The sequence below is a fragment of the Lentzea sp. NPDC004789 genome (assembly GCF_053601075.1).
The window spans coordinates 1-57,671 of the sequence record NZ_JBSGBE010000032.1 but is presented as its reverse complement, the minus strand read 5'-3'; the positions used below and the strand labels follow the sequence as shown (position 1 = coordinate 57,671).

The 57,671-nt window shown below is 70.2% G+C and carries 46 protein-coding genes; 30 read left to right on the top strand and 16 right to left on the bottom strand.

Annotated features, from left to right (window positions below; translation table 11 throughout):
* Positions 1-153: 153 nt before the first annotated feature.
* The 5 genes from ACWEIJ_RS42735 to ACWEIJ_RS42715 all read left to right on the top strand — a co-directional run bounded on the left by ACWEIJ_RS42735 (position 154) and on the right by ACWEIJ_RS42715 (position 4,720).
* A complete protein-coding gene (locus ACWEIJ_RS42735; protein WP_449843020.1) occupies positions 154-1,245 on the top strand; it encodes a Gfo/Idh/MocA family protein in 1,092 nt (363 codons plus the stop codon).
* Entirely contained in the window at positions 1,227-2,120 is an 894-nt protein-coding gene (locus ACWEIJ_RS42730) for a DUF6807 domain-containing protein (RefSeq protein ID WP_449843019.1), read from the top strand. Before ACWEIJ_RS42735 ends, ACWEIJ_RS42730 begins: the two co-directional genes overlap by 19 nt.
* Complete coding sequence (locus tag ACWEIJ_RS42725; RefSeq protein WP_449843018.1) at positions 2,117-2,830, top strand: cupin domain-containing protein; 714 nt, start codon at positions 2,117-2,119, stop codon at positions 2,828-2,830. Before ACWEIJ_RS42730 ends, ACWEIJ_RS42725 begins: the two co-directional genes overlap by 4 nt.
* 159 nt (positions 2,831-2,989) lie before the next feature.
* Complete coding sequence (locus tag ACWEIJ_RS42720) at positions 2,990-4,153, top strand: S8 family peptidase (protein ID WP_449843017.1); 1,164 nt, start codon at positions 2,990-2,992, stop codon at positions 4,151-4,153.
* 198 nt (positions 4,154-4,351) lie between these two features.
* Positions 4,352-4,720: a hypothetical protein gene (locus tag ACWEIJ_RS42715; protein ID WP_449843016.1), complete on the top strand. Its 369-nt coding sequence runs from the start codon at positions 4,352-4,354 to the stop codon at positions 4,718-4,720.
* Between the two features lie 3 nt (positions 4,721-4,723).
* Here the strand turns inward: ACWEIJ_RS42715 and ACWEIJ_RS42710 are convergent, their stop codons facing one another.
* Genes ACWEIJ_RS42710 through ACWEIJ_RS42695 form a run of 4 tightly spaced genes read right to left on the bottom strand, consistent with a single transcriptional unit; the run spans position 4,724 to position 9,244 of the window.
* Positions 4,724-6,046, bottom strand: a complete 1,323-nt coding sequence (locus tag ACWEIJ_RS42710) for an amidohydrolase family protein (RefSeq protein WP_449843015.1) — start codon at positions 6,044-6,046, stop codon at positions 4,724-4,726.
* The gene (locus ACWEIJ_RS42705; RefSeq protein WP_449843014.1) at positions 6,043-7,548 is read right to left on the bottom strand and encodes an FAD-dependent oxidoreductase; all 1,506 of its coding nucleotides are present in this window, start codon (positions 7,546-7,548) and stop codon (positions 6,043-6,045) included. The genes ACWEIJ_RS42710 and ACWEIJ_RS42705 overlap by 4 nt, the downstream gene beginning before the upstream one ends.
* Entirely contained in the window at positions 7,545-8,441 is an 897-nt protein-coding gene (locus ACWEIJ_RS42700; protein ID WP_449843013.1) for an alpha/beta fold hydrolase, read from the bottom strand. Before ACWEIJ_RS42700 ends, ACWEIJ_RS42705 begins: the two co-directional genes overlap by 4 nt.
* A complete protein-coding gene (locus ACWEIJ_RS42695; protein ID WP_449843012.1) occupies positions 8,438-9,244 on the bottom strand; it encodes an alpha/beta fold hydrolase in 807 nt (268 codons plus the stop codon). Before ACWEIJ_RS42695 ends, ACWEIJ_RS42700 begins: the two co-directional genes overlap by 4 nt.
* Before the next feature lie 58 nt (positions 9,245-9,302).
* Between ACWEIJ_RS42695 and ACWEIJ_RS42690 the strand changes: the two genes are divergently transcribed.
* The 3 genes from ACWEIJ_RS42690 to ACWEIJ_RS42680 all read left to right on the top strand — a co-directional run bounded on the left by ACWEIJ_RS42690 (position 9,303) and on the right by ACWEIJ_RS42680 (position 12,658).
* Positions 9,303-9,965, top strand: a complete 663-nt coding sequence (locus ACWEIJ_RS42690) for a TetR/AcrR family transcriptional regulator (protein WP_449843011.1) — start codon at positions 9,303-9,305, stop codon at positions 9,963-9,965.
* Between the two features lie 59 nt (positions 9,966-10,024).
* Positions 10,025-11,797, top strand: coding sequence for a gamma-glutamyltransferase (ggt, locus tag ACWEIJ_RS42685; protein ID WP_449843010.1), 1,773 nt, complete (start codon positions 10,025-10,027; stop codon positions 11,795-11,797).
* A gap of 207 nt (positions 11,798-12,004) precedes the next feature.
* Positions 12,005-12,658, top strand: a complete 654-nt coding sequence (locus tag ACWEIJ_RS42680) for a polysaccharide deacetylase family protein (RefSeq protein ID WP_449843009.1) — start codon at positions 12,005-12,007, stop codon at positions 12,656-12,658.
* Between the two features lie 3 nt (positions 12,659-12,661).
* Here the strand turns inward: ACWEIJ_RS42680 and ACWEIJ_RS42675 are convergent, their stop codons facing one another.
* The 3 genes from ACWEIJ_RS42675 to ACWEIJ_RS42665 form a co-directional block, all read right to left on the bottom strand.
* Positions 12,662-13,564 (bottom strand): cellulose binding domain-containing protein, encoded by a 903-nt coding sequence (locus ACWEIJ_RS42675; RefSeq protein ID WP_449843008.1) that lies wholly within the window; start codon positions 13,562-13,564, stop codon positions 12,662-12,664.
* 207 nt (positions 13,565-13,771) lie between these two features.
* The gene (locus ACWEIJ_RS42670) at positions 13,772-14,014 is read right to left on the bottom strand and encodes a hypothetical protein (RefSeq protein ID WP_449843007.1); all 243 of its coding nucleotides are present in this window, start codon (positions 14,012-14,014) and stop codon (positions 13,772-13,774) included.
* Between the two features lie 12 nt (positions 14,015-14,026).
* A complete protein-coding gene (locus ACWEIJ_RS42665; protein ID WP_449843006.1) occupies positions 14,027-14,425 on the bottom strand; it encodes a hypothetical protein in 399 nt (132 codons plus the stop codon).
* 433 nt (positions 14,426-14,858) lie between these two features.
* Here ACWEIJ_RS42665 and ACWEIJ_RS42660 point away from each other — a divergent pair, with 433 nt between their 5' ends.
* From ACWEIJ_RS42660 to ACWEIJ_RS42640, 5 genes are all read left to right on the top strand, one after another.
* Entirely contained in the window at positions 14,859-17,495 is a 2,637-nt protein-coding gene (locus ACWEIJ_RS42660) for an AAA family ATPase (RefSeq protein WP_449843005.1), read from the top strand.
* The gene (locus ACWEIJ_RS42655; RefSeq protein WP_449843004.1) at positions 17,492-19,849 is read left to right on the top strand and encodes a hypothetical protein; all 2,358 of its coding nucleotides are present in this window, start codon (positions 17,492-17,494) and stop codon (positions 19,847-19,849) included. The genes ACWEIJ_RS42660 and ACWEIJ_RS42655 overlap by 4 nt, the downstream gene beginning before the upstream one ends.
* Complete coding sequence (locus tag ACWEIJ_RS42650) at positions 19,846-22,545, top strand: AAA family ATPase (RefSeq protein WP_449843003.1); 2,700 nt, start codon at positions 19,846-19,848, stop codon at positions 22,543-22,545. The genes ACWEIJ_RS42655 and ACWEIJ_RS42650 overlap by 4 nt, the downstream gene beginning before the upstream one ends.
* 326 nt (positions 22,546-22,871) lie before the next feature.
* Positions 22,872-23,810: a PucR family transcriptional regulator gene (locus ACWEIJ_RS42645; RefSeq protein ID WP_449843002.1), complete on the top strand. Its 939-nt coding sequence runs from the start codon at positions 22,872-22,874 to the stop codon at positions 23,808-23,810.
* Positions 23,811-23,914: 104 nt separating this feature from the next.
* A complete protein-coding gene (locus ACWEIJ_RS42640) occupies positions 23,915-24,919 on the top strand; it encodes a class I SAM-dependent methyltransferase (RefSeq protein ID WP_449843001.1) in 1,005 nt (334 codons plus the stop codon).
* 4 nt (positions 24,920-24,923) lie between these two features.
* Here ACWEIJ_RS42640 and ACWEIJ_RS42635 read toward each other — a convergent pair whose 3' ends face one another.
* Together ACWEIJ_RS42635 and ACWEIJ_RS42630 are read right to left on the bottom strand one after the other, a co-directional pair.
* Entirely contained in the window at positions 24,924-26,210 is a 1,287-nt protein-coding gene (locus tag ACWEIJ_RS42635; protein ID WP_449843000.1) for an ABC transporter substrate-binding protein, read from the bottom strand.
* Between the two features lie 80 nt (positions 26,211-26,290).
* On the bottom strand, positions 26,291-26,761 hold the full coding sequence (locus tag ACWEIJ_RS42630) for a hypothetical protein (RefSeq protein WP_449842999.1): 471 nt from the start codon (positions 26,759-26,761) through the stop codon (positions 26,291-26,293).
* 94 nt (positions 26,762-26,855) lie between these two features.
* On the opposite strand from ACWEIJ_RS42630, the gene ACWEIJ_RS42625 reads away from it, so the two are divergent.
* The 8 genes from ACWEIJ_RS42625 (at position 26,856) to ACWEIJ_RS42590 (ending at position 32,291) form a co-directional block, all read left to right on the top strand.
* Positions 26,856-27,539: a glycoside hydrolase family 12 protein gene (locus tag ACWEIJ_RS42625; RefSeq protein WP_449843045.1), complete on the top strand. Its 684-nt coding sequence runs from the start codon at positions 26,856-26,858 to the stop codon at positions 27,537-27,539.
* A gap of 234 nt (positions 27,540-27,773) precedes the next feature.
* Positions 27,774-28,448, top strand: coding sequence for a response regulator transcription factor (locus ACWEIJ_RS42620; protein WP_449843044.1), 675 nt, complete (start codon positions 27,774-27,776; stop codon positions 28,446-28,448).
* Positions 28,449-28,612: 164 nt separating this feature from the next.
* Positions 28,613-28,993, top strand: a complete 381-nt coding sequence (locus ACWEIJ_RS42615) for a peptidase inhibitor family I36 protein (protein WP_449843043.1) — start codon at positions 28,613-28,615, stop codon at positions 28,991-28,993.
* The gene (locus ACWEIJ_RS42610) at positions 28,993-29,382 is read left to right on the top strand and encodes a hypothetical protein (protein WP_449842998.1); all 390 of its coding nucleotides are present in this window, start codon (positions 28,993-28,995) and stop codon (positions 29,380-29,382) included. The genes ACWEIJ_RS42615 and ACWEIJ_RS42610 overlap by 1 nt, the downstream gene beginning before the upstream one ends.
* Before the next feature lie 40 nt (positions 29,383-29,422).
* Positions 29,423-29,980 carry a hypothetical protein gene (locus ACWEIJ_RS42605; RefSeq protein WP_449842997.1) on the top strand — a complete coding sequence of 186 codons (558 nt, stop codon included), beginning with the start codon at positions 29,423-29,425 and terminating at the stop codon, positions 29,978-29,980.
* A 40-nt stretch (positions 29,981-30,020) separates the two neighbouring features.
* A complete protein-coding gene (locus ACWEIJ_RS42600) occupies positions 30,021-30,389 on the top strand; it encodes a peptidase inhibitor family I36 protein (protein WP_449842996.1) in 369 nt (122 codons plus the stop codon).
* A gap of 40 nt (positions 30,390-30,429) precedes the next feature.
* Complete coding sequence (locus tag ACWEIJ_RS42595; RefSeq protein WP_449842995.1) at positions 30,430-30,978, top strand: hypothetical protein; 549 nt, start codon at positions 30,430-30,432, stop codon at positions 30,976-30,978.
* Between the two features lie 260 nt (positions 30,979-31,238).
* Positions 31,239-32,291, top strand: a complete 1,053-nt coding sequence (locus ACWEIJ_RS42590; protein WP_449842994.1) for a PucR family transcriptional regulator — start codon at positions 31,239-31,241, stop codon at positions 32,289-32,291.
* An 84-nt stretch (positions 32,292-32,375) separates the two neighbouring features.
* Here the strand turns inward: ACWEIJ_RS42590 and ACWEIJ_RS42585 are convergent, their stop codons facing one another.
* The 4 genes from ACWEIJ_RS42585 to ACWEIJ_RS42570 all read right to left on the bottom strand — a co-directional run bounded on the left by ACWEIJ_RS42585 (position 32,376) and on the right by ACWEIJ_RS42570 (position 38,376).
* The gene (locus tag ACWEIJ_RS42585; protein ID WP_449842993.1) at positions 32,376-33,476 is read right to left on the bottom strand and encodes a PucR family transcriptional regulator; all 1,101 of its coding nucleotides are present in this window, start codon (positions 33,474-33,476) and stop codon (positions 32,376-32,378) included.
* Between the two features lie 130 nt (positions 33,477-33,606).
* Positions 33,607-34,974 (bottom strand): glycoside hydrolase family 43 protein, encoded by a 1,368-nt coding sequence (locus tag ACWEIJ_RS42580; protein ID WP_449842992.1) that lies wholly within the window; start codon positions 34,972-34,974, stop codon positions 33,607-33,609.
* A 257-nt stretch (positions 34,975-35,231) separates the two neighbouring features.
* Entirely contained in the window at positions 35,232-36,596 is a 1,365-nt protein-coding gene (locus ACWEIJ_RS42575; protein WP_449842991.1) for a glycoside hydrolase family 6 protein, read from the bottom strand.
* A 13-nt stretch (positions 36,597-36,609) separates the two neighbouring features.
* On the bottom strand, positions 36,610-38,376 hold the full coding sequence (locus ACWEIJ_RS42570) for a glycoside hydrolase family 6 protein (protein ID WP_449842990.1): 1,767 nt from the start codon (positions 38,374-38,376) through the stop codon (positions 36,610-36,612).
* A gap of 884 nt (positions 38,377-39,260) precedes the next feature.
* Between ACWEIJ_RS42570 and ACWEIJ_RS42565 the strand changes: the two genes are divergently transcribed.
* The 9 genes from ACWEIJ_RS42565 to ACWEIJ_RS42525 all read left to right on the top strand — a co-directional run bounded on the left by ACWEIJ_RS42565 (position 39,261) and on the right by ACWEIJ_RS42525 (position 54,668).
* Entirely contained in the window at positions 39,261-42,182 is a 2,922-nt protein-coding gene (locus ACWEIJ_RS42565) for a glycoside hydrolase family 48 protein (RefSeq protein WP_449842989.1), read from the top strand.
* A gap of 87 nt (positions 42,183-42,269) precedes the next feature.
* Positions 42,270-43,400, top strand: coding sequence for a GH12 family glycosyl hydrolase domain-containing protein (locus ACWEIJ_RS42560; protein WP_449842988.1), 1,131 nt, complete (start codon positions 42,270-42,272; stop codon positions 43,398-43,400).
* Positions 43,401-43,636: 236 nt separating this feature from the next.
* Positions 43,637-45,577, top strand: a complete 1,941-nt coding sequence (locus ACWEIJ_RS42555; protein ID WP_449842987.1) for a glycoside hydrolase family 44 protein — start codon at positions 43,637-43,639, stop codon at positions 45,575-45,577.
* Positions 45,578-45,698: 121 nt separating this feature from the next.
* Positions 45,699-46,400, top strand: a complete 702-nt coding sequence (locus ACWEIJ_RS42550; RefSeq protein ID WP_449842986.1) for an expansin EXLX1 family cellulose-binding protein — start codon at positions 45,699-45,701, stop codon at positions 46,398-46,400.
* A 211-nt stretch (positions 46,401-46,611) separates the two neighbouring features.
* The gene (locus tag ACWEIJ_RS42545; protein ID WP_449842985.1) at positions 46,612-48,069 is read left to right on the top strand and encodes an endo-1,4-beta-xylanase; all 1,458 of its coding nucleotides are present in this window, start codon (positions 46,612-46,614) and stop codon (positions 48,067-48,069) included.
* Between the two features lie 87 nt (positions 48,070-48,156).
* Positions 48,157-49,611, top strand: coding sequence for a non-reducing end alpha-L-arabinofuranosidase family hydrolase (locus ACWEIJ_RS42540; protein WP_449842984.1), 1,455 nt, complete (start codon positions 48,157-48,159; stop codon positions 49,609-49,611).
* A gap of 322 nt (positions 49,612-49,933) precedes the next feature.
* Positions 49,934-50,734, top strand: coding sequence for a family 16 glycosylhydrolase (locus tag ACWEIJ_RS42535; protein ID WP_449842983.1), 801 nt, complete (start codon positions 49,934-49,936; stop codon positions 50,732-50,734).
* A gap of 30 nt (positions 50,735-50,764) precedes the next feature.
* The gene (locus ACWEIJ_RS42530) at positions 50,765-53,638 is read left to right on the top strand and encodes a glycoside hydrolase family 3 C-terminal domain-containing protein (RefSeq protein ID WP_449842982.1); all 2,874 of its coding nucleotides are present in this window, start codon (positions 50,765-50,767) and stop codon (positions 53,636-53,638) included.
* Positions 53,622-54,668, top strand: coding sequence for a LacI family DNA-binding transcriptional regulator (locus tag ACWEIJ_RS42525; RefSeq protein WP_449842981.1), 1,047 nt, complete (start codon positions 53,622-53,624; stop codon positions 54,666-54,668). Before ACWEIJ_RS42530 ends, ACWEIJ_RS42525 begins: the two co-directional genes overlap by 17 nt.
* A 23-nt stretch (positions 54,669-54,691) precedes the next feature.
* On the opposite strand, the gene ACWEIJ_RS42520 is transcribed toward ACWEIJ_RS42525, so the two are convergent.
* From ACWEIJ_RS42520 to ACWEIJ_RS42510, 3 genes are all read right to left on the bottom strand, one after another.
* Positions 54,692-55,711: a LacI family DNA-binding transcriptional regulator gene (locus ACWEIJ_RS42520; RefSeq protein WP_449842980.1), complete on the bottom strand. Its 1,020-nt coding sequence runs from the start codon at positions 55,709-55,711 to the stop codon at positions 54,692-54,694.
* Complete coding sequence (locus tag ACWEIJ_RS42515; protein WP_449842979.1) at positions 55,708-57,084, bottom strand: GH1 family beta-glucosidase; 1,377 nt, start codon at positions 57,082-57,084, stop codon at positions 55,708-55,710. Before ACWEIJ_RS42515 ends, ACWEIJ_RS42520 begins: the two co-directional genes overlap by 4 nt.
* The coding region (locus ACWEIJ_RS42510; protein ID WP_449842978.1) for a carbohydrate ABC transporter permease at positions 57,081-57,671 on the bottom strand (591 nt) is incomplete at its 5' end. The genes ACWEIJ_RS42515 and ACWEIJ_RS42510, both read right to left, overlap by 4 nt.

Here is a 57,671-nt window from a genome sequence, read left to right as displayed (position 1 = left end):
GAGTGGATCGGCCAGGCGAGGCGTGCGGCCGGGGCGATCGGCGGCGCGGCCGGGTGCGGCTCGCGGCGGCCGTGGGCACAGGTTGAGGTTTGAGGTTTGTCGGTGGGCGTGGCCAGGTGAGACGCGCCGCGGGTACGGGTGAAGGGTGATCAAGTGGACAAGGTGAGGCGCGCGGCGATCGTGGGCACGGGCGCGATCGCGTCCTCCCACGCCGAGGCGGTGCGGGCGGAGGGCGATCGCATCGAGCTCGTCGCCGTGGTGGACGTGGACGAGGCACGCGCGTCCGCGTTCGCCCGGGAATGGGGCGTGCCGGGCGTCCACTCCGGACTCCCGGCCCTGCTCGACGCCGAGCAGCTGGACGTGGTGTTCGTGTGCACGCCGCCGCGTTCCCACGCGCCGTTGGCGCTCGAAGCCCTCGCCGCGGACGTGCACGTGCTGGTGGAGAAGCCGCCCGCGTTGTCGTTGAGCGAGATCGACACGCTGATCGCGGCCGAGCGGACGTCGGCCGGGCGGGTCGCGACGGTGTTCCAGCACCGGTTCGGCCCTGCCGCGGTGCGGTTGCGGCGCATGGTCGCGGAAGGGCTGCTCGGCCGGTCGCTCGTGGCCAAGTCCGACACGCTCTGGTTCCGCGACGGCGCCTACTTCGACGTGCCCTGGCGCGGGTCGTGGGACAGCGAGGGCGGCGGCCCGACGATGGGGCACGGCATCCACCAGTTCGACCTGATGTTGTCGGTGCTGGGGCCGTGGCAGGAGATCCGGGCGGTCGCGGCACGCCAGGCCCGTGCCGTCGCGACCGAGGACGTGTCCATGGCGCTGGTGACCTTCGCCGACGGCACGGTCGCCTCGGTGGTCAACTCGGTGCTGTCGCCGCGGGAGACCTCGCAACTGCGGTTCGACTTCGAGCGCGCCACGGTCGAGGTCGAGCACCTCTACGGCTACACCGACGCCGACTGGACGATCACCCCGGCGCCCGGTCACGACGAGGTCGCCGCGCGCTGGCACGCGGAGCGGTCCGAGACGGCCAGCAGCCACAAGTGCCAGCTGGCGGCGTTCCTCGACGCCCTGGACAGTGGTGAGACGCCGCCGGTGACGCTGGCGGACACGCGCACCACGATGGAGTTCATCGCGGCGCTGTACGCCTCGGCGTTCACCGGCACCGCGGTCAAGGCCGGTCAGATCGGCCCGGACCACCCGTTCTACGCGACGATGGAAGGAATCGGTGCCCCATGGGCGAACGCCCGGTGATCACGCGGCAGGACGACGAGGCGCTCGTCGTGTCGGCGGGCGGCGTCGAGCTGTTCCGCTACGTGCACCGGCCCTCGACGCCGGCGTTCGAGGGGCCGAAGCCCTACCTGCACCCCGTGCGCACGCTCGCCGGTGACGTGGTGACGGCGTTCCGGCCGCACGACCACCGCTGGCACAAGGGCGTGCAGATGACGGCGACCGACGTGTCGGGGGAGAACTTCTGGGGCGGCAACACCTACGTGCGCGACCAGGGGTACCTGGCGCTGCCGAACGTGGGTTCCATGCGGCACGAGGACTTCACCATCACCGAGACCGGCGGCGAGCTGCGGATCGAGGAGCTGCTGTCCTGGTTCACCGAGTCCGGGCAGCACTGGGTCGATGAGGTGCGCGAGCTGACCGTGCGCGACGTCGAGGACGAGGCCTGGACGCTGGAGTTCGCCACCACGCTGACGAACCTGCGCGCCGAGCCGCTGGTGTTCGGCAGCCCGACCACGAACGGCCGGGAGCTCGCCGGGTACACCGGGTTCTTCTGGCGCGGCCCGCGGTCGTTCACCGAGGGCGAGGTCATCGCGGCCGACGGCGGCACCGGCCAGGAGATGATGGGCAAGGCCGCCAGGTGGCTCGCGTTCGTCGGTCAGCACGACGAGGTGGACCGCGCGTCCACGCTGCTGTTCGTCGACCACCCGGACAACAAGAACACCCACTGGTTCGTGCGCAGCACGCCGTTCGCGGCGGTCAACCCGTCGTTCGCGTTCTTCGACACCGTCGAGGTGGCGTCCGGCGAGGCGCTGAGCCTGCGCCATCGGCTCGTCGTGGCGAACGGCGAGTGGGACCGGGAGCGCCTGGAGTCCTATGTGGAGGCTCACCCGTGGTGACACCGTTTCCGGGCGGGGTCGGCATCTCCGGCCTGCGGGTGTACGACTGGCCGACGGTGGACGGGCTGTGCGGAGGGTCGCCGCACGTCCACCTGGCCTGCGCCGAGTGCTACTTCGTCGTCGCCGGTGAGGGCGCGGTCCAGACGCTCACCCACCGCGGGTTCGCCGAGACGCCGCTGCGCGAGGGCACGGTCGCCTGGTTCACGCCGGGCACGATCCACCGCCTCGTCAACGGCGGCGGCCTGCGGATCATCGTGATCATGCAGAACAGCGGCCTGCCCGAGGCGGGGGACGCGGTGTTCCCGTTCCCCGCCGACGTGCTGGCCGACGCGGAGACCTACGCCGCGCACGCCGGTGCCGGTGACGAGGAGTCCGCCCGCCGCCGCCGGGACCTCGCGCTGGAAGGGTTTCTCGAACTGCGCCGCCGCGTCGAGGCCGGCGAGAACGCGCTGGACGACTTCTACCGCGCCGCCGTGCGGCTCAAGCAGGGCGTGCTGGACGACTGGGACAAGCGGTGGCGGGCGGGGGCGCTGGCCTCGGCCGAACGCACCGGCGAGCACCTCGACCGGTTGCGGGACGGGGACATCGGGCATCTCGCCGGCGCCGACATCCACGTGACGAGGGCGGAAGGGCCGCAGCGGTTCGGCATGTGCGGCCGGCTCGACGTGCACGACCCGGCGGAGGGCAGGTCACCGCACGACCAGGCGTGAATGCGGGTGAAATCGCGTCCCGGTCTTTTTCGGTCGTGTTAACAAATGATCTCATCCGCGCTGGAATTATTTCCTGATTCCGAGGAAGTGCTTGGAGCAGGCTGTTTCGGAGCTTAGCTTCGCAAACATTCAATGCCCCTGCACGAGAACGGAAGTCAGATGGCGCGAAAGATCCAGTTCCTGGCGGGTGCGGGCGCGGTGACGCTCGCGATGTCGATTCTCCTCACCCCCGCGGCCTCCGCCGAGGGAGAGGTGCGCTCCCTGCAGGCGCCGGAGCGGATTCCCGGCAGCTTCATCGTCAAGCTGAAGCACGGCGCCGCCGCGGACGCGGTGGCCGCCCGGTTCGGCACCGCGGTCTCGCGGCACTTCACCGGCTTCGGCGGCTTCAGCGCGCGGCTGACCGACAAGCAGGCGCGCAGACTCGCCGCCGACCCCTCGGTCGAGTACGTCGAGGCGAACCAGGTCGTCCACGTGCAGGCCGCGCAGCCGGCGCCGCCGTCGTGGGGCCTGGACCGCACCGACCAGCGCGACCTGCCGTTGAACAGCTCCTACAGCTACACCTCCGCGGGCGCGGGCGTGAACGTGTACGTGATCGACACCGGCGTGCGGGTCAGCCACGCCACGTTCGGCGGACGCGCGGTGGACGGCTACGACGCCGTCGACGGCAAGCTGCCCGCGCAGGACGGCAACGGGCACGGCACGCACGTCGCGGGCACCATCGCGGGCTCCCAGTACGGCGTCGCGAAAGCCGCGAAGATCGTCGCGGTGCGCGTGCTGGACGACGGCGGGTCCGGTTCGACCGAGGGCGTCATCGACGGCATCGACTGGGTGGCGAAGAACGCCGTCAAGCCGGCCGTCGCGAACATGTCCCTCGGCGGGCTCGTGAGCTCCTCTCTCGACGACGCCGTCCGCAGGGCCGTCGCGGCAGGCGTGACGTTCGCGATCGCGGCCGGCAACTCCAGCATCGACGCGTCGACGGCGTCCCCGGCCCGTGTCACCGAGGCGATCACCGTGGGCGCCACCGACCGCACCGACGCCCGCGCGTCGTACTCGAACTTCGGTTCGACGCTGGACATCTTCGCGCCCGGCAGCAACATCACCTCGGCGTGGAACACCAGCGACACCGCCACGAACACCATCTCCGGCACGTCGATGGCCACCCCGCACGTCGCGGGCGCGGCCGCCCGGTACCTCTCGACGAACCCGGCGGCCACCCCGGACCAGGTCGCCGCCTACCTGGTCGCGCAGTCGACCCCGGGCAAGGTCGGCAACCCCGGACTGGGCTCGCCCAACCGGCTGCTGTACCTCGCGCCCACCGCGTGAGGGTGGAAAGGGCCGCGGCGGGTGCCGCGGCCTTTTCCCGTGTCCGCGCGAAGAACTGTTCGTCTTTCGCGGAGTGAGCACGACCGCGCCGGGAAAAATGTGCGCGGTCGCGGAAACCTCGCGACTTCCCGTTGTGACCCGATGACCGACTGCCCGAGGCTGGCGCATGATCGTCCACGACCACGAGGAGTAGATCGGGTGTTGAACCTCCCACGCAGGATCGTCATCGCGGCGGCGGCCGGTGCGCTGGCGCTCGCGGGTGCCGCGGTGACCACCGGCACGGCCTCCGCCGCACCCCGCTGCGACGCGCCTTCCGGCTACAACTGCCTGGCCATCGAGAACTGGACCCGCGACGCGTACAGCTTCCGCGCCGACGGCGCCGGCGGCGGCAGGTGCCTGACCTGGCACCGCCCGGGCCAGACCGGCTACCACCCGGACGTCCACCTGCAGGGCTGGGCCACCCCGATCCTCACCTCGCACACCCAGGACTACTGCGGGGGCGAGCAACGCAACTACGGCTACTCGCCGCGCTGGGAAGGTAGCTGGACCATCCTGCGCGTGAGCTGAGCGTCAGGCCCCGGCTCGCCAGTCCGCGAGCCGGGGCAGCAGGTGGTCGGCTGACTCCCACAGCTGCGCTCGCACCGCGTCGAGGTCCACGCCGACGAGGGTGCGGTCGCGTTTGCGCCACTGCCCGGCGACCATGACCGCCTCGACGTCACCGGGGGTCGAGTACAGCGCCACCGCGATCGGGTCGTGCGTCGGCACGAGCCGCGGAGCGGAGTCGATGACGAGGAGGTCGGCCTGCAGGCCCGCCTCCAGCCGGCCGACGTGGCCGTCGAGGCCGAGAGCGCGGGCGCCTTCGACCGTCGCCCACGCCAGCGCCTGCCTGGCGGTGATCGTCGCGGTGAGGGAGAACGCCCCGGTCTCCCGCCGGTGGTGGTCGTGGTCGCGGCCGCGCTGGTGGGCCAGCGCGATCCGGGCGGCGGAGAGCACGTCGCCGGGTGCGACGGCGTCGGTGTCGGTGCCGAGCGACGGCGCGGCGCCCAGCCGGAGCAGCTCTCCGGTGACGGGGGAGCCGTGGCCCTGCCCGAGCTCGTTCTCGGGCGTGCACGTGACGCTCGCACCCGCGTCGACCAGCGTCCTGATCCACTCGTCGGTGAGGCCCGCGCCGTGCACGACGTTGGTGCCGGCGCTCAGCAACCCGGCGTCCCGCACGGCCTCCCAGCCCGGCCCCGGTGTGCCGCCGCTCTGGTGCGTCGACACGACGATGCCGCGTTCCGCCGCGGCGCGGAAGTCGGTCACCGCGACGTCCGGAGTGGACAGTTGCGGCCCGCGGACGGCCATGCCGAACGTGAGCAGCGCGTGGGTGCCGGCCCGGCCGTCGAGCAGCCGGTCGACCTCGCTCACGGGATGGGCGAGGTCGGCGGCGGAGTACGGGGTGCCGTGCAGGAAGACCCCGCGGATGCCGGACGCGCGAAGGCCTTCGACCGCCGCGTCGGTGTGCTCCGACGTGGGGGTGTTGTGGCACCAGTCGCCCAGGGTGGTGGTGCCGCGGTCGAGCTGGCTCAGCGCGCCGGCGAGCGTGCCGATCCGCATGTCCTCCGGGCGGTAGTGCCGGGCCACGGCGCCGTGCACGCGGCCCAGGTAGTCCGCCAGCGTCCAGTTCGCCCCCACCCCGAGCAACGCGGTCTGCCACGTGTGCAGGTGGGCGTTGACCAGCCCCGGCATGACGATCCGGCCCGTGACGTCGACGACCTCGGCGCCCGTCTCGTCGAGACCTTCGCCGAGTGCGGCGATGCGGTCGCCCTCGACGAGGACGTCGACGAGCTCGGCGTCGGGCCGGTGGGCCGCCATGGTGATCACCTGCGCGCCGCGCAGCAGGACGCGCTTCATCGCGTCACCGGCGTCATCGCGCGGACGGCGGCATCGGTCGAGCCGAGGAAGTCGTGGGTCGCGATGTGCCCGATGTAACCGTCGGGCCGGATGAGCAGCAAGGTGTCTCCGTCGAGTCCGTAGCTGTGGCGGAAGTTGTGCCGGGGATCGGTGAGCGCGTCGATGGCGACACGCCGCAGTGACGCTCCCGCGGCCGGCCAATCCAGTTCGTTGCTCGCCATGGCGGCGTTGCGGCCGTACGCGACAACGGTGAAGTGCGGGCCCCGGTAAAGGTCGAACAGCCGCACCGTCGTCCCGTCCTCGTCGAGCAGTTCCGCGTCCGGTGCCCGGTCGCCGGCCTGCAGCGTCTTCGTGCGGTCACCGTCAACGGGCGCGAGCGGGCCGCCGTAGTAGGTCAGGGACAACTGCTGTTCGTCGTTGCCGCGACGCAGGCTCGACGGGTCGAGCTTCGCGAGACCTTCGTACTTGCGCGTGGACAGCCCGAGCACACCCGCCGCGATCGGCAGGCGTTCGGCCTCGTAGCTGTCCAGCAGCCGCGGGTCGGCCCCGGCGAGGACCTGGCCGAGCTTCCAGCCGAGGTTGTAGGCGTCCTGGATGCCGGTGTTGAGCCCCTGCGCGCCGGCCGGGGTGTGCACGTGCGCGGCGTCGCCGGCGAGGAAGACCCGCCCGCGGTGGTACGACTCCGCCAAGCGGATGTTGGGCCGGAACACCGACCGCCAGCGGATCTCGCTCAGTTCCACGTGCCGGTTGCGCGTCTGCTGCCGGATCCGCCGGGTGATCGCCTCCGCTCCCTCCGGCGGTTCCTCGTCGGGGGAGAGCCGGATCATCCACTGGAACAGGTCGGTGTGCGGCAACGGGCAGGCGCCCGCGAAGCGTCCCTTCACCCCCGGCCAGACGTGCCAGCGGTCGCGCGACAGGCCGGTGGTGACGGCGTCGACGATGAGCATCCGGTCCTGCTCGTCGGTCTCGCCGAGGAAGCCCACGCCGAGATGCCTGCGCACGGCGCTCGAACCGCCTTCGGCCCCCACGAGGTAGCGCGCGGTGATCGTTTCGCCGGTCGTCCTGACGGTGACCGACGTGTCGTCCTGGACGAAGTCGACGAGTTCCACGCCGTGCTCGACCCGCCCGCCCAGCTGCTCCAGCCGGTCGTGCAGCACGCGGTCGGTGCGGTACTGGGGCATCAGCCGGGTGTTCGGGTACGGGACGTCGGTGGTGCGCTCGCGCTGGGAGAACATGCGCCACGGGGCGGCGACCGGGCCCAGGTGGATGCCGAGGCGGGGGTAGTCGCTGCTGCCGTCGAGGACGTCGCCGAGCACGCCGAGGTCGTCGAACACCTCCAGCGTCCGCGGCTGGATGCCCTTGGCGCGCGAGCCCTCGAAGGAGTGCGGGGCCTTGTCGATGACGCGGACGTTCAGGCCGCGGCGGACGAGGTCGATCGCCAGCGCGGTGCCGGTCGGGCCGGCACCGGCGATCAGGACGTCGATGATCTGCGGGTGGTTCACGGTTCGAGCCGATCTGACTGGGGAACGGCGAACGACGCGAGCAGGTCGCCGACGTCGTGAGGCCGTTCGAACGGGGCCATGTGGCCGCACTGCGGGATCACGTGTGTCCGTTGTGGACGGAGGAGCGCGCGGACGGCGTCCAGCCCGCCGATCGGGGTGACCTGGTCGTCGTCACCCCACACCAGCAGCGCCGGGATGCCCAGATCACCCGTCCTGCGGAACAGCTCCTGCCGCTCGTGCAGCGGGAAGTCCCGCAACGTCCGGAAGAACGCGTAGAGCGAGCCCTCGAACCGGTAGGCGTCCCGCACCATCGCGACCAGCTCGGCGGACAGGGCGGGGTCGCGGACGTTGTGCCCGAGGTGGCTTTCGAGCAACCCGCGGCCGAACCTCCTGGCGACGAACCCGGCCACGAGGTCGTTGCGCAGCAACCGTTGCGGCAGCGGGCGCGTGCTCAGGCCGGCCGGGCCGACGACGGCGAGCGTGGCCGTGTGTCCGGGGTACCGGTTCGCGTAGGCCATCGCGACCAGGGCGCCCATCGAGGTGCCGACCACGTGCCACGGCGGGGTGAGGCCCAGCGCCGAGGTCAGCTCGGCCAGCTGTCGCACGAACAACGCCTCGTCGTAGGGGCCCTCGATCCGGTCGGAACCACCCCGGCCGTAACCGCTGCAGGCCAGCGTGCGCAGGCCGCGGGCGTGCAGCCGCTCGGCGGTGCGGTCCCAGTAGGACAACGGGATCGTGATGCCGCCGACCAGCACGACGAGTTCGCCGTCGGCGGGACCGGCCAGCTCGTACTGCGTCACACCGTCGGAAAGTGAGACGAAATCGCCGCGCAGTGTGCGCCGCGCCGCCGCGTCGAGCCGGCGGTCCTCGTCGGGGGCGGCGAAGTACCTCATCGCCGCTCCCCGTGCAGGAACTCGGTGATCGCCGCGGCGACCCACTCCGGGTCCTCCTCCGGCAGCAGGTGCCCGCCCTCGGGGTGCACCCGCTCCTGAGCGTGCGGGATGTCGCGCGCGAAGTGCTGCCCGTCGACGCCGGCGCTGCGCAGCACCAGCGTCGGCACGGTGATGCGCCTGATCTCGGCGCTGCGGTCCGGCTGGTCGGTGTTGGCGAAGTCGACGAACGCCGACCGGTTTCCCGGCAGCCCGGTCAGCGCGTGCACCCGGTCGACCATCGCGTCGTCCACGATCGTCGAGCCCGCGCCGACCGCGTCCCGCAGCCCGCGTTCGGTCGCGCCGCGCGGCAGCCATCGCCGCAACACGGGGCGCAGCAACGGGTTGCGCGCCAGCCGCAACCCCGCGGGCAGGGCCTTCTCCGGATAACCGGTGGCGTTGACCAGGACCAGGTGCTCGACCCGCCGCGGCGCGTCCAGGGCGAGGTTCCACGCGATGTTGCCGCCGAGCGAGTTGCCCGCCACCGCGAAGTGCGGCACGTCCAGCGCCGTCATGAACCGGGCGATCGTCGCCGCGTACGTCCGGACGCGGTAGTCGCGGTCGGGCCGCGGCCCCGTCCGCCCGAAGCCGGGCAGGTCCGGGCGGATCACGTCGCAGGACGCCGACAGCAGCCGCGCCACCCGCTCGAAGCCCTCCAGCGACGACCCGCTGCCGTGCAGCAGCAGAACCGCCGGTCCTCGCCCCGAACGCGCGTAGTGCACGCGCAGGCCGTCCACGGAGACGGCCCGGATGTCATTGGTGTTCATAATGGCAACAGTGTTGCCGTTATTGTCGGGGGTGTCAACCGGACGTCATACTCACGGCGTGACCAGTTCGTCCTCCGCCGCCCGCCGGTCTCCCGGCCGTCCCGCTGTCCCGCTGGACCGCATCCTCGCCACCGCGCTGCGGATCGTCGACGACGAAGGCGCCGACGCCCTGTCGATGCGGACCCTCGCGCAACGGCTCGAGTCGGGGACGGCCACGCTCTACCGCCACTTCGCCAACCGGGCGGCCCTGGTCAACCACGTGATCGACCGCGTGTTCGGCGAGGTCGAGCTCGACCTGCGGGCGTTGGAGGAGATGGGCTGGGAGCAGGCCTGCCAGGCCGTCACCAGGGCCATGTTCGACACGCTGGGCAGGCATCCGAACATCGCGCCCCTGCTGGTCGAACAGACGCCCGCCGGGCCGAACGCGATGGTGTTGCGCGAACGCTGCCTGGCCGTCCTGCTCGGCGGCGGGTTCGCGCCGGACCTCGCGGCACGCGCCTACGCCACGCTCGCGCGTTACGTCCTCGGCTTCGCGACCCAGCTCACCGGACCGGGCGACGACGTCGAGCGCGAGCGGATGTCGGCGCACCTGAGCGGCCTGTCGCCGGCCGACTTCCCGGCCACGCTCGCGGTCGCGGGCTCGCTGCCGGTGCCGCTGCAGGACGAGTTCACCTTCGGCCTGGAGCTGATCGTCGACGGGCTTCGCCGGCTGCGAGCCTGAACCTCAGGTCTTCCTCAAGTTCCTGTCGCCCCGCCGGGAGCCTGCGGTAGTAGAGAGCCATGTTGCTACGGACAGGTTTGGCTCTGTTGCTCACCGCGGTGTCCCTGGCGCCTGCCGCCCAGGCCGACATCGGTGCCGCGCCAAGGGTTCCCGAAGCGACCGGGAACGGCGGCGCGGTGTCCAGTGTGGACCCGGACGCCTCGCAGGTCGGCGTCGACGTGCTGCGGCGCGGTGGCAACGCGGTGGACGCCGCCGTCGCCACCGCGGCCGCCCTCGGGGTGACCGACCCGTTCTCCGCGGGCATCGGTGGCGGCGGGTACTTCGTGTACTACGACGCCCGCACCGGACGCGTGTCCACGTTGGACGGCCGGGAGACGGCACCGCGGGCGGCGGACGAGAACCTGTTCGTGGAGAACGGCAAGCCGCTGCCGTTCGCCGAGGCCATGACCAGCGGCCTGGCCGTCGGCGTGCCGGGCGCGCCGAGGACCTGGCAGCAGGCGCTGAACAGGTGGGGCACGATCGGTCTGCGTGACGCGATGGCACCCGCGGAAGCGCTGGCACGGCGCGGTTTCGTCGTCGACCAGACCTTCAACACGCAAATCAGGAACAACGCCGCGCGGTTCGCGGACTTCACCTCCACCCGCGAGCTGTTCCTGCCCGGCGGGCAACCGCCCGCGGTCGGCAGCGTGTTCCGCAACCCCCAGCTCGCCGACACCTACCGCGAGCTGGCGGACACCGGGCTGCTGTCCCTGCACGGCGGCGCGATCGGCCAGGACGTCGTCCGCACCGTGCAGCACCCACCGGTCGTGCCGGGCTCCACGCGCAACGTGCGTCCCGGCAGGATGGACCTCCTCGACCTGGCGCGCTACCGCGTCGAGGAACGGGAACCGACCCGTGTCGGCTACCGCGGCCTGGACGTCTACAGCATGGGCCCGTCGTCGGGCGGCGGCACCACCGTCGGCGAGGCGCTGAACATCCTGGAGTCCACGGATCTCTCCAAGGTCTCCGACGTCGAGCACCTGCACCGCTTCATCGAGTCGACGAAGCTGGCCTTCGCCGACCGCAACCGCTGGGTCGGCGACCCGCGCTACTCGGACGTGCCGACCGCCGAGCTGCTGTCCCAGCGCTTCGCCGACAGCCGGGCGTGCCTGATCAGGCCGAACGCCGTGCTGCCCGCGCCGGTCGCGGCCGGTGACCCGCGCAACCCGCGGCCGTGCGCCACCGCCGCCCAGGCCTCGCCCACCCGCCAGGACGCGGAGAACACCACGCACCTGGTGGTCACCGACCGCTGGGGCAACGCGGTGAGCTACACCTACACCATCGAGGCGGAGGGCGGCAGCGCCATCGTCGTGCCCGGTCGCGGCTTCCTGCTCAACAACGAGCTGACCGACTTCAGCTTCGTCCCCGTCACGCCCGGCGTACCGGACCCCAACCTGCCCGGCCCCGGCAAGCGGTCCCGGTCCTCGATGGCGCCGACCATCGTGCTCGACCACGGCAAGCTGGCCTTCGTCGTCGGTTCGCCCGGCGGCGCGACGATCATCACCACCGTCGCCCAGATCCTCACGCTGCACATCGACCGCAAGCTCTCGCTGCTCGACGCGATCAAGGCACCGCGGGTCTCGCAGCGCAACTCCGCCGTGACGCCCGCGGAGGCGGCGTTCCTCGCCTCTGCGCAGGCCGAGGGGCTGCGGGGGATCGGCCACCAGTTCAGCCAGGTGGCCGACATCGGCGCGGCGACCGCGATCGAACGCCTGCCCGACGGCCGCTGGCGTGCGCTCGCCGAGCCGGTCCGGCGTGGCGGTGGCGCGGCCCGCGTGGTGCACGAGGGCTGACCCGGATCGTGTCGCGGCAGGCGGTCGACGCCGAGGTCCCGCCTGCCGCGGCATTCGAACAGTCGAATTCCCGCGGCCGGCCGTTCGAAATCGTGGTCGAATTCCTGCGAATTCCCCGACCTTGTCAAGCTCGATACAGTGGTCCTGCGCAATTCCGCAGTTTCCGCCCGCTGCGTTGTGAGCACACAGCGAATTGAGGGAGGAACCGTGCACGCCAAACTCCTCGTCACCGCCGCGATGCTGGCGGCGAGCGTGATCGGCGCCGGTCCGGCACAGGCCGCCGCCTGCACCGGGTACGTCGGGCTCACGTTCGACGACGGCCCGTCGTCCACGACGCAGAACCTGCTCAACGCCCTCAGGCAGAACGGCCTGCGCGCCACGATGTTCAACGAGGGCAGGTTCGCCGCCTCGTCCCCGGCGCTGGTCCGCGCGCAGGTCAGCGCCGGCATGTGGGTCGGCAACCACAGCTACACGCACCCGCACCTGACCCAGCTGAGCCGGGCGCAGGTCGACTCGGAGATCTCCCGCACCCAGCAGGCGATCGCGGCCGCGGGTGGCGGCACGCCGAAGCTGTTCCGGCCGCCCTACGGCGAGACCAACTCGACGGTGCAGTCCGTCGCGTCCCAGTACGGGCTGCGGCAGATCATCTGGGACGTCGACTCGCAGGACTGGAACAACGCGAGCGTCGACGCGATCGTGCAGGCCAACGGCAGGCTCACCAACGGCCAGGTCATCCTCATGCACGACTGGCCGGCGAACACGATCTCCGCGATCCCGGGCATCGCGCGGGTGCTGGCGAGCCACGGCCTGTGCGCCGGCATGATCTCCCCGCAGACCGGCAGGGCCGTGGCGCCGAGCTGATCCTCAGGCAAGGGTGCACGCGTGCCCGTTGAGGGTGAACGCGCGCGGGTCGGTGTTGGTGTTGCCGCTGCCGCCGGTGAACCCCATCAGCAACGTCTCGCCCGGACGGATCACCTGGTTGTACGACACGGCGGTGGCGAACACGTCACCGCCGGTCTGCTTCGGGGTCGCGTTCCACATCTCCGACACGGTCTGGCCGTTGGCGAACGTCCACTTGAGCGTCCAGCCGTTGATCTCGGTGTTGCCGGTGTTCCCGATGGTCACGTCGGTGCGGAAGCCGCCCGGCCAGCTGTTCGTGACGCGGTAGGCGACCGAACAGCCGGTGACGGGCTTCGGCGCCGGGGTCGTGGTGCGCGCGGCGGGGGTCGGAGCGGGCGCCGGTGCGCGGGTGCCCGGCTGGGTGCCCGGCTGGGTGCAGGGCGGCCCCCACCGGCCGAGGTGCTTGGCGGCGGCGTTCTTCTCCGCCTCCTGCAGCAAACGGTCGTCGGTCGTCTCGCTGCGCACCATGCCGAGCTCGACGGCGATGACCGCGTAGTCGGTGCCGTCCGCCAGCCGCAGCGACCCGGCCGGCGTCGTGTCGACGGGCTTGTCGAGCAGCATGGTCCGCGCGAACGTCGTGGCGGCGTCTCGCCAGCACTCGTCGGGCGCGGCAAGCCCCTTCACGGTGATCTCCTGGCCGTCGGAGAGCTGGACCGTCCGCACGTCGACGACCTTCCGGACGGTCGGCGCGAGGTCCTGGGCCGTGGGCGGATCGACGATGGTGGGGAACTCCGGCGGCTGCGTCGTGGCCAGGGACCGCGCGGGCGGCTCGCCGCCACCGCACGCGCTCGCGGCGCCGATCAGGGCAACGGTGGCGACCGCCACCCACCCGGCTCTGACATCGACGGAACCACGCGGTCGTCTCATTCTGCGCCCCAGAATTCCCCGGCGAACGAACCAAAGACGTTCACCCGAACGGCTGATTTGAGTCTCAGTAGGCTAGGAGCTTCCGCCAAATGCGGAAAGAACCGTCCGGGTAATCCTGCGCGGACGCGTCCAGCGCCTTTCGAATCGAAATTCGACGACGAGACGGGGAATTGAGGTGAGGCCGGGCGTCGTGCTGCTGCTGCGGTTTCACGGATGGAGCAACTGCTCACCCTCCGTCACGAGTGAGGAAGCCCTGCTCCACAGCGCGGCGATGTTGACGTGCTCCAGCACGTCCTCGAAGACGTCGACGTCCCCGATCACCACCACCGGCGCCACCGTCACGTCGCCCACCGTCACATCACCCACCGACACCAGCGGCTGGGCGCTCGCCGGAGTGGCGAGGGAAAGTGCCGCGGTGACCAGAAGTCCACATAGAACCGCACTGCGCATGATCTGCCCCGATCAGAGAACGTCGACCCGCGCCCGAGGCGCGGTGACCGGCAGTCCGACGACCAGCCCGCCGTTGAGCAGCACGCCCGCGACCGCGAAGATCCAGCCGGGGCCGAGCCCCGGCACGACCGCGGGTACCGGCCCGTCGAACAGGGCGGTGGCGTCGCCGGAACGGACCATCAGCACGACGGTCATGGCCAGCGCGACCACGCCACCCGCCAGGGCGGCGATCCGTCCGATGGCGAGCCGCCACCACGTGCACGCGTGCAGCACGACCACGCCGGCGAGGTAGTTCGGCCAGCCGGGCAGCCGGGTCAACCCGAACTCGATGTCGCCGTAGTGCGTCCACGGCACCAACAACGCGGTCACGGTGCACGCCACCGCGAGTGCGTAGACGACCCACCTGGTCATGCGTGTTCCTCCCCGCGATCTACGCCGCCAAGGTAAAGGGCGAGTAATAGTGTTCGCATCAAAACGAGCGCCATCGGCGGGAACTTCCTGGATCTGCGGCCGAGGTGTGCGAAGAACGCGGGCGGCACCGGCGATTTTTCCGATCGGTTCGGGTTTTCCTCCGCACGGCGACGCCGTGCACGGATCGTGAGCAACACTCGGTCCTGCGCCTGGGGCCCCGATCCCGGCGCAGGGCCGGTTGCGTCACCGACCTCAATTGGTGGTGGCGGCGGTACCGAAGCTGCGGGCTTTGTTTCGGCCCGTCGCCGCGGTCGGTGCGCAGCCGGTTCCCCACGGGCGGCGGCCCGACACGAACGTCGGTGTCGAAGCGCTCCAACACTTGTTCAGTAACCTGTTTCCCGTTCGACAGATGTGCCCGACCAGGGAGTCGCGGATGGTGCGGTCGGAGGCCGGCGAGCAGCTCTCGGCCGGGCGCCCCGGCGGCCGCGCGCGGGCGCTGGCACAGGCGGCGGCGGGCGTGCACGACGCCGCCCGCGGCCGGATGGGGCTGCTCCACCTGCGCGGACCGCGCGGCATCGGGAAGTCAGCGGTCGTCGGGCGGCTGCGCGAGGAGGTACGCGAAGCCGCGGACGTGCTCGTGACCACCTGCCGCGGCGGCGAGGACTTCGCCACCGCGGAGGACCTGCTGGGCGCGGTCGTACCCGAGGCGGGTGACGAGTACGCACGGCGGCACGCGCTGAACGATCTGGTGGCCAGGCGCACCGCGGACCGGCCGGTGGTGCTCGTCCTCGAAGACGCGCACCGCTGCGACAGCGCCACCGCGCGCTGGCTGAGTGCGCTCGCGCGGCGCGTTCCCGAGCCGCGGGTGTACGTGGTCCTCGTCCACCGGTGTTCTGAGCGCGTCGCCGCCGAGACGCTGTTCGCGGATCTCACCGGCGCACTGGACACCACGACCGTCGACCTGGGGCCGCTCGACGAGTCCGACGTGACGGAGCTGCTGCGGCGGGAGTGCGGCTCCGAGCCCGCGCCGGAGCTCGTCCGCGCCGCGCTGGAGTCGACGGCCGGGCTGCCGGCCGTCACCCTGGCGTGGGCGGAGAAGTTCCGGGCGCTCGGCGCGCCGCCCGACGTCGCGGCGGAGTCGGCCGCCTGGCATCTCGCCTGGCTCGAAGACCAGCCGGAGTCCACGCGCGCCTACGCCACGGCCGTGGCGGTGCTCGGCAGCACCGAGCCCGCGAGCACGGCGGCGCTCGCGGGGATCTCCGCGGCCACGGCCGCCTCGGTGTGCGCGGAGCTCACGGCGCTCGGCGCTCTCACCCCGCAGGGACGGTTCCGGTCGGCCGTGCTGCGCGAGCGACTGCTCGCCGCCGTGGACCAGGACGCGCTGCGCGTGCGGGCGGCGAGGCTGCTCTCGGACGAGGGCCGTCCGCAGGAGGAGGTCGCCGAACTGGTCGCGCAGCTACCCGAGCTGACCGAGGTGTGGATGTTCTGCGCACTGCGCGGCGCGGCGCGGGAGGGCACGCTGAGCCCGGAGGTGGCGATCAGCCACCTCCGCCGGGTGCTGAACGCCGTGCCCGGCCACGTCGAGACGCGGCTTGAACTGGCGGCGAAGCTGCGGGTGGTCGATCCTTCGGCGGCGATGGACGTCTACGCCGAGCTCCTCTCCGACGTCACCGAGCCCGCCGTCCGGGCGTCGGTCGCGGTCCACTGTGGAGCGTCAGCGCTGCGGGCGGGACGCGAGCCGGAGGCGTTCGGGTTGCTCGCCGGCTACCTCGCGGAAGGAGAGCCGGCGGCCGATCCCGAGCTGCGCGCCCAGATCGAGGCGGTCGCGCTGGTCAACGGGTTCGGTGCCGCGCGGACCGTGCGCCGGGCGCTGGACCTGGCGCGCACGATCACGCCACCGGAGGGCAGGGCCGAAGGCGGCCGCAGGCTGGTGCAGCAGCTCGCGCGGGCCGAGGTGCTGCGCGGTGAGTCGCTGCCCACCGCGCTCGCCCACGTCCGCTCCGCGTTGCCGGCACCCGGTGGCGCACGAGACTTCTGGGACGTCTTCACGGTCACGTCGTTGCACTTCTGCGGCGAGCGCACCGAGGCCATGACCCTCGCGGACGAGATCATCGCCGCCGGACAGGCCCGTGGCGACACCCAGACCCGGAAGATCGCGCTCGCCGTGCGCGCGGCTCTGGCGTTCGAGGCGGGGGAGCTGCCCGCCGCGGAACGCGACGCCCGTGCCGCGCTGGCGATCGCGGGCGCCGACGGGGACTTCGCCGCATCGACCGTGCTGGCGTCGGCGCTCGTGCGGCGTGGTGAGGTCGACCAGACCGAGCAGATCCTGAACCGGCTGGGCGCCCCGCGGGATCCGGTCGAGCACGGCTGGGCGATGGACGCCAAAGCTCTCTGGTTGTGGAACCGCGGCGAAGGCGACGCGGCGATCGAGGTGCTGCTGCGGTGCGGTCGCGAGTTCGAGTCGATGGGTGTGCACAACCCGGTGCTGATCCCGTGGTGGCTGCACGTGGTCACCGTGCTGGTGCGGATGGACCGGTACACCGAGGCGGCCGAGGTCGCCGAACGCGGTGCGGAGGCCGCGCGGCGCTGGAACACCCCGGTGGCGCGGGGATATGCCTTGTACGCGACCGGGCTGACCACCGACGACGTCGAGACGCTGGAACAGGCGGTGGTCGAGTTCGGTGTGGCGGGCGCGCAGCTGGACGAGTCCAGGGCGCTGGCCGCGCTGGGGCGCGTGCTGATCCGCACAGGGCACGACAAGGCGGCTCGCAAGCACCTGCGTGCGTCGATCGACATCGCGGTGCGCTGCGGCGCGAGCCGGTTCGCGATCAGGCCGCACGCGCTGCTGACGTCCGCCGGTGGCCGGATGAGCGCGATCCACGCCTCGCCCAAGGACGCGCTGACCGTCGCCGAGCGCAGGGTCGCCTCGCTCGCCGCGGACGGGCTGACGAACCGGGAGATCGCCGAGAAGCTGTACGTCACGATCCACACGGTGGAGAGCCACCTGTCGAACGCCTACCGCAAACTGGGTGCCCAGACCCGCGCCGAGCTCGCGGCGGAGCTGCGGTGAACCGGGACGCGCTCGTCGAGCGGGACTCCGCGCTCGCCGTGCTCGAACGGTCGGTGCGGATGCTGGCGTCCGGCCGGTCGTCGGTGCTGGAGATCTGCGGGCACCGCGGCACGGGCCGTACCGCGGTGCTCGACCACGCGGTGCTGCTCGCCCGGCGCAGCGGCGCCACCGTGCTCACCGCCGCCGGCGAGTGCGAGGCGACGACCGGTGGCGTGCTGACAGAGCTGATGTCGCAGTTGCACCGCGACGAACGCGGTTCGGCGGCCATCGGCCACCTCGTGGAACTGGCCCGCACCACGCCCCTGCTGGTCGCCGTCGACGACGGGGAGCTGCTCGACGCCGAGTCGCGCGCGTGGCTCGACGCCCTGGCCGGACGAGCCGTGCGGGCGCCGATCGCGGTCGTGGTCGTCGCGGACACCTCCCGGCCGGTGTTGCCCGGCGCCACGACCGTCCCGCTGCGGCCGCTCGGCCGCGACGGCATCTCGGCGCTGGCGGCCAGGAGGTTCGGCCGGGAACCGGACGAGGAGCTCGTCGAGGCTCTGCACCGGCACACGGGCGGCCGCCTCTCGGTGCTGTGCCCTCTGCTCGACCGGTGCGACGAGGAGACGCTGAGGCACGGCGGCGACGCGGTGGCCGACGTGTTCGCCGCCGTCACGCGGCGGACCGTCCGCTCGCTGCCGGCGGAGGCGGCCGGGCTGCTGCGGGTGATCGCGGTGTGCGGGCCGTCGTTCCCGGTGGGCCTGATGGGAGTGCTGGCCGGGCTGCGGACGCTCTCGCTCGGCCGTGCTCTCGAACTGCTCGTGTGCGCCGGACTCGTCACGGACGCCGAGAAGCCGCGACTGCTTCCGGGCATCTCCGCGGCACGGGTGCTGGAGGGCATGCCCGCCCAGGCACGGGACGACCTTCACCTGCGAGCGGCACGGCTGGGGCACCGGTGCGCCGTCGTCCCGTCCGAGGTGGCACGGCTGCTGGCGGGCGCTCCGCCGGTGAACGAGCCGTGGGTGGTGCCGCTGCTGCGCGCCGTGGCACGCGAGAGACGTCCAGCCGAGGCCGCCGGACACCTGCGCCGCGCGCTGGCCGAACCCCTCACGCCGGTCGTGCGCGCGGAGCTCGTGCTGGAGCTCGCCGTGGCGGAGTGCGAAGTCGCACCGGTCGCCGCGGACCGCAGGCTCGCCAGGATGCTGCTCGAAACCCAGCCGCCGGAGTGCGCGGACGTCCGGCTGGCGGCTGCCGACCAGCTGTGGGGACGCGGTGACCACGGGTTGCTCAGGCGCACCCTCGGCGCGGTGCGGTCGGAGAGCGGTGACCACGACTCCGTCACGGCGCTGTACTGGATCGCCGACGACGCCCCCTTCGAGATGCCGGAGCTGGGCGTGCTCGACCTCGCGGAACCGCCCGCCGCCTGCGACAACCCCGACCGGGCCGGCATCGCGGCGTGGATGTGCGCGTCGCGGGGCGTCGACCGCACGCGGACGCGGTCGCTCGCGAACCTCGCGCTGACCGCGCCCGCCACGCTGCTCAGCTCCCGGCTGTTCGCGTGTCTCGCGCTGGCCGCCGCCGACGACGTGGTCGAGGCCGTCGCCGGTCTGGACGCCGTCGTGGAACAGGCCAGGGCGAAGCGGCTGACCGCGGTGGTGCCGCAGGCGCTGCTGATGCGGGCGAAGGTGCGCGCGATGGTGGGGGAGCTGGACGCGGCCGCGGCGGACCTGGAGGAGGCCCTGTCCGGGTACCCGCTGCGGAACCTGCATCCGGACGTGCGGCCCATCATGGTCGCGGCGGACGTCCTGGTGAGCATCGAGCGCGGGCACTTCGACCGGGCGATCGCGTTGCGGGCGAGTTTGACCGGCGACTGGATCGGGTTCGGCTACGCGCGGACGTTCTTCACCTTCGCCTGCGCCGTGCTCGCCCTGGTGACCGGTGATCCCTTCGAGGCCGCGGCACGAGCGGACGAGTGCGGTCGCTGGATGTTGTCGCGGCAGTGGGTGAACCCGGCCGCACTGCCCTGGCGGTCGGTCGCCGCGGTGGCGCTGAGCGTGAGCGGCGAGCACGAGCGCGCTGCCGCGATGTGCGCGCAGGAACTCGCGCTCGCCGAGCGCTGGGGCGCGCCCAGCACCGTGGCGAGGGCGCACCTGACCTGTGCGGCGGTGATCGGCGGGGAGGAGCACCTGCACCGCGCCGCCGAGCTGCTCGCCGGTTCACCGTTCCGGCTGCTGCGGGCGACCGCGCTGCTCGACCTCGCCCAGGCCACCGGCCTCGGCGCCGGGCTGAAGGAGGCGGGCGAGATCGCCGTGCTGTGCAGGTCGGCTCCGCTGGTCGGCAGGGCGCGCGGGCTCGGCTGGGAGCCTGGCGCATGACCGGTGTGCTGCTCGAACGCGACGGTGAGCTGCGCCGGATGAGCAGGCTGCTCCAGCAGGCACGTGACGGCGTCGGCGGTGTCGTCGTGCTGACAGGCCCTTTGGGCAACGGCAAGACCGCGTTGTTGCGCGCGTTGTCCCGCCATCCCGCGGCCGATTCGTTCTCCGTGTGGTACGCCTCGGCGACGTTGATGGAGCAGGGGCACTCCCGCGGGGTGCTCCGCCAGCTGCTCGAAGGCCACCACGGGGGGCCTGACGACGACGCCCGGGAACTGCACGGCCTCGTGCGCGACCTCGGCCGGACGCGGCCGGTGCTCCTGCTGGTGGACGACCTGCAGTGGGCCGACCACCGGTCGGCGGTCGCGCTCGAAGCGCTGGCCCGCCGCGTGCGTCACCTCGGCGCGGTGCTGGTGGTGACGGTGCGCGAAGGAGACCCGCTCGCGGACGACCCGGTGGTGGCGTCGATCCTCACGGCGGCCGCACTGCGCCTCTGCCCGGAACCCCTGAGCCCGTCCGGTGCCGCGAAACTCCTGCGGGCGAGGCTGGGCCGCGCGTGCGACCAGTCGTTCACGCTCGCCTGCCACGCGGCGACCGGGGGCAACCCCCTGCTGCTCACCGCGCTCGCGCTGGCCTGGGCCGTCGACGGACGGCCACCGGTGGCGGCGAACGCGGACCTCGTGCGCGCGTTGCGCCCGTCCCTGGCCAGGGAACGGATCGTCGCCTGCCTGCGCGCCCAGCCGGAGCCGGTCCGCCGGTTGCTCACGGCCGCGGCGGTGCTGGGGGAGTCCGCCGAACCGGACGTGGTGAGCGCGCTCGCCGGCCTCGACGAGCCGTCCCGTGCCCAGGCGGTGCGCGGCCTGGGCAGGCTGGGACTGTTCTCCGGCAACGACTTCGCGCACCCCGTCGCACGGGAGGCGGTCCACGACCTGACCACCGCCGCCGAACGCGACGAGCTCCACCTGCGTGCCGTGCGCCTGCTGCACGATCTCGGCAAACCCGCGGAGTCGGTGGCCGGGCAGCTGCTCGCGATCTCCGTGCCCCAGGGGGCCTGGGCGGTGGAGGCGCTGCGGGACGCCGCCCACGTCGCACTGCGGCGCGGCGCACCGGAGACGGCCGTCGCGTACCTGCGGCGCGCGTTGCTCGACACCTCGGCCGACGGCGAGGACCGCGCCACCGTGCTGGTCGATCTCGCGAACGCCGAACGGCTGCTGGACGTGCGCGCGGCGGTGCGCACGGTCTCGTACGCGGTCGGGTTGTTCCCCGGACCGCGGCAACGCGCGGCCGCGTTGATCAGGCTCACGCCCGCGGTCATGGGAGACGCGCCGGAGACCATCGTCTCCGTGCTGCGCGAGGTCGTCGAGGAGTTCGGCCCCGCGGAACGGCTGGACGGCGTCGACCGCGACCTCGCGTTGCGGCTGGAAGCAAGACTGCGGTTCGTCCGCAGGACGGAGATCTCGCAGCTCACCAGGGCCTGCGCCCGGCTGGACGAGCTGCCGGCGGAGCGCAACGAGAGCGCGGCCGCACGGGAGCTGCTGTCGGTGCTGGTCAACGCGGCGACGCTGGCCGCGGTGCGGGTGCCCGCCCGCCGGGTGGCGGAACTGGCCGAACGGCTGCTGGCGCGGGAGCCCGCCTCGTCGGCGCACTCGGCCGGAACAGCACCCCTGCTGGTCACCGCACTGGCCGCGGCCGACTCGGCGGGAGCGGTCGGGGACTGGCTCGACCGGGCGCTCGGCACCGCGCGGCAGCGGGGCGATGTCGTCGAACAGGCGATGATCCGCACCGAGCAGGCACTGGTCCACCTGGTCAACGGACGCGTGGCCGAGGCGGCGACGGCCGCGGCCGGTGCCTTCGGGCTCGGCGCGTGGAACTGGGGTGCGGTCGGCACCTTCACCGCGGTCGTGTTCGGTGCCGTCGCACTGCAGCTCGACGACCCCGCTCTCGTCGACCAGGTGCTCGCCGCGGTGGAGGCGGAGCCCGCGGATCCGTGTCTCGCCGCGGTGATCGGCCTGCTCCGCGCGCAGACCGAGATCCTGGGCGGCCGGTTCGAGGCGGCGTCGGTGATCCTGACCGACTGCGGCGCGCGGCTGGACCGGGCGGGCTGGCGCAACCCGGTGCTGTTCCCGTGGCGTTCCTCGCTCGCGCTCGTGCAGCTCAAGCTCGGCAACACCGGCGACGCGATCGCGCTGGCCGAGGAGGAACGGCTGACCGCCGAGGAATGGGGCGCGCCCTCGGGCATCGGCAGGGCGTTGCGCGTGCTGGGGCAGGTCGTCGGTGGCGAACGCGGGCGGCAGCTGACCCAGCGCGCGGTGGAGACGCTCCGGTCGTCCGCGCACCGGCTCGAACTCGTGCACGCCCTGCGCCGGCAGGCCGAACTCACCGACGATCCCGCTGCCTGGCGGTCCTGTCTCGCGATGGCCGACGAGATCGGTGCCCGGCAAATCGCGCAACAAGCTCGCACCGCACTCGTCGTCGGTACGCCCGTTCCGGTCGGCGGAAAACTGACCAGGTCGGAGCAGAAGGTCGCAATGCTGGCGGCGAGCGGTCGCTCGAACCCGGAAATCGCGGAATTGCTGGCCGTCTCGTCCCGCGCGGTCGAGAAACACCTCACCAACACCTACCGCAAGCTCGGCCTGCGGGGACGGTCTGAGCTGGCCTCGGCGCTCCAGAGCGGTACGGTCCCGCTCGACGGGCAGTGACCGTGCGTGATCGCCGGTGCGGCGGTATCGATGCAATTCGACGAATGTGTTGCGCTGAGCAGCTCTTTCAGGGGTGATCTGTCCGGGATGTCCGACCCGTACCATCACTCCGTGTGATTTTGCACCGAACCACAGGTGGAACGGCACCCCAGTATTTGGTACGGAGCGTTGACCTCATCTTCCGCTGATCACTAATCTTTTCGTAGATCTGTGGAACTCCTCGTGAACCCGAGGCCCCCGGTCGGGGGATTCGAAGAAAACGTGATGGCTATCCAGGCATCGTGTTTCGTCGACACGACCGTGTCCTTCGGAAAGGTGCATCGACAATGGCGGAAACCGCGGTTGAGCTGAAGTCCTCGGTGGATGTCAGACCCGTTTATCCGGGTTTGCACCCGGTGGACTGCGACACCCCGTCCGGCCCGGAGGAGTTCCTGGCCAAGGTGCGCGAGGCCGGCGAGAAGTGGGCGGGGGACCGCCAGGACGATCTGGTGGACGTCCTGCTCCAGGCCGCCGGTGACGACCCCGAGCTGGCCGAGCTGGTGCGCGGCAGCGGCTCCATCATCGAGGAGTTCCTCGAAGGCTTCGCCCGCAAGGCCGCGACCCGGCCGAGGAACCTCGCCGCGGACCTGATCGCGGGCCACGAGGTGTCGCAGTCGGTGTTGCACGGCCTCGCGCCGCGCTACCTGATCGTCGTCGCCAGCGGCTCCGTCGCGCGCCGGGCGGCGACCCTCCGGGCCAAGATCGCCGGTCCGGGCGTGCTCAGCACCCGGCACGACGGCGACCTGGTGCTGCTGGTGCCCGACGTCGACGACGAGCGCACGGGCCGCACCACCGCCCAGCTCGGTCAGTGCCTCAACAGCAACGGCTGGCTCGCCGTCGCGAAGCGCGCCAGGGCCGAGCTCGCGGACGGGTTCCGCGAGGCCGCCGAGGTCATGCGGCTCGTGACCGCCGGCCGGCGCCCCAGCGGGGTGTACCGCCTCTCCGACGTCCTCGTCGAGTACGCGGTGGTGCGCCACGAGAAGGTCGCCAAGAACCTCGCCGACGTGATCAAGCCGTTGCGCGCCCACCCGATGTTGTGGGAGACGCTCACCGCGCTGATCGACGCCGACTACAACCGCAACAAGGCGGCGAGCGACCTCTTCATCCACCGCAGCACGCTCGACTACCGGCTGCAGCGGATCGCGAGCATCACGGGCTGCGACCCCACCAGCGGGCGCGGTGTGCACCTGCTGACCGCCGCGCTGATCGCGGACTCGCTGCGCTGACCGCTCTATCAGTCCTCAATGGACGCTCAACCAGTCCTCAGTGGACTGACCAGTTCCGCGAACGGTGATCCGGTGGTCGCCGCCACACCGGAGAGGATCGTTCGTTGACGTCTGCAGGAGTGACCCTCAGCCTGTCCACCTCGGGCCGGATCGGTCTCGTCAGCCTCGCCGCGATGGCATCGGCGCTGCGCCTGGTGCCGGGGATGACGAGGACGATCGCCGACACCACGCGGTCGCTGGGCGTCGCCCGGCGGCACGACTGGCTCGTGCCGAGGTGGCTGCGGGTGCTGGCCCGGCACGACGTGGTCGAGCTCGACGGTGACGTCTACCGGGTGCGCGGCGAGGTGCCCGGTGCGGGCATCGGCGAGCTCGACCTCCTGCACGAACTGCTCGGCACCCCGCCCGAGGTGGCCCTGCTCCACCTGCGCGCCCTGGCGCACCTGCCCGAACTGCTGCGAGACGAGGTCACCGCGGCCCAGCTGCTCGGGCCCGGCAGCACGGAGCTGGGCGCACTGGCCGGTGAGGGACGTTCCGCGCTGACCCGGGAGCTGGACGCGGTGTGCGCCGAGCTCGTCCGCAGGGCCGCACTGCGGTGCGGGCCGTCCGTCCGGGTGGTGGAGCTGGGCTGCGGTGCCGGGCGCCTGACCGCGGCGGTGCTGCGCGAGTCACCCGACCTGACCCGCCACTACCGGTTCACCGACCTCGCCGGGCAACCCCTCGGAGCCGAGACCCTGGACGTCAACGAGGACTTCCGCGCGCAGGGCTTCCCGGACGCCGCCGCCGACGTGGTCGTCGCGGGCCACACCCTGCACCACGCGGTCAACATCTGCCGCGCGCTGACGCGGATCCGGGACCTCCTGGTGCCGGGCGGGGAACTCGTGCTCACGACCCCGACCGAGGACGATCCGGTCGCGCTGACGTCGACCCACTTCCTGCACTCACCGCCGCGCGGCGGGACGGTCCTGCGCGGGGGAGACGTCTTTCCGTCCGGCCGTGCCTGGCAGACCGCCCTGCGGGCCGCGGGATTCGAGGTGAGCACCCAGCTGTGGGTGGGCAGCAGGTCATCGGCGCGTCAGCACCTGTTCCACGCGGTGCGCGAACCGGTGTGAACGGTCATTTGGCGGCCTTGCGGGCTTCCTGCACCGCGGCCCGCCAGGCCTCGTCGGCGTTCTTGCCCTGTTCGACGGACTGCAGCGCCGGGCTGAACACGGTCTCCTGGATGCGCCCGTCGGCGGGACCCTTGTACTGGGCCGCCTTGACCTTCTGCGCCTGCGCGGCGAACAGCGCGCCCGCGTGAACGTCACCGAAGTAGGTGTTGACCTGCTCCAGCAGTGCCCGGTCCTCGAGCGCCTCGACCTGGCTCGGGAAGGTGCCCTTGGCCTTGAACGCCCTGATCTGCTGTTCCGGTGCGGTCAGCCAGGCGGCGAGCTCGGCGGCCTTCTTCGCGTTCTTGCCCTGTTTCGGCACGGTCAGGTACGAACCGCCCCAGTTGCCGCCGCCGTTGGGGAACACGTCGGTGACCGCCCACTTGCCCTCGTTCTCCGGCCCGGCCTGGGTCTCGATGACCCCGAGCATCCACGACGGGCACGCCGTGGTGGCGAACCTGCCCAGCTTGAAGCCGATGTTCCACTCGTTGCTCCAGGCGGGGAGCTTGGCCGACTGTCCTTTCGCGACGGCTTTCGTGACCGCGTCCCAGTCCGCCCTGATGTCGGGGTTGGTCTCGACGACGAGCGTGTCGCCGCGGTCGAAGTAGCCGACCTCGTGCTGGTTGTGCATCGTGTTGAAGATCTGCGCCGCGCTGTCGAACCAGGCGACCCCGCCGACCTTGGCCACGAACTGGTCCCCGGCGGCGAAGTAGTTGTCCCACGTGGCGAACAGCTGCTTGACCTGTTCCGGCTCGGACGGCAGACCCGCCCTGGCGAACAGGTCCTTGCGGTAGCACATCGCGAGCGGGCCGATGTCGGTGCCGTAGCCGATGAGCCTGCCGTCCTTGGTGGTGGCGGCGTCGGCCTTCCACTTCAGCCAGCGGTCGACGGACACGTCCTTCGGGCCGATCTCCTTGAGGTCGTTGAACTGACCGGCCTTCGACATGACCTGGCTGAGGTAGCCCTCCTCGACGGCCTCGATGTCGGCGAGGCCGGAACCGGCGGCGAGCTTGGTGAACAGGTTCTGGTGGTGCGGGCCGCCCTGCCCGGACTTGCGCTGGGTGATCTTGATACCGGGGTGGGCCGCCTCGTACTCCTTGAACAGGTCTTCATAGCCGAACTCGTTGAACGTGGCGATGGTCAGTCCGGTGACGCCCTCCGACCCACTGGCCGCACCACCCGCTCCACAGGCGGTGACGGACGCGACGGCGGTGACGGCACAGACCAGCGCGCTGGTCCAGCGACGGGCACGCACGGGAGAACTCCTCTGGTCTCGGCTGCGTACCTGGGAGCGCTCCCAGATCCGGGGAGTGTGATCCGCGTCATTCCCAGGTGTCAAGTGTTTAACCGGGACGGCCCAGGTCGTAGTCCGTTCAGTTGAACGCCACGAGCACCAGTGACCGCCGCGCCGCTGTCGTGGGTGTAGTGCTGGCCGACACGAATGGAACCGCCGGCAGGGCACACCGTCGCCACGCCCCGCACCGGCCCGCCGCGGCCGGCGACCGCGACGACGGCCCCGGCGAGATTCGACCACGGGACCACGGTCCACACGGACGCGCGTTGTGCCGCTATTCCGCCGAAGAAGTCGCCGGTGCCGAGCGCGAATGCGGCGGAAATGGCGAGGATGACTCCCGTGCGGGCGAAGCTGACTGAGCGTGCCGGGGTTGTCGAAAAGATCAATTTCAACTCGAGTTCGAGGCTGCGGATCGACTTGGCCCAAATCTCTGGAACTGCACGCGGGCCCGGTGTCGCAGCCGCGCGGCGCACCGGTGAGTCGAAATGCCGCCGGGCTTGTGTTCGATGCATTCGATGCCTATGTTCCTGCCTCAGGTGAAACGCTTCGATTACCTCGAAGTTCTTTTCCGGTCAAAGGTGTTCGGAAGGGTGTGCGATGAGAAGGATGCTTCGCGTCCTGACCACGATGACGGTCGCGCTCGTGGTCGGGCTGCTCGGTTCGGGAAGTGCCCAGGCGGCGACCTGGTGGACCTCGGACCAGTGGGGAACCTGGTCGGACGGCGGCTACACGCTGCGCAACAACATCTGGGGCAGCGGCGCGGGCCCCCAGACGCTGTGGGCCAACTCGTACAGCAACTGGGGTGTGTGGGCCGATCACCCCAACACCGGCGGGGTGAAGTCCTACCCGCACGCGGCGAAGGCCGTGAACAGGAAGCTCAGCTCGATCGGCGGCGTGAGCAGCAGCTTCAACGTGAACGCGCCCGCGGGTGGCGCCTACACGACCGCCTACGACATCTGGGCCGACAACAACCGGTACGAGATCATGCTGTGGATGAACAAGTTCGGTCCGGTGGGGCCGATCGGGTCGTACCAGACCTCCACCTGGGTCGGTGGGCACGGCTGGGACGTCTACCGCGGCACCAACGGCTACAACGAGGTCTTCTCGTTCATCCGCCAGGGCAACACCGGTTCCGGCACCGTCGACATCAAAGCCGTGATGGAGTGGATCAAGAATCGCGGCTGGTACGGCGACGTCACGCTCGGCGAGGTGCAGTTCGGCTACGAGATCACGTCGTCGAGCGGTGGCCTCAACTTCGGCACGAACAGCTATTCCGTGTCGTCCTGGTGACGTGAGCAGTTCCTGAACGAGTGCCGGCGAGGCCAGGAGACCTCGCCGGCACTCCTTCGTCCCGCCGTCTTTTCCGGGAATGTCGGAACTGTCTCGGCAGTTGCTCTCGGGCGTTGTGCGCCGCACCTAGGTTGGCGATCACCGCGGTCTTTTTCGGACGCGGAACTCGACGAGCCTGGACGAACCATGCGACAAAGCCGGTTGTTGACCTTCCCGGAGCCTCGCTCGTTGCGGGTGCTCCTCATTCACGACCACCGCCGCGCACCGTTCGCGGTCGGTGACCTCCTCCGCGCGGCGGGAATGCACGTCAAGGCGGTCCCACTCGGGGAACAGGTGCTGAACCACGTTCGCGCCCAGGCCCCCGACGTGGTGGTGCTGGTGACGGGCGGACCGGAGTCCTGCGGCGCCGCGTTCCTCAGGACCCTGCGCACCCTCCCGGTGCGGCCGGCGGTCCTGCTCCTGGCCGACGGCCACGGGCCGGCCGAGCTCTGCTACGCCGACGACTTCGTCTCGTCCGGCGTGGCGGCCGGCGAGCTCGTGCTGCGCGTCGAGGTGCTGGCGGCCCGGCGGGCGTTGCCGGCCACGGGCACGACGTTGCGGGCGGGGCCGGTCTCCATCGACACCGACACCCGGCAGGTCCGGGTGGACGGGCGGTGGGTGAGCCTCACGACGACGGAGTTCGAGCTGCTCTGCCTGCTCGTGCGCAACGCGGGCCGCGTGGTGACCAAGTCCGCCATTCTCGACCACGTGTGGCGCTACGACTTCCAGGGGGAGTCGAACATCGTCGAAACCTACATCTGCAGCCTGCGGCGCAAGCTCGCCGACGCCGACCGCTCGGTCATCAGAACCGTCCGCGGCAGCGGCTACCTCTTCGCCGTGGACGACTGCCCCGAGCGTCTCTCGGGCTGACCAGAGATGTGTGGAAGGCTTTTCCGAACAATTTCCTGAACGCGTCTTCAGGTAGCTGAATCCCCGGTGTGATGTAGTTGTCACGCAGTTGAGGGGACGCGGATTCGAAAATCGACCGGCTCCCCGAAAGTACCTGAAACATTAGGAGCTGGTGGATCGTGAAGATGCGCCTCGGAATCGGCGTCGCGCTCAGCATCGCCTCGCTCGCGACAGCGGTCGGAATGGCGGCTCCCGCGTCCGCGGGGGTGAACGACTGTCCCGACTACGGCGTGGCGTGCGCGTTCAGGGACGTCAACTACGGCGGTCATCCCATCTGGCAGGAGAGCCGGCCGGGCTACTACTCGTACTCGGGCGCTTTCCAGAACACCACGTCGTTCATCAACCGCACCGGCTACACGGTGAAGCTCGTCGGCCGGGAGAGCTACCTGGGGCTCTGCTTCAGCCCCGGCGTCTCCTCGCGCGACCTCCCGGACGGCTGGGACGACAAGCTGCAGGCGATCGAGATCGAGCCCTACAACTACAACGGCTGCACCCACTGGGCGTGATGACGATGACCAAGCGCAACAAGATCGTGCTCGGTGCCCTGGCCGCGCTCGCCGGTGTCGTCGCCGGTCCGGTGCTGCCGGCCTCCGCCGCCCCGATCGACGACTGCCGCGGCCTGCGGCTGGTGTGCGTCTTCGAACACCCCAACCACGGCGGCGACGCCGTCTGGGTGGGTACGGAGGACGGCACCTACAACACCCAGTACCGCACGCGCACCACCGCGTCGAACGTCGTCAACGCCACCACCAACCGCTACGTGATCGTGCGGGCCGCCAACGGCTGGGGCGAGTGCAAGGTGTGGCCCAACTCGGAGGTCAACCTCCCCGGCCACCTCGACAACAACGTCGGCCAGATCGTCATCGGCGGCTGGAGCGACGTTCCCGGTTGCTGATCGCGCTCGTCCCTACCCGCATCGCAAGTGGAGGAATCACGTGAAGGTCGGAAGTGCTTTGCTGCGCAGGCTCGGCGTGGGTGCGATGGTCGCCGGGATCTCGGTGGCGGGAATGGTGATGCCCGCGCAGGCGGCGTCGCCCGGTTCGGCGGACTCGACCGCTGGTGCGTCGGGGTGCTCGTACTTCAAGCGCGCCCAGGTGACGAACAAGTGGGAGGTCCTGCACACGCTGCTCGACGGCGAGCTGCGCAACTACTCGCCGAACAAGCAGACCATGGTGCTGGAGCGTCAGGTCAGCGACACGAGGTCGACGGAACAGAGCTTCCGCGCCGACTGGAACATGTTCCAGGCGGTGTTCACCGCGCAGGTTTCGCAGTCGGTGACGGAGTCGAACACGATCTCGACGATGGCGCAGCTCCGCGTCGAGGTGCCGGGATACCGGAAGTACTACGCCAGGGGTTCGGCTCGTCAGTGGTACGTGCAGACCGAGGTGACCGAGCGCGAGTCGAACTGCAACTACCGGACGTGGCGGGTGGAAGGCCTGGTCGCCACCAAGGACAGCATCGTCTGGGAGAACTGGGACGCGGGTCCCGCCTGAGCGCCGGTTGACGCCCGCTCACCGACTTTGGAGATCTGAGATGAAGAAATTGCGCGTCCTTTTGCTGTGCCTGGCGACATTGGTGACCCCGGTCGTCCTCGCGAGCCCCGCCCAGGCCGACGACAGGTGCGACCAGGCCAGGTTCTGCCTGTGGGAGCACCCCAGCTTCGAGGGCTACAAGTCGTACTGGTGGGAGAACGACCTCCAGCGCAACTACCAGTACGACATCCGGAACTGGCCGCAGTCGAGGACCACCTCCTCGATCAAGAACAACACTGCCTACTACCTGCACATCTGGAACGCCGAGGGCAGCCACCGCTGCCTTCCGCCCGGCTACAACTTCTGGCACGTCGGCTCCGAGTACGAGGACCGCATCACCCACCTCGGGCTGTACACCCACTGGTGCTGATCCCGCTCGTCCCTACCCGCATCGCAAGTGGAGGAATCACGTGAAGGTCGGAAGTGCTTTGCTGCGCAGGCTCGGCGTGGGTGCGATGGTCGCCGGGATTTCGCTGGCCGGGGCGGTGATGCCCGCCCAGGCGGCGTCGCCGGACTCGGCCGCTGGTGCGTCGGGGTGCTCGTACTTCAAGCGCGCCCAGGTGACGAACAAGTGGGAAGTCCTGCACATGCTGCTCGACGGCGAGCTGCGCAACTACTCGCCGAACACCCAGACCATGGTGCTCGAACGGCGGGTCGAGGACACGAGGTCGACCGAGCAGAGCTTCCGCGCTGACTGGAACATGTTCCAGGCGGTGTTCACCGCGCAGGTCTCGCAGTCGGTGACGGAGTCGAACACCATCTCGACGATGGCGCAGCTCCGCGTCGAAGTGCCGGGGTGGCGCAAGTACTACGCCAAGGGTTCGGCTCGTCAGTGGTACGTGCAGACCGAGGTGACCGAGCGGGACTCGAACTGCAACTACCGGACGTGGCGGGTGGAAGGCCTCGTCGCCACCAAGGACAACATCGTGTGGGAGAACTGGGACGCAGGTCCCGCCTGATCACGCGACAACATCAGCACGCCCGGCGGGCCCGTTCCCGCCGGGCGTTCTGCGTCCGCTGCCCGTCGTGCACACCGTGGAATTATTTCCGGCATCCGATGAGTCGACGGCGGATGTCCTCGGAGGAATTGGTTCCGGATGACGTCCGCGCATTTGAACTGCGTTCGGAAGTTCACGCGCGGTGCGGGCGGAAGTATTCTGTGAAAGCAATTTTCACCACGGGTCGCCGGTTCAGGTGCCGCAGTCCAGGGGAGTGCACGATGACGGAAACCAGGATTGTCGCGACGTCTCCCGAGTCATTCGCCGAGCGGTTGTTGCCGGTCTACGCGGCGGCGCTCGCCGGAGACGGCTTCTGGGGGCCGGGCACCGCGGCCGAGGTCCGCGAGGTGGGCGGGCTCTGGGCGCGTTCGGGAGGCGACCTCGACGTCCTGCTGGACACCCTCAACCGGCTGGCGGGCGAGTTGCTGGACTCCGCCCTGCGTGACCTGCCCAGGAGGTGTTCGGTGCTGCGCCGCTTCGGTGACGCCTGCGGCCGGGTGGCCGTCGAGCTGCTCCGGGGCTTCCGGCAGACGCACCACGACACCTCGCCGGGGCCGCGTGATCTCGCCCTGGCCCTGCTCACCGGTGAGACGCGGGAGGCGCGGCCGGCGGTCGAGCGGATCGCGCCCGGCTACGCCGTGGTCGCCGTCCGCACGGAGGGCGCGTCAGCGAACGCGACGGAGAGCGCCTTCCGGTGGTGCGGTGGCCCCGGAACGATGCCCCTGCTGCGCGGTGGCCGCGGCTACGTGCTGCTGTCCGTCCACACCGAACAGGAAGCCGTGCGGGTGTGCGAGCGGGTGGCCGAGGCGCTCGGGCCGCACGGCGTGTGGACGGCGGTGGCCTGGGTGCGCAGCGCGCTGGTGCCGGAGGGCAGGCAGACCGTGTCCGACGTGCTCGCGCTCGTGACCGCGCTGCGCCTGCCGCCCGGTGCCTACCGCCGCCAGGACGTGCTGCTGGAGTACGCCGCGATGCGCTCGCCGGAGACGACCCGCCACTTCCGGCGGCTGATCGAGCCCGTGATGACCAACGACGTGCTGCGCGAGACGCTGGAGGCGCTCATCCGCGAGGACGGCAACCGCACCCGAGCGGCCGAACGCCTCGTCATCCACCGCAGCACCATCGACTACCGGCTCGACCGCATCGAACAGGTCACCGGGCAGTCCCCGGCCACGCTGCCCGGAATGCGCACGCTCACCTCCGCGTACGCGCTGTGGGCGCTGGCGGAGGTGAGCCCGGAACGAGACCTCGGTCTCGGGCAGCTCAAGGGCGCGTGACCGGGAAGCCGTGCCGCCGAGGCTCGGCGCACCACCTGATGCTGAAGAAGACGGGCGGGGCGCGTTCCCCCTCACCAACGGCGGTCAGGCGCCCGCGTTCTCGGGCGGCGCCGCGCAGGTCGCCATCGCGGTGGCCAGCAGCTGCACGCCGCGTTCGTTGGTGGGCTGGCAACCCGTCAGCTGTTCGATGCGGCTCAGCCGGTAGTCCAGGGTGCTGCGGTGGATCTTCAGCGCCTCGGCGGCCCTGCTCCGGTTGCCGTTGGCCGCGATGAACGCCTTCAGCGTGGTGTGCAGGACTTCCTGCCGCAGCACGGGGGCGATCAGCGCGGCGAGGTGGTTCACCGCCGAGGGGTCCTGCATCACCGCGTACTCGACCAGCACGTCACCGAGCTGGTAGACGCCGGCCTCCCGCTGACCGTCGCGCACCAGCGTCAGCACCGCCTGCACCTCCTCCCTGGAGGTGCTCACCTCGTGGGACGGGCACCACGACACCGCGAGCCAGGTCTCACCGCCCAGGGCCTGGTGCACCTGCCGGCACAGGTCCGCGGCCTGGCCCTCGTCGCGTGCCGGTGCGAGCACGTAGCCGTCGTCCTCGGTGATGAGCGGGAGCACGTCCGCGGCGCCGCAGGCCGTGAACGCCTTGTCCAGCATGGCCGTCAGGTCGCCGGGAGCCGTGTTCTCGCGGTGCACCGCCACCACCGCGTAGCTCTTGGCCACCCGTCCGCGCAGCCGGTGCGGGACCTCGTTGTGCCACAACAGACCGGACGCGAGCAGCTGCCGGTCCGAGGGCGGCGGATGCTCCTGCCCGGACGGGTACGCCTCCTGGAAACCGGTCAGCAGGGCGCGCACGAACGCGGAGCCGGTGGCGCGGACGCGGTCGACGAGGTGCGCGGTGTCGCCGAGCACCTGCTGCGCCGACGCCAGGGCCTCGACCACGTCGTCGGTGGTCCTGTGCAGAGCGCCGAGCAGGGGGTCGAGCGGTCCGCGTGCGGCCGCGCGGCGGGCGCCGAGCTCGCGGAGCCTCGCGAGCCCGTGCTCGGGAGGCGTCCCGGTGGCGATGGCCTCGCTGTGCGCCGTCAGCGCGAGGGCCTGCACCGATCGCACGTCGGCCGGGTGGTCGGTGTCGTCCAGGCCGAGTGCGGCGAGGTGCTGCGTCACGGTGTGCGCTTCCCAGACCCGGGTCATCGTTCTCCTTCGGTGGCGCCTCGCTGTCCGGGTCGATGCTAGGTCCGTTTTGCCTGCTTTTCGTCGGCGTTCTGACTCGTTTCCGCCGATGTCGGAGTGCGCGGGAGCCGATCAGTCCACATCGGACCGATCAGGCGGTGAACTGCCACCAGTCGACGTTGAACAGGTAGCCGCTGCCACCGGCGAACCTGAAGTAGACGTCCTGGGTGCCGCTCAGTCCGCTGACCGGGCAGGACACCGTCGTCCACTGCTGCCACCCGCCGGTGCCGGGCACGGTGCACCGCGCGACGACCGTGCCGCTCGCGCTGCCGAGACGGACCTCCAGCGTGCCGCCGCCGGACGCGGACGCCACCCGCGCGCTGAACTTCGACGCTCCCGCACCGAAGGCCGCGCCCCTGACCTTGATCCAGTCCCCGTTCTCCAGCCAGCCGACGTTCATCCCGCCCCCGCTGGACGGTTCCGTCTCGATGCCGGAGCCCCACGCGATGGTCTCGGCCTCCTGCCGGACGAACGGGTTGAGGGTGTCGGCCTGCGGCGGTCCGGACGTGGTCATGTTGATCGTCGGGATCGTGCCGTCACCGTTGTAGCTGAACTTCTCGACGCCGACCGAGCGGGTGAAGCCGCCACCGCCGGGCAGCGCGCCGTTGTGGTAGAAGAAGTACGAGCCGCCCTTGTAGTCGATCAGGCCGGGGTGGTTGGTGAAGCTGCTGCCCTGGGTGGGCATCACGGTGCCGCGGTAGGTCCACGGTCCGGTCGGGCCGGGCGAGGTGGAGTAGCCGATGAACTCCGAGCAGCACTTGGCCGCGAAGACGTTGTAGTACAGGCCGTTGCGCTTGAACACCCACGGCCCCTCCTCGTACAGGGTCGGCCGCTTGGCGTCGCCGGTGCGCGTGCCGTACCCGGCGGTGGTGAGCGGGATCTGGTTCACCCCGCCCGAATAGGAGATCATGTCGGTGTTCAGCCGCACGTACCAGAGGTTCGGGTTGCCCCAGTAGAGATAGGCCTGGCCGTCGCTGTCGATCATGACCGTCGGGTCGATCTCGCCGTTCTCCACCAGCGGGTGGCCCAGGGCGTCGCGGAACGGGCCGGTGGGGGTGTCTCCCACCGCCACGCCGATGGCCATGCGCCCGGTCGCCCGGTTGACCACCGGGACGTACCAGTAGAACTTCCCGTTGCGCTCGACGGCCTGCCCGGCCCACGCGTCCTGCTTCGCCCAGCTGAACGTGGAGAGGCTGAGCGGCGAGCCGTGGTCGGTCCAGTTCACCATGTCCGTCGTCGACCAGACCCGCCAGTCCTTCATGGTGAAGTAGGTCGAGCCGTCCTCGTCGTGCCCGGTGTAGAGGTACAGGCGTCCGTTGTGGACCAGCGGGGACGGGTCGGCGGTGTAGACGTGCTGGACGATCGGGTTGTCCGCCTTGCCGGTCGCCGGCGTGAGCACGAGAAGGCAGGCGAGGCTCGCGACTCCGGCGAGCCACCGGTGGATCCTCCGCTGACGCATGGGCCTCTCCTGGTTCCTCGGTGAACTCAGGTGAAGGTAACCAGTGCCGAGCGGCCGGGCAAGACCCGATGTTAACGCTAACGTCATCCGCTCGTATCGAACTGCATCGAAAAAGCCGGGCGAAATACGGCTGGCTTTGATCGACAGAGACCTATGTGGACTGTAGGAGAGCGCTCTCATGTTAGCGCGCACATAGGGCGTGCCCTCTCCGGCGGGTGCGGGACCGGAGAGGGCACGCGATCAGGGCCGGGCGCGGCTCAGGAGCACGCCTTCCCGTTCATGGCGGGGGAGAAGAACGGCGGGGTGCTGCCGTCGTAGCTCGCGTTGTACCCGATGGTCGCGGTACCGCCAGTCGCGAGCTTGCCGTTCCAGGACTCGCTCTGGACCCGCACGGTGTCGCCCGTGTCGGTCCAGGTCCCGTTCCAGCCCTGGGTGACGGTCACTCCCGGCGCCGAGAACGTCAGCGTCCAGCCGTCGACCGCCGGGCCGCCGTTCTCGATGACGATCTCGCCGGTGTAACCGGAGGACCACGAGCTGACCACCTTGTGGGTCACCTTGCACGCGCCGGGCCCCTGCGGGGTGGTCGTGGTCGTCGTGGTGCTGGTGGTCGTGGTCGTTGTCGTCGTGGTGGTCGAAGTGCTGGTCGTGGTGCTGGTGGTCGGCTGCCAGTTGCCCGCGGCCGCCAGGTCGTACGCGCGTTGCGGCACGAACTGGCCGGCCGGCGCGATGCAGCCGTCGGCCTCGCCCGGCAGCTTGACCCACAGGAAGGCGGCGATCTGGCCGTCACCGGTCTGGTCGGTGCTCGGCGTGCCGATCGCCCGCCCGGCCGGGTCGCACCACTCGCTGCCGGCGGGACCGTTGCCGTTGCGGCTGGTGTCGATCACGGCCTTCAGCCGCGAGTCGCCGACCGCGTTCAGCACCGACTTCGCGTAGGACACCTCGTCACCGGTGAACCGGTAGTTGGACACGTTGGTCGAGATGCCGTCGGCGCTGTTGGTGATGTCGGCCGCGCGCAGCCGCGCGGCGGCCTCGCCCGGCGACAGCCAGGCCGAGTGGCCGATGTCGAAGTACACCTTGGTCTGCGCCGACCCGGACTTGAGCTTCTTGCCCGCGTAGGCGATCGACGCCTTGGTCTGGTTCTGCTGGTCGGCCGACTGGCAGTTCGTCATCAGCGGCAGCACGTCCGGTTCCAGCACGACCGCCGCCGGGCGTCCCGCGATGCCCGCCGACACCTGGTCGATCCAGGCCCGGTAGGCCTCGTGCGACGGCGCGCCGCCGCCGCTCGCCCCGCCGCAGTCGCGGTTGGGGATGTCGTAGACGACCAGGATCGGGATCTTGCCCGCGGCCGCCGCGGCGCCCACGAACGAGTCGACCTCGCCGCGCACGGTGCCGGTGTTGGTGGTGGTGAACCACCTGGCCTGCGGCGTGGCCGCGAGACGTTCCCGGATGACCGGTGCCTTGGGATCACCGGGGTTGGCGGCGGCCCACTTGGCCGCGCTGGTGTCCGGGTCCACGTAGAACGGTGACTGGGCAGCGTTGGCGCTGCCTCCGGCGGCGAGGGCGGCGACACCCGCGAGGAGTGTCGCCGCGACCACGCCGCTCGCAACAGCTTTGTTGCGCATGCGACGAATCCCCTTACAGCGCCGGGTAGGCGTTCTCGACGAGCGACTTGAACTGCGCCGGGAACCAGACGCCGGCGTGCGGCGCGCCCGGCATCGCGCCGGTGAGGTTGCCGCCGTTGGACTGCTGGTCGCCGCGGAAGGCGGGGTCGCACATCGGGTCGTGCTGCTTGCCTTCCTCGTTCGGGCCTTCGGTCTTGGTCGCGATGCCGTCGGACTCACCCGGCGGCTTGATCCAGACGTAGGCGTCGAAGTTCGGCCGCGGCGAGGCCTGCGGACGCGCGCCGATGCCCGCGCCGACCTGGTTGCACCAGTTGCCGCGGTGCAGGCGGCGGTCGATGCGCCCGGAGTTCACGTACTCGTCCACAGTGGACCCGGTGGCGCCGCTGGGCCGGTTCGCGCCGCCCCAGCCGTTGCGGGAGGTGTCGATCAGCATGCCGATGCCCGCCGGGAAGCCCGCCGCCACGAACCGCCGGTAGAGCTCGGTGCCGTAGTCGGCCTCGTCGAAGTACGGGTTCCACTCGTAGAACTTCGCGGACTTGAGCGGCTGGCCGCCGACCGTCTTCGCCGGGTCCGTCAGGTACGGCTCCTCGACCGGGGTGTAGTTCGCGGTGTCGGAGATGAAGCCGTCGACGCTGTTGAAGCCCTTCGTCGTGCCCCGGACCACGTCGGTGTAGAGCTGCACGGCGGGCACGATGTTGCTGTCCCAGCCCAGCCACGCGGAGTGGGCGATGTCGAGGTAGTTGTAGACGTTCGTGATCGCGCTCAGCTTGTTCAGGGCGTACTGGATGCCCTGCACGTACGCACCGCTGGACTTCGCCTCCGCGCACTTGGGCTTCGCGGTGTTGGTGACGAGGTTGGGCAGCGAGTCGGGCTCGACGATCGCGACGATGCGCAGGTCGCGGTACTTCGCGTCGGCGAGGATCGAGGCGATCGGGTCGATGTACTCGGCCTTGTAGCGGGCCAGGCCGTTCTTGCTGACCTCGAGCTCACCGTTGGAGGCCAGCGCCGAGCAGTCGCGGTTGGGCAGGTCGTAGACGACGACCTGGAACACCAGTGGCCGGCCGGCCGCGGCCTGCTGGCGCAGCGCCTCGTCGAGGTGGCCGCGCAGACCGCGGCCCGCCGTGATGGCGCCGATGCGGTCCATCCACACGGCCGTCGAGTTCTGCGCCACCTTGCGCATCGCCGTGCCGAGCGCACCACCGGTGCTGGTCGCGAGGCTGTTGACCTGGGCGACGTAGTCCGGGTTGAGGTAGCCGGCGGCGCCCGCGTACGGGTTGGCCACGTGCCCGTCGGGGTTTCCGGGGTCCTCAGAGGTCGTGGTGGTGGTGGTCGTCGTCGTGGTGGTCGTGGTCGTCGTCTCGCCCGGGCCGCCCGTGCACGCCGTGCCGTTGAGCTTGAAGCCCGTCGGCTTGTCGTTCGTGCCGGAGTAGGAGGCCTGGAAGCCGAAACTCGCCGACGCGCCGCTCGCCAGGCTCTTCGACCAGTCGGGGTTCTTGGCCGCGACGTGCTGGCCGGACTGGGTGATCGTGGCGTTCCAGTGGTTCGTGATCCGCTGGTTCCCGCCGAAGTCCCACTCCAGGGTCCATCCGTCGGAGATCGCGTCACCCACGTTGTTCACCGTGACGTTCGCGGTGAAGCCGGTGTCCCACTGGTTGGCCTGGTAGTCCACCGAACATCCGGCGGCGGCGCTGGCCTGGTTGCCCACCAGTACCAGCACGCTCGTGCAGAGCGTCAGTGCAGCGACGGCTGATCCGCCGCGCACCAGATTCCTAGATCGCATGAGGGGTCCTCGCAGCATCGTTGCCGGGGCTGAACTGGGAGCGCTCCCAGTGAGGCCGGGACAGTAACCAAGGAAGACCATTTGAGAAAGAGTTCGTCGAACGTCGACGCAGCCGCAGGTGATCGCGGTTTCTGCACGCTTCGTGGTGCTTTGGGGCCAGACCTCGCGAAGTCGAAGAATGTGAAACGATATCCTTGCGCGTGCAAGTTACTTTCTGTCGTACTGTTTCGTCGAACATTGGTCTGTTCCGGTGACGGGTAACGTCCAGGACACTTTTCGTAACTCGGTACTGATGACGTGGAAAGTTACGCCGAACGGTGGTGTGTCAGCACTCCGAACGGCCCTGAAAAGCACTGTTAGCCGAACTAATTGTTCGTAGGTGTGAAATCCTCGGATTTGCCATCGGCCGAATGGCGGCACCGACGTTGGTGCTCGGATCGATTCAGTCCTGGCCAGGCTTCGCGGATGTGAACAAATCTTCAGCCTCTGCGGCCCCTCTGTGCGCCTTCTGGTTCAGCGAATGACTCCATTCGGCCCACACTTGCGGCGAAATGCTCGGCATTCGGCGCAAATTCGGGGTGGACCCTCTTTTGGAGAGGTTTCTTGTCCGTTACAGTCCGCATTCTGGGAGCGCTCCCAGACAGCCTCTTGCACCCCCTGCCATTGGAGGCTCACATGCATTGGCGCATGTCGAGAGCGGTAACAGAGATGCCGGCCGAGTCGCCGGCGACGGTCTTTCCGGACCTCGACCTCACCTGCTCCGGTCGCGCCATCGGCGTCGAGCCCCGCTGAAATCTCGGCGCGGGACGTTCGGCAGGCGCAGGCGTCCCGCGCCGAATCCAAGCCCGCGGGTCAACGGCTGACCCGTGACGGAGGAGGAACGAATGAGGTACCGGACCAGAGCGGGACGGCTGCGAAGTAGGCCCGTCGCCCTCGCCGCGGCCACGATCGTCATGGCGGCGATGATGCCGGCCGTCGCGCAGGCGGCGGTGGCGTGCTCGGTGAACTACAGCATCTCGAACGACTGGGGCGCCGGCTTCGTCGCGGACGTGGCCATCAAGAACGAGGGCGACCCGATCAACGGCTGGACGCTCAGCTGGACGTTCCCGGACGGTCAGCAGATCACCAACCTGTGGAACGGCAACTACACGCAGTCCGGTGCCAAGGTCAGCGTCACGCCGGTCGACTGGAACCGCAGCATCGGCACCGGCGGCTCGGCGGCGTTCGGCTTCCAGGGCACGCGAAGTGCTTCTGCCAACGGGAAACCGACCGACTTCGCGGTCAACGGAGTGTCGTGCACCGGTGCCAACAAGGCTCCGTCGGTGGCGGTGACCTCGCCGACGGCGGGCCAGTCGTTCCAGAACGGACAGACGATCCCGCTCGCGGCCACCGCGTCCGACAGCGACGGCACCGTCGCCAAGGTCGAGTTCCTGGTCGACGGCGTCGTCCTCTCCACCGACACGACCGCTCCGTACGAGGGATCGTGGACGGGCGCGTCCGTCGGTGACCACGTCGTCGGCGCGCGGGCGACCGACAACCTCGGTGCCGTCACCTCCACGGCACCCGTGCCGGTGAAGGTGCTGGCCGGTGCGACGATCGTGGCCTCCCCGGCGACGATCAACGTCAAGCAGGGCGACAAAGCGACCTTCGGCGTGACGCTGGCGAGCCAGCCGTCGTCCTCGGTGACCGTGGCCGTGGCCCGGTCGTCGGGCAGCGCGGACCTCACCGCGGCACCGACGTCGCTGACGTTCAGCACGTCCAACTGGAACACGCCGCAGAACGTGACCGTCACCTCGGCGGCCAACGGCGGCGACCTGGCGTCCGCGGTCTTCTCCGCCACCGCACCCGGCTACGCGTCGGCCTCGGTGACGGCCAAGGAGATCTCGTCGACGATCCCGAAGTTCCAGGAGGCGTTCCTCACCCAGTACAACAAGATCAAGGACCCGGCCAGCGGCTACTTCCGCAAGTTCGGCGACCTCCTGGTGCCGTACCACGCGGTGGAGACGCTGATGGTCGAGGCGCCGGACCACGGGCACCAGACGACCTCGGAGGCGTTCAGCTACTACCTGTGGCTGGAGGCGAGCTACGGCCGGATCAGCGGTGACTGGGCTCCGTTCAAGGCGGCCTGGGCGTCGATGGAGAAGTTCATCATCCCGTCCAAGGCGGACCAGCCGACCAACGACAAGTACAACCCGGCCAAGCCGGCGACGTACGCGCCGGAGCACGACAAGATGACCGGCTATCCGTCCGAACTGGACGGAAACGTGCCGGTGGGGCAGGACCCGATCGCGGCCGAGCTGAAGGCCGCCTACGGTTCCGACGACATCTACGGCATGCACTGGCTGCTCGACGTCGACAACACCCTCGGCTTCGGCCGGTGCGGTGACGGCACCACGGCACCGTCGTACATCAACACCTACCAGCGCGGTTCGTCGGAGTCGGTGTGGGAGACCATCCCGCAGCCCTCCTGCGACACGTTCAAGTTCGGTGGCCCCAACGGTTACCTGGACCTGTTCACCAAGGACAAGTCCTACGCCAAGCAGTGGAAGTACACCAACGCGCCGGACGCGGACGCCCGCGCGGTGCAGGTGGCGATGTTCGCCGAGCAGTGGGCGAGCGCGCAGGGCAAGGAGTCGCAGATCGCGCCGGAGCTCGCGAAGGCCGCGAAGATGGGCGACTACCTGAGGTACGCCATGTTCGACAAGTACTTCAAGAAGATCGGCAACTGCACCAGCCCCTCGACGTGCCCCGGCGCCACCGGCAAGGACAGCGAGCACTACCTGATGTCCTGGTACTACGCGTGGGGCGGCGCGACCGACACGGCCAACGGCTGGGCGTGGCGCATCGGTGACGGTGCCTCGCACCAGGGTTACCAGAACCCGTTGGCGGCCTACGCGTTGGCGAACGTTCCTTCGCTGAAGCCGAAGTCGGCCACGGGCCAGCAGGACTGGGCGAAGAGCGCGGACCGCCAGCTGGAGCTGCTGCAGTGGCTGCAGTCGGCCGACGGTGCCATCGCCGGCGGTGTCACGAACAGCTGGAACGGTTCGTACAGCACGCCTCCCGCCGGCACGCCGACGTTCTACGGCATGTTCTACGAGGCGCACCCGGTGTGGCACGACCCGCCTTCGAACCGGTGGTTCGGCTTCCAGGTGTGGCAGATGGAGCGCACGGCCGCGCTGTACCAGAAGACCGGTGACCCGCGGGCGAAGAAGATCCTGGACAAGTGGGTGCCGTGGGCGCTCGCCAACACCACGGTCGGCACGGGCGGAGCGTTCCAGATCCCGTCCGACCTGGAGTGGACCGGCGCGCCGGACTCGTGGAACCCGACCTCGCCGGGCGCGAACGCGAACCTGCGGGTGAAGGTGCTGAACTTCAGCCAGGACGTCGGCGTCGCGGCGTCGTTCGCGAAGACCCTGCTCAACTACGCGGCCAAGTCGGGCAACGGCCCGGCGCGGACCACGGGTGAGGGTCTGCTGACGGCGTTGCTGGACCACCAGGACGCCAAGGGCATCGCCATCCCCGAGACGCGGACCGACTACAACCGGTTCGACGACCAGTACAACGCCACCACCGGCGAGGGCGTCTACGTCCCGCCGGGCTGGACGGGGACCATGCCGAACGGCGACAAGATCGGCCAGGACTCCACGTTCCTGTCGATCAGGTCCTTCTACAAGAACGACCCGGACTGGCCGAAGGTGCAGCGCTACCTCGACGGCGGCCCGGCCCCGACCTTCACCTACCACCGGTTCTGGGCGCAGGCCGAGATCGCCACGGCGTTCTCGCTGCAGGCGGAGCTGTTCGGGTAGCAGGTCGGCGCTGACGCGTCCCCGGCACGACGGCGTGCCGGGGACCCGTCAGCCCCCTCACCACGATCAACAAAGGAGTTGTTCGCCATGCGTGCTCGAACCCTCCGTCCGGCGGCGCTGCTGCTGGCCGCCGTCACGGCCGTGACGGGACTGGTGGTGGCGTTGAGCCCACCCGAGGCCTCCGCCGACACGACGATCTGCGAGAAGTTCGGCTCGACCAAGATCCAGGGTGGCCGTTACGTCGTCCAGAACAACGAGTGGGGCGCCAGCGACGGTCAGTGCATCAGGGTCTCCGACACCGGATTCACCATCACCTCCGGCAACCACAACGTGCCGACCAACGGAGCGCCCGCGTCCTACCCGGCGATCTACGCGGGCTGCCACTACGGCAACTGCTCCAGCGGGAGCGGACTTCCCTTGCAGGTCAACGGGTTCGGCTCGCTGCCCTCCAGCGTCTCCTACACCACGGCCGGCGGTTACTGGGACGCCGCCTACGACCTCTGGTTCGATCCGAACCCCAACCAGAGCGGGCAGAACACCGGTGCGGAGCTGATGATCTGGGGCAGTCACCAGGGTCCGCCGCAGCCGATCGGCAGCAAGGTCGGCACCGCGTCCCTCGCCGGTGCCAACTGGGACGTCTGGATCGGCAACATCGGCTGGAACGTCATCTCGTACGTCCGCCAGCAGACCACGAACTCGCTGTCGGTGAACCTCGCCGACTTCACCAGCGACGCGGTGCGCCGGGGCCAGGTGCAGACCTCCTGGTACCTCACGAGCGTGCAGTTCGGGTTCGAGCCGTGGCAGGGCGGACCGGGTCTCGCGGTGAACTCGTTCTCGTTCTCCACCTCCGGCTCCAACCCGAACCCCGACCCGAACCCCAACCCCAACCCGAATCCCAACCCCGGTCCCACCTCCTGCCGTGCCGCCCACAAGATCACCAACTCGTGGCAGGGCGGCTTCACCGGCGAGGCGACGATCACCAACACCGGGTCGTCGGCCGCGAGCAACTGGCGGTCGACCTGGACCGTGCCGTCCGGTGTCACGGTCACCAACGGCTGGAACGCGAACGTGTCGCAGAGCGGCTCGACGGTCACGGCCACCGCGCCCGGCTGGAGCCCCGACCTCGCACCCGGTCAGAGCGTGACGATCGGTTACCAGGCCAACGGCCAGGCCGGGTCACCGAGCGGCTTCACGCTGAACGGCGCGCAGTGCTCCTGACCTGACGCCGTTCCCCTTCTCCCGCAGGCCGTTCGTGCCACCCGCCCGGTGCGGACGGCCTGCGGGGCCCTCGCCTGCCCAGGTTTTCCGAATTCGGGTGAACGCATTTCCCGGTGCGCCCTCCGATCGTTCGAATCGAATGTGGTCGAAGCACCTGTGAATGACTTGACCTGCTTCTGATCTCGCACCAGCGTCAGATGCGGGAATTCGACGCAATGACGCGAAAGGAAGGCTCTGTGGCGAACAATCGGCGATTACGGAGACCACGATCGCTCACGGCCGCCGGTGCGGCCGCGTGCCTGGTCGCGGCGACGTTCACCGTCCAGACGGGTGCGGCGGTGGCGGCGACCGCCGGACCGGCGCTGTCGGTGGACCCCTCCGCTGCCCGGCACGCGATCAGCCCCGGCATCTACGGCCTCAACGGGGGCGATCCGGCGTTCAACGCCGAGATCGGCCAGACGGTGGCCCGCTGGGGCGGCAACGCCTCCAGCCGGTACAACTTCAAGAACCGCACCTACAACACCGGCAGCGACTGGTTCTTCGAGAACATCGTCGCCGACGACGCGCACTCCCTCGAAGGAGTGGTCGGCTCGAACCTCGGCCGCGGCATCAAGCCCGTCGTCAGCGTGCCGATGGTTGGCTGGGTCGCGAAGGACTCGCCCTCCTCGCACCCGTTCACCTGCGGTTTCCCCGCGAGCCGGTTCCCGAGGCAGGACAGGTTCGACGAGTGGGACGCCGGCTGCGGCAACGGCCAGCTCGACGGCAAGAACCTCACCGGCGTGCCCACCGACAGCTCCGTCCCGGCGGACGCGGCGTTCGCGGGGGAGATGGTGTCGCACCTGGTGAGCCGGTTCGGCACGGCAGCGCAGGGCGGAGTGCCGATCTACGAGCTCGACAACGAACCGGTGCTGTGGGCCAACACCCACCGCGACGTGCACCCCGACCTCGTCTCGTACGACGAGCTGGGCGGCAAGGGTACGTCGACCGCCGCGGCGATCAAGGCCGCCGACCCGAGCGCGGCGGTGCTCGGCCCGTCCGGCTGGGGCTACTGCGAGTGGGTCGCGTCCGGTGTGGACGGCTGCGGACCGGGTGCGGACTCGGCCGCGCACGGCGGGCTCAACCTGTCCCAGTGGTACCTCAAGAACATGAAGGACTACAGCGACGCGCACGGCGGCAAGCGCTACCTCGACTACTTCGACCAGCACTTCTACCCGCAGATCAGCGGGGACAAGACGCCGGAGGCCAACGCGTTGCGGCTGCGGTCGGTCCGGTCGCTGTGGGACCCGACCTACGTCGAGGAGTCGTGGATCGGCCCCGGTGGGGTCAACGCGCCGCCGCTGCAGTTCATCCGCACGATGAAGGCGTGGACCGCCCAGTACTACCCCGGCACGAAGACCGCGATCACCGAGTACAACTGGGGCGCGCTCGACGACATCAACGGCGCGCTGGCGCAGGCGGACATCCTGGGCGTCTTCGGGCGTGAGGGCCTCGACCTCGCCACGATGTGGGGCGAGCCCAAGCCGACCGACCCCGGTGCCTACGCGTTCCGGATGTACCGCAACTACGACGGCGCGGGCAGCCGGTTCGGCGACGTCAGCGTGTCCGGCACCTCGGCCGACCAGGGCCGCCTCGCCGTCTACGCGGCCGAGCGCTCCTCCGACAAGGCGCTGACCGTCATGGTCGTCAACAAGACCGGCGACGACCTGACCTCGCCGTTGTCGCTGGCCGGGTTCGACAGCGCGGGCGCGGCGCAGCGGTTCACCTACGGCCAGGCCAACCTGGGCGGCATCGTGCGCGGAGACGACCTGCCGGTGAGCAACGGGCGGGTCGACGCGACCTACCCGGCGAACTCCATCACGCTGCTGGTCCTGCCGCCGGCCGGGTGCACGGCGAACCTGCAGGTCAACGGTGACTGGGGGAGCGGGCACGTCGCGACCGTGACGGTCACCAACAACCGCCGCACGGCGATCACCGGGTGGCGGGTCGGCTGGACGTGGCCCGCGGGCCAGCAGGTCACCAGGTCGTGGAACACCGCCCTGAAGCAGGACGCGGCCGGCGTGGTCGCCGCGGATGCCGGGTGGAACGGCTCGGTCGGGGCCGGTGGTGGTACCACCACCTTCGGATTCCAGGCCACCGGCCCGGCCGCGTCGCCGCGACTGACCTGCACTCCCACCTGATTCACGCCCGGCAAAAGCGTCGAGTCGATTCGACGTGAATTCTCTCTGGGGGAAATCGGGTTTGTGTCACGCTCGCCGGGAGTTGCCGTGTGAGGTGGAATCCGAGTCTCAGGGAGATGTCATGCTGAAACGCTGGCTGATCGCGTCCGTGGTCACCGGGTTGCTGATGACTGCGGGCGCGACCGGCGCCCACGCCGACTACGCGCCACTGGCGGGGAGGATCAAACCGGGCGTCACCTACAACGGCCCGGGCACGTGGTACGACAGCGACGGTGACGGTGCGTGCCTGTTCGGGCCGTACAACGACAGAATGACGGTCGCGATGAACCAGACCGACTACGAGACGTCGAAGGCCTGCGGTGCCTACCTGGAGGTGCGGGCGTCCAACGGCAGGACCATCCAGGTGCGGGTCAACAACCTCTGCCCGTCGCCGTGCCGGGTGGGCCAGCTCGACCTGACCAAGGAGGCGTTCTCCCGCCTGGCCGACCCGATGGTCGGGGAGATCTCGGTGACGTGGCGGCTGCTCAGCCCCGGCATGTCGAGCGGGATCTCGCTGCGGTACAAGGACGGGTCGTCGCAGTGGTGGTGCGGGATCCAGGCGATCGACCACCGCAACCCGGTGGCGCGCCTGGAGGTGCAGACGGGCAGCGGGTGGAGGGAGTTGCGGCGCACCGACTACAACTACTTCCTGTCCGAGGACGGGGCCGGCTGCGGCGGTGCCATCGCGATCACGGACATCTACGGTCAGCGGCTCGTGAGCAACCCGTTGCCGATCCGCCCCGGTGTGGCCCAGTCGACGAACCTGCAGTTCGCCCAGCACTGACTCGGGCGTCCACAGTGGACGGTGGTGACGCGCCCGCACGTCACCCCGTGCCGTAATGATGTTTGCGCTAACAATCTGTTTCATCAGACGTCATACCGTTTGCAGTCGCAGAAGAACCGTTGTCATCCATTGGCATGGTGTGCATAGTGTTAGCGCTCACTCAGTTTCATCAACGATCGAAGAAGCTGGGGCACGACCACTTAGGACGATCATGAGCTCAGCTTCTCCCCGGCACCGCGGCCGGGTGTTCGTGCGCACGGCCGCCCTGGCGCTCGCCGTGGCCGGCGCCGTCACGCTGGTGCCGAGCGCGGCACAGGGAGCCACCACCCTGAGAGCCGCGGCCGCGCAGTCCGGCAGGTACTTCGGTGCCGCGGTGGCCGCGCACAAACTCACCGACGCGCAGTACACGGCGATCGTCGACCGGGAGTTCGGCTCGGTCACGCCCGAGAACGAGATGAAGTGGGACGCCACCGAGCCGTCCCGCGGCACCTTCACCTTCGACCGCGCCGACCGGATCGTCGAGCACGCCCGTGCGCACGACCAGCTCCTGCGCGGCCACACCCTGGTCTGGCACTCCCAGCTGCCGTCCTGGGTGCAGGAGACCCGCGACGCGAACACCTTGCGCGACGTGATGAAGAACCACATCAACGTCCTCATGGGACGGTACCGCGGGCAGATCCACTCCTGGGACGTCGTCAACGAGGCGTTCGCCGACGGCGGCAGTGGCGAGATGCGCGGCTCGGTGTTCCGCGACGTGCTCGGACCCGGCTTCATCGAGGAGGCGATGCGCGCCGCGCGTTCGGCGGACCCGGCGGCCAAGCTCTGCTACAACGACTACAACATCGAGGACTGGAACGCGGCCAAGACCCAGGCCGTCCACCGGATGGTGCGGGACTTCCGCTCGCGCGGCGTGCCGATCGACTGCGTCGGCTTCCAGGCGCACTTCGGCACCACCGCCCCCGGCTCGTTCGCCACCACCCTGCAGAACTTCGCCGCCCTCGGGGTGGACGTGCAGGTCACCGAGCTCGACGTCGCGGGCGGCGCCGCGCAGCCCGACACGTATCGCCAGGCCGTGCAAGCGTGCCTGTCGGTCGCGCGCTGCACCGGTGTCACCGTGTGGGGCGTCCGCGACAGCGACTCGTGGCGGGCGCCGGACCAGGTCCTGCTGTTCGACGGCTCCGGCAACAAGAAACCGGCCTACGACGCGGTGCTCGCCGCGTTGAGCGGCGCGGGCGGCTCGACCGTGCAGACCGGCGTGAACTACCACCTGGTGGCCGCGCACAGCGGCAAGGCCGCCGACATCGCGGGTGTCTCGACGTCTCCGGGAGCACTGCTGCAGCAGTGGTCCGGTGGCGGCGGGCTGAACCAGCAGTTCGACTTCCTCTCCTCGGGTGAGGGCTACTACCGCGTGCGGGCGCGGCACAGCGGGCTGGTGCTCCAGGTCGCGAGCACCGCCGCCGGCGCGGACATCACGCAGCAACCCGACAACGGTTCGGCGGCGCAGCAGTGGCGGGTGGTCGACCACGGTGGCGGCGTGGTGAGCCTGGTCAACAGGTCCAGCGGCCTCGCGATGGACGTCTGGGGCGCCTCGCCCGACAACGGCGCGCGCATCTCCCAGTGGACCTACACCGGCGCCCCGAACCAGCGCTTCGGGCTGCAGCGGGCCTGACCGGACCACGTCACCGCAGGAGGAGGAACAATGCTCGACGGGATCGGACGCGGGCGCCGTCCTAGATCGGCCGTGATCGTCACGGTCATGGCGCTGTTCGCCGGCTTGCTCGCCGGCACCGGCACACCCGCCCAAGCGGCCACTGTGGACACCGCTTCCTGGTACGTGCTGGTCAACCGCAACAGCGGCAAGGCACTCGACGTGTCGGCCGCGAGCACCAACAACGGTGCGCCACTTCAGCAGTGGACGCGGCACAACGGTGACAACCAGCAGTTCCAGTTCATCGACTCCGGTGGCGGCTACTACCGGTTGCGGGCGCGGCACTCCGGCAAGGCGCTGGACGTGGCCGGGTACTCGACCGCCGACAGCGCCGCCGTGCAGCAGTGGTCCGACATCTACGGGTCGAACCAGCAGTTCCGGCTGGCCGACGCGGCGAACGGGGACGTCCGGCTGATCAACCGCAACAGCGGCAAGGTGGTCGAGGTCCAGAACGCCTCGACGGCCGACGGCGCCCGCGTCGTGCAGTACTCGGACCTGGGCCGGGCGAACCAGCAGTGGCAGCTCGTCCGGGTGGGCGCGATCGGCTCGCTGCCCTCGTCGTTCCAGTGGTCCTCCAGCGGCGTGCTGGCCGGACCGAAACCGGACTCGCGGCACCCAGACGCCCTGTCGGTCAAGGACTTCTCGGTCATCCGCTACAACAACCAGTGGCAGGTCTACGCCACGACGGCGAGCCCGTCGGGCTGGGGCCTGGTGCACTACGCGTTCAGCGACTGGTCGCAGGCGGCCAACGCGACGCACACCTACCTGGACACGTCCGCGATCGGTCCCGGCTACCGCGCGGCACCGCAGGTGTTCCACTTCGCGCCGCAGAACCTCTGGTACCTCGTCTACCAGACCTCGCCGCCGACGTACTCGACGACCACGAACCCGGCGGACCCGCGGTCGTGGTCGGCGCCGAAGACCTTCATGTCGCAGGAACCGGACATCGTCAAGCAGAACAAGGGCAACGGCATCTGGCTCGACTTCTGGGTCATCTGCGACAACGACAACTGCCACCTGTTCTTCAGCGACGACAACGGTCACGTCTACCGCGCCCAGACGTCCCTGGGCAGCTTCCCCAACGGGTTCGGCAACACCCAGATCGTGTTGTCCGACAGCAAGAACAACCTGTACGAGGCGAGCAACGTGTACAAGGTCGTCGGCCGCGACCAGTACCTGCTGCTGCAGGAGGCGATCGGCTCGGGCAACCGGCGGTACTTCCGCTCCTACACCGCGACCAGCCTCACCGGGAGCTGGACGCCGCTCGCGGTCGCGGAGAACGCGCCGTTCGCGGGCAAGGCCAACGTGACCTTTCCCGACGGGGCGTGGACCCAGGACATCAGCCACGGGGAACTGGTGCGGGCGGGCACCGACCAGATGCTGACCATCAATCCCTGCCGGTTGCAGTACGTGTATCAGGGACTGGATCCCAACGCGAGTGGCGACTACATCAGGTTGCCTTATCGAATGGGGCTGCTCACGCAGACGAACTCGGCCTGCTGACGTTTGTTGTCGTGCAGGCGTTCAGACCGGCGGTCCTGCCCGTCCTGGGGGCGGGCGGGGCCGCGCTGAAGCATGTTTCGACCATTTCGACAAATTCGATGGAAAATCAGGGATCCGGACGATCGGCTGCCGCCTCGTCAGGCGCTTTGACCTGCACTTACTGGTCTGTCCTCCTTCTTCTGATGATTTGTGCGCGATTTTGTTGGTGGCTTGTCCGCGCTCCGGTGACGTGCTGTCATGAACTGGCTCTTGTCCGCGATCGAGGTAAGGCAATAAACTTCCCAGACCTGCATGTTAACGCTAACAACTGGAGGTTGGTGCAATGACGCACAACCGAAGGGCTTTTCTGGCAGCCGGTGCCGCGGGAATGGCGGGCGTCGCGCTCGGAAGCCGCGCGGAAGCCGCGGTCTGGGAAAATGTTCTGTCCGGCACGTTCGCCAACTACGGCACGCTGGAAGCGGCGTGGAACTACCGCTATCCGTGGGGGTCGGACCACAACGGCACCGCGCGGATGTACGGCAGTTCGAGCGATCACAACCACGTCTACCTGGAGAGCGGCGGCGTCCTCGTGCTGAAGGCGAGCCGGATCAGCTGGGACGAGGGCAACAGCTCCGCCGACCCGCACCTCCCGATCCACTACCACTCCGGCGCGATCCACGCCAAGCAGCAGATCCTGGTGAACGACCAGTTCCCGTCCTGGGAGGTCAAGGGGGAGTTCCAGGCACCGTCCTGGCGCGGGACCTGGCCCGCCTTCTGGCTCACCGGCGCCACGAGCTGGCCGCCGGAGAGCGACGTCCTGGAGTTCAAGGGCGACTCGCGGAACTGGTTCAACACCTACCGCAACGGCAGCGGTGGATGGTCGAACACCGTCGTGAACGTCAACAACCCCGGTGCCTGGCACGGTTATCGCGCCTGGATCACCAAGGTGAACGCGTCCGATGTGGACATCCACTACTACCTCGACGGCAACTGGGTGGGGCAGCACCGCGGCGCCGGCTTCGTCGGCAAGCCGATGTGGCTGATCATCAACCTGCAGATGGAGGGCTCGTCGGGGTCGCCGGGGCCGTCGTCGGACACGTACTACCGCGCCCGCAACGTCTACATAGGACGCGACCGTGCGTGATCCGTTCCGCTGCTGAGGAAAGGCCTAGCTGTGAGCGTCGGCGAAGAGAGCGTCCTGCCGCTCTTCCGCGATCCGGGCGCACCGACCGGGGCGCGGGTGAACGACCTGCTGTCGAGGTTGACGACAGAGGAGAAGATCTCGCTGTTGCACCAGCGCCAGCCGGCCGTGCCGCGACTGGGCGTCGCCGCCTTCCGCGCGGGCAACGAGGCGCTGCACGGCGTCGCCTGGCTCGGCACCGCCACGGTGTTCCCGCAGGCGATCGGACTCGCGAGCACCTGGAACCCGGAGCTGGTGCGGGCCGTCGGTGACGCCACCGGCACCGAGGCCCGCGGCTTCCACGCCAAGGACCCCGTCGAACACGGGCTGAACCTGTGGGCGCCGGTGGTCAACCCGTTGCGGGACCCGAGGTGGGGGCGCAACGAGGAGGGCTACTCCGAGGACCCGCTGCTCACCTCCGTGATGGGCACGGCCTACGCGAGCGGTCTGCGGGGCGACCACCCGGTCTACCTGAAGACAGCGCCGACGTTGAAGCACTTCCTCGGCTACAACAACGAGACGGACCGCTGCACGACGTCGTCGAACCTGCGTGCGCGCGTGCTGCACGAGTACGAACTGCCGTGCTTCCGCGGTCCGATCTCGGCCGGAGCCGCCGTGGCGGTCATGCCGTCCTACAACCTCGTCAACGGCCGGCCCGCCCATCTCTCCCCGTATCTCAACGAGCAGCTGCGACGCTGGACCGGCGACGAGATCGCGGTGATGAGCGACGCGCTGGCACCGTCCAACGTCGCCGGGGTGCAGGCGTACTTCGAGACCCAGGCCGAGGCGCACGCCGCGATGCTGCGCGCGGGACTCGACAGCTACACCGACGAGGACTCGGTGCACGTCGTCACCGTCGAGCACGTCACAGAGGCCCTGCGCACCGGGCTGATCACCGAGGAACACGTGGACCGGGCCGTCGGCCGGGTGCTCGGGTTGCGGTTCCGCCTGGGCGAGTTCGACCCTCCCGAGGACAACCCGTACGCGTCGATCGGCCAGGACGTGATCGCCGCGCCGGCACATCGGCGGCTCGCGCTGGAGGCGGCCCGCCAGTCCGTGGTGCTGCTGAAGAACGCCGGTGATCTCCTCCCGCTCGACCCGGCGACGGCCGGGCGCGTCGCGGTGATCGGGACGCACGCCGGTGTGCTGTTCGAGGACTGGTACAGCGGAACCCTGCCGTACTCGGTGACCCCGCACGACGGCATCGCCGCGCTCAACCGCGGGCCGACGACGTTCGAGGAGGGGGTCGACCGGATCGCGCTGCGCACCGCCGACGGCCGCTACCTCACCGCCGTGCCGGGACAGGCCGTGACAGCGAGCCGCGGGTGCGGTGACGCGGTGGCGTTCGACCTGATCGACTGGGGACACGGGGTCTGCACCCTGCGCAGCGCCGGAACCGGCCGGTTCCTCGCGTCGACGGCGGAAGGCCGTCTCGTCACGGACCGGACCATGCCGGGCGGGTGGAACGTCCACGAGCTGTTCAGCGCGATCGGTCCGAACACCTGCGTCCTGCGCAACGTCGTGCTCGAACGGTTCGTCGCGGTGCGCGACGACGGCGCGATCGAGTTCGTGCCAGAGGAGGCCGACGCCACGACGTTCGAGGTCGAGGTGTGCCGCTACGGGCTCGCGCGGGCGGCGGCCCGTGCCGCCGAAGCCGATGTCGCGATCGTCGTCATCGGCAACGACCCCCACATCAACGGGCGGGAGACGCAGGACCGCGCGGACCTGGAGCTGCCGCCCGCCCAGGCGCGGCTGGTGGACGTGGTCCGCCAGTTCAACCCGCGCACCGTGCTCGTCGTGGTGAGCAGCTATCCCTACGCGCTGGTGCGGGAGAACGAGCACGTTCCGGCGATCCTGTGGACCTCGCACGGCGGTCAGGAGCTCGGCAGGGCGCTCGCCGAGGTGGTGTTCGGGCTGTCGGCGCCGTCCGGCAGGCTCACCCAGACCTGGTACCGCGACGCCGCCGAGCTGCCGGACCTGTTCGACTACGACATCATCCGCGGCCGCGGCACCTACCTGTACTTCGACGGCGAGCCGCTGTACCCGTTCGGCCACGGGCTGAGCTACACGACGTTCGGCTACGGCGAGCTCGTGCTCTCCTCGCCTCAGGTGCGGCCCGGTGCGGAGCTGGTGGTCTCGGTCGAGGTCACGAACACGGGTCCGGTGTCGGGGGCCGAGGTCGTCCAGCTCTACGGACGGCAGCGCGAGTCCCGAGTGCCCCAGCCGCTGCGCAGGCTGCTGGCGTTCGAACGGGTGGAGCTGCTGCCGGGGGAGCGCCGGCTCGTCCGGTTCGTGCTGCGCGGCGACGACTTCTGGCACTGGGACGTCCTCACGGGGCGGGAGCTCGTCGAGACGGCGGTGCACGAGCTGTGGGCGGGGCCGTCGTCCCAGGTGATCGCGAGCCGGGCCGAGGTCCAGGTGGTGGGGGAGACGCCACCGCCGCGCGACCTCGTGGGGGCGACCCTGCGCGGGGACCGCTTCGACGACTACGCGGACATGACCCTCGCCGACGAGACGAGGGAACACGGCACCGTCGCCCTCAGCACGGGTGCGGGGGCGTGGCTGAGGTACGACGGTGTGCGTGCCGACGACCGCGTGGCCCGTGCGGTCGTGCGGATCGCCGCGCGGGCGGGCGGACCGGCCGCGGTGACGGTGCGCCTGGACGACCCCGTGACCGGTCCCGTCGTGGCGACCGCGGAGGCGGTGCTGCCCCCGGATCCCTATGCCTGGCGGGAGATCGAGGTGCCGGTTCTGCCCGTGACTCCCGGATCGTCCGCACGCGCCCTTTTCGTCGTCGTGAACCGCCCGGGAGTGCGGTTCGCGGAGATCACCTTTCGAAGTGGCGGTGGACATGATCACCATCGTTGACGTGGCACGGCACGCCGGTGTCGCCACGAGCACCGTCTCGTACGTGCTCACCGGCAAGCGGCCCATCTCGGCGGCGACGCGGTCGAAGGTGCTGGAGAGCATCCGGGTGCTCGGCTACCACCCGCACGTGGGCGCGAGGTCGTCGGCGATCAGCCGGACCAACGTGGTGGCGCTCGCGGTGCCGTTGCGGGAGGGCCAGCACGTGCCGGTGATGATGCGGATGGTGAGTGCGGCGGTCACCGCCGCGCGGCACCACGGCCTGAACGTGCTGCTGATGACGGCGGACCGCGGTGTGGAAGGTCTGCGCACGGTCGCAGGGAGTGCGCAGGTCGACGGTTTCCTGGTGCTGGACGTCGAGATGAACGACGAGCGGGTGCCGTTGCTGCGCCAGCTCGCCCAGCCGTCCGTGCTCGTCGGCCGTCCGTCCGTCACCGCCGGGCTCACGTGCCTCGACCTCGACTTCGAGGCCGCCGCCGCGGCCTGCGTGGACCACCTCGCCGACGCCGGGCACCGCTGCATCGGCTTTCTCGGCGCCCCCACGGCGGTCTACCAGCGCAACACGGCGTTCGCCCACCGCACGATGGTCGGGTTCAGCGCGGCCGCCATGCGCAGGGGCATCACCTCGACCATCGTGCCGACCGCGGGCGATCACCAGTCCGTGTTCAAGGCGGCCCAGGCGTTGTTCCGGGGACCCCAGGCGACGACGGCGCTGGTGGTGCACAACGAGGCCGCGCTCGGCTGGGTCGTCCCCGCGTTGCGCGCACTGGGCCGCAAGGTGCCGGAGGACGTGTCCGTGGTCGCCATCTGCCCGGACGAGCTCGCCGAGCAGACGTCACCCCCGTTCACCTCGGTGCGGCTGCCGGTCGAGGAGCTCGGCCGGCGGGCGGTGGACCTGCTGGCCGGCAAGCTCAACGGCAGGAACGTCGAACCGCTGACCCTGCTCGCGCCGAAGCTCGTCGAACGGGCGAGCACGGCCGGGGGCACTCACCGGGCTCTGATCCGGCGAGTGCCCCCGGCCGCCACGGCTTAGACCGTGTCCGGCGAGGACACGGCCTAAGCGCTCGCGCGGAACACCATCGACGTCGGCAGCAGCACCGAAGGCGGCAGGCCTTCCGCGCCTGCCAGCTCCGCGAGCAACCGCCACGTCATCATGCGGCCCAGTTCCTCGATCTCCTGTCTCACGGTGGTGAGCGGAGGTACCGCCGTGGCGGCGGGCATCGAGTCGTCGAACCCGACGACGGCGACGTCCTCCGGGATCTTCCTGCCACCGTCGCGCAGGACGCGCAGTGCGCCCAGCGCCATGATGTCGGCGGCCACGAACACCGCGTCGAGGTCCGGTGCCCTGCTCAGCAGCTCCTCCATCGCCAGCGCACCGCTGTCGGAGGTGAAGTCGCTGTGCACCACCAGGTCCGCCGACCGCTGCGCCTCTCCCACACCCCGTCGCCAGCCGCTGAGCCGGTCGATGCCGACGGTCATGTCCTTCGGGCCGGCGATCGTCGCGATCCTCTTGCGTCCCAGCGACACGAGGTGCCGCGTGGCCAGCAGCGCGCCGGTGAAGTTGTCGGCGTCGACGAACGGCACGTCACCGGTGAGGACGGGACGGCCGCCGATGACCACCGGCAACCCCCGGTCGTGCAGGATGTGCGGCAGTGGGTCACCGCCGTGCAGGCTCACCACGAGCGCGCCGTCGACGTGCCCGCCGCTGAGGTAGGCCACGAGGTCGTGGTTGTCCTCCGGCTGGCTCATCATCATCAGCAGCTGGATCCTCCTGCCGGCGAGCTCCGCGTGCACGCCGCGCAGCACGCCGGCGAAGAACGGGTCCGTGAGCACCCGGCTGCCCTGTTCGGACACCACCAGCGCGATCGCGTTCGCCTTGCTGCCCGCGAGCGTCCTGGCCGCGTGGTTGGGGCTGTAGCCCAGCCGCTCGATCGCCAGGTTGACGGCCTGGCGGGTTCGGTCGCTGACGTGCGATCCTCCGTTGAGGACCCTGGACACGGTCGACTTGGACACCCCGGCCGCGAGCGCGACCTCCACGATGCGCGGACCGGGGCGCCGGCCGTTCAGGTCGGTCACGGTACGGCGACGAGCGCGTTGCCGCGTGCCACCCGTGCGAACCACTTGGCGCTCATCTTGGGTGTCCGGACCTGGGTGTCGTAGTCCACGTGCACGATGCCGAACCGCTTCGCGTACCCCTCGGCCCACTCGAAGTTGTCGAGCAGCGACCAGCAGAAGTAGCCGCGCAGCTGCACGCCCATCTCGATCGCGTCGTGCGCGGCGCGCAGATGGGACTCGAGGTACGAGGTGCGGTCCAGGTCGTGGATCCCGCTGCCCTCGACCTCGTCGCGGAACGCGGCGCCGTTCTCCGTGATGTAGAGGGGAATCCGCGGGTACTGGGCGTGCAGGCGCAGCAGCACCGACGTGAGGCCCTCCGGCCGCACCTCCCAGTCCATGTCCGTGCGCGGGAAGTCCCTGCGCGGGAACGAGTGGTCCCCGACGCCGACCCACGGCGACGGCCCGGTCTCACCGGGCTCGGCGCTGATGTGGTGCTCGGTGTAGTAGTTGACGCCGAGCATGTCGAGCGGTGCGGAGATGATCTTCAGGTCGCCGTCGCGGACGTGCCCGCTGAAGCCGAACGGTTCCAGGTCCGCCACGACGTCCGCCGGGTACTCGCCGCGGAACAGCGGGTCGAGGAAGATCCGCTGCTGCAAGCCGTCGAGCCGCCGCGCGACGTCCTGGTCGGCGGGGGAGGCGGGATCGGCGGGGATGATCGGGTACATGTTGAGCGTGATGCCGACGCGCGTGCCGGCGGTGACGTCCCGGATCGCCTGGGCGGCCAGGCCGTGACCGAGCAACAGGTGGTGCACGGCGGCGACGGCCGCCTCTGGCTCGGTGCGTCCCGGCGCGTGCACCCCGGACGCGTAGCCGAGGAACGCGGCGCACCACGGCTCGTTCAGCGTCGTCCAGGTGGTGACGCGGTCGCCGAGCGCCTCCGCGGTGGCGGTGGCGTAGTCGGCGAACCGGAACGCGGTGTCGCGGTTCGCCCAGCCGCCCGCGTCCTCCAGCTTCTGGGGCAGGTCCCAGTGGTAGAGCGTCGGCCACGGCTGGATGTCGTGTGCCAGCAACGTGTCGATGAGCCTGCGGTAGAAGTCGAGCCCGGCCTGGTTGACCTCGCCGCCGTCGGGGCGCACCCGCGGCCAGGCGATCGAGAACCGGTAGGCCCTCAGCCCGAGATCGGCCATCATCCGCACGTCCTGCTCGAACCGCCGGTAGTGGTCGGCTGCGGGTTCGCCGCTGTCCCCTCCCACGACGTTGCCCGGTACGCGGCAGAACACGTCCCAGATCGAGTCCGTGCGACCGTCCACACCGGTCGCTCCCTCCACCTGGAACGCGGCGGTGGCCGCGCCCCAGAGGAACCCTTGCGGGAAAACGATGTCCGTCACATTCATCCCTTCACGGCGCCCTGCATCACGCCGGCGACGATCTGCCGCCCGAGCACGATGAACACGATGAGAACCGGAACCGTCGCGAGCGTGGTTCCGGCGAGTACGAGTGAGTAGTCGACGTAATAACCGCTCTGCAGCTTCTCCAGTGCGACCTGGATGGTGGGGTTGTCGGCGTTGAGCACGACGAGCGGCCAGAGGAAGTCGTTCCAGGACTGCATGAAGGTGAACACGCCCAGCATGGCGGCGGCGGGGCGGGCGGCGGGGAGTGCGACGTGCCAGAAGGTTCGCCAGAGGCTGCAACCGTCCATGCGCGCCGCTTCGACGAGTTCGTCGGGTACGGCGTCGACGAGGTACTGCCGCATCCAGAACACGCCGAACGCGGTGACGAGGTTGGGCACGATCACGGCTTCGAGCTCGCCCGCCCAGCCGAACTCGGCCATCGCCATGTAGAGCGGGATGATGCCGAGCTGGGTCGGTACGGCGAGGGTCGCGACGACGAAGACGAAGAGCACGCCGCGGCCGCGGAAGCGGAGTTTGGCGAAGGCGAACCCGGCCAGTGCGGAGAGCAGCACGACCGAGACCGTGACGGT

Excerpts from the sequence above, each read along its gene's own strand:
- ACWEIJ_RS42665 (WP_449843006.1), bottom strand. The coding sequence starts at position 14,425 with ATGACCAGGTGGGTCGTCTACGCACTCGCGGTGGCGTGCACCGTGACC.
- ACWEIJ_RS42565 (WP_449842989.1), top strand. The coding sequence starts at position 39,261 with ATGAGGTACCGGACCAGAGCGGGACGGCTGCGAAGTAGGCCCGTCGCC.
- ACWEIJ_RS42710 (WP_449843015.1), bottom strand. The coding sequence starts at position 6,046 with ATGAAGCGCGTCCTGCTGCGCGGCGCGCAGGTGATCACCATGGCGGCC.
- ACWEIJ_RS42660 (WP_449843005.1), top strand. The coding sequence starts at position 14,859 with ATGGTGCGGTCGGAGGCCGGCGAGCAGCTCTCGGCCGGGCGCCCCGGC.
- ACWEIJ_RS42560 (WP_449842988.1), top strand. The coding sequence starts at position 42,270 with ATGCGTGCTCGAACCCTCCGTCCGGCGGCGCTGCTGCTGGCCGCCGTC.
- ACWEIJ_RS42570 (WP_449842990.1), bottom strand. The coding sequence starts at position 38,376 with ATGCGATCTAGGAATCTGGTGCGCGGCGGATCAGCCGTCGCTGCACTG.
- ACWEIJ_RS42695 (WP_449843012.1), bottom strand. The coding sequence starts at position 9,244 with ATGAACACCAATGACATCCGGGCCGTCTCCGTGGACGGCCTGCGCGTG.
- ACWEIJ_RS42650 (WP_449843003.1), top strand. The coding sequence starts at position 19,846 with ATGACCGGTGTGCTGCTCGAACGCGACGGTGAGCTGCGCCGGATGAGC.
- ACWEIJ_RS42730 (WP_449843019.1), top strand. The coding sequence starts at position 1,227 with ATGGGCGAACGCCCGGTGATCACGCGGCAGGACGACGAGGCGCTCGTC.
- ggt (WP_449843010.1), top strand. The coding sequence starts at position 10,025 with ATGTTGCTACGGACAGGTTTGGCTCTGTTGCTCACCGCGGTGTCCCTG.
- ACWEIJ_RS42645 (WP_449843002.1), top strand. The coding sequence starts at position 22,872 with ATGGCGGAAACCGCGGTTGAGCTGAAGTCCTCGGTGGATGTCAGACCC.
- ACWEIJ_RS42630 (WP_449842999.1), bottom strand. The coding sequence starts at position 26,761 with ATGCATCGAACACAAGCCCGGCGGCATTTCGACTCACCGGTGCGCCGC.
- ACWEIJ_RS42525 (WP_449842981.1), top strand. The coding sequence starts at position 53,622 with ATGATCACCATCGTTGACGTGGCACGGCACGCCGGTGTCGCCACGAGC.
- ACWEIJ_RS42550 (WP_449842986.1), top strand. The coding sequence starts at position 45,699 with ATGCTGAAACGCTGGCTGATCGCGTCCGTGGTCACCGGGTTGCTGATG.
- ACWEIJ_RS42580 (WP_449842992.1), bottom strand. The coding sequence starts at position 34,974 with ATGCGTCAGCGGAGGATCCACCGGTGGCTCGCCGGAGTCGCGAGCCTC.
- ACWEIJ_RS42540 (WP_449842984.1), top strand. The coding sequence starts at position 48,157 with ATGGCGCTGTTCGCCGGCTTGCTCGCCGGCACCGGCACACCCGCCCAA.
- ACWEIJ_RS42720 (WP_449843017.1), top strand. The coding sequence starts at position 2,990 with ATGGCGCGAAAGATCCAGTTCCTGGCGGGTGCGGGCGCGGTGACGCTC.
- ACWEIJ_RS42670 (WP_449843007.1), bottom strand. The coding sequence starts at position 14,014 with ATGCGCAGTGCGGTTCTATGTGGACTTCTGGTCACCGCGGCACTTTCC.
- ACWEIJ_RS42615 (WP_449843043.1), top strand. The coding sequence starts at position 28,613 with ATGCGCCTCGGAATCGGCGTCGCGCTCAGCATCGCCTCGCTCGCGACA.
- ACWEIJ_RS42515 (WP_449842979.1), bottom strand. The coding sequence starts at position 57,084 with ATGAATGTGACGGACATCGTTTTCCCGCAAGGGTTCCTCTGGGGCGCG.
- ACWEIJ_RS42600 (WP_449842996.1), top strand. The coding sequence starts at position 30,021 with ATGAAGAAATTGCGCGTCCTTTTGCTGTGCCTGGCGACATTGGTGACC.
- ACWEIJ_RS42675 (WP_449843008.1), bottom strand. The coding sequence starts at position 13,564 with ATGAGACGACCGCGTGGTTCCGTCGATGTCAGAGCCGGGTGGGTGGCG.
- ACWEIJ_RS42610 (WP_449842998.1), top strand. The coding sequence starts at position 28,993 with ATGACGATGACCAAGCGCAACAAGATCGTGCTCGGTGCCCTGGCCGCG.
- ACWEIJ_RS42625 (WP_449843045.1), top strand. The coding sequence starts at position 26,856 with ATGCTTCGCGTCCTGACCACGATGACGGTCGCGCTCGTGGTCGGGCTG.
- ACWEIJ_RS42700 (WP_449843013.1), bottom strand. The coding sequence starts at position 8,441 with ATGAGGTACTTCGCCGCCCCCGACGAGGACCGCCGGCTCGACGCGGCG.
- ACWEIJ_RS42575 (WP_449842991.1), bottom strand. The coding sequence starts at position 36,596 with ATGCGCAACAAAGCTGTTGCGAGCGGCGTGGTCGCGGCGACACTCCTC.
- ACWEIJ_RS42590 (WP_449842994.1), top strand. The coding sequence starts at position 31,239 with ATGACGGAAACCAGGATTGTCGCGACGTCTCCCGAGTCATTCGCCGAG.
- ACWEIJ_RS42585 (WP_449842993.1), bottom strand. The coding sequence starts at position 33,476 with ATGACCCGGGTCTGGGAAGCGCACACCGTGACGCAGCACCTCGCCGCA.
- ACWEIJ_RS42535 (WP_449842983.1), top strand. The coding sequence starts at position 49,934 with ATGACGCACAACCGAAGGGCTTTTCTGGCAGCCGGTGCCGCGGGAATG.
- ACWEIJ_RS42545 (WP_449842985.1), top strand. The coding sequence starts at position 46,612 with ATGAGCTCAGCTTCTCCCCGGCACCGCGGCCGGGTGTTCGTGCGCACG.